Below are 57,671 nucleotides of genomic sequence, written 5' to 3' on the forward strand. Positions count from 1 at the left end.
CCGGCCCTTCACCATGCACCCTCCCCCACGTCAGGAGAACTTGCCCGCCCATGCGGCGACGGTGGGCTCGTCCGCGAGTTCCTTGAACGAGACGGTCAGGCCGGCGCGGCGCCAGACGTTGACGAGCTGCATGATGTGCAGCGACTTGAGGCCGAGGGCGATGAGGTTGGCGTCGTCGGCGATGTCCCTGGCGTGGAAGCCGACGAGTTCGGCGACGGCCTGGCGGATCTCGTCGGCGGTGGGCGCGGTGGTGGTCCGGCTCATGGTGGGCCCTTTCTTCTCTCTGCTCCTGTCCGGGACTTGGCGGACAGGACCTACGGGATGTCGACGATCTCGAGGACGGCGCAGCCCACTTCCATGCCGACGGCGGCCGCGAGCAGCAGGACGTGGTCGCCGGGGCGCAGTTCGCCGGAGGCCAGCAGGTGTTCGAGGCCGACGATCTGGTCGGTGCCGCCGGAGTGGCCGACGCGGCGGTTGAACTCCCAGGTCCCGCGGGACTCCTCGATGCCCAGCGGCTCCAGGAAGCCGTTCCGGATCTGGTCGAAGGCGACGGCGCTGTGCGCGACGCGCGTGATGTCGTCGAGCGTGCGTCCGGCGTCCGTGAGGGCGGCGGTGACGGCCTCGACCACGATGTCACCGAGGTGGAAGACGGGCGGGGGAACGCCCTTGATCCACTGGGCGCGGATGTGGTCGGTGCGGGCCTCCAGGTCGAGCGGGTGGCCCAGGGTGATGCTCGGCGGGAAGAGCGGGTCGCCGCCGCGGTGCAGGATCTCGGCCTCCGGGATGGAGATCGAGGAGACGGACAGCAGCTTGGCGAAGCCTTCGCGCCGGGAGAGCACGACGGCGGAGCCCGCGTCGCCGAGTACGTAGTTCGAGCTGACCCGCCAGCGGTCCAGGCCCGGGGTGGAGAAGTTGTCGCCGGCGGTGATCAGAACGGCGCCGGCGGCCGGGTCGGCGGTCATCATGGTGGCGGCGAACCGCAGCGAGGTGATCATGCCGAGGCAGCCCTGGCGCAGTTCCAGGGCGGGCACGGGCCGGTTCACCGTGCGGTGCAGGATGTAGTGGGGGGCCGACCAGATGTCGGGGCCCTGGTGGAAGACGGGCGTGTGGATGAGCGCCGCGATCTCCTCCGGCTCGTGCCCGGAGCGTTTGAGGGCCTCCTCGGCCGCAGCGATCGCCATGTCGGGGGCGGGCACGTCCCCGGCGACCGCGACCGAGACCATGCCGCTGGACGCCCGCAGGGTCTCGTCGTACCAGCCCTTTTCGATGGCCTCGTCGACGCTGACCCGGTCGGGTATCCAGCTGCCGATCCCAGCCAGGTACACGTTGTCCACTTTCATCCTGTGCGCCCGCTTTCAGAAGAGCCTGTGAGGGTACGGGGCACCTTCCCAGACGGCCCTTGTGCGGCTCTTTCGTAGCGCTTGCAGCATGATGTGGGCGTGGGGCTGCGGGAGATGAAGAAACTCAAGGTCAGGCAGGCGATCCAGCGGGAGACGCTGCGCCTGTTCGAAGAGCGCGGATACCGGGCGACGACGGTCGAGGAGATCGCCGCGGCGGCGGAGGTGTCCACGACGACCTTCTACCGCTACTACTCCTCCAAGGAGGACGTGATCCTGTCCGGGGTCCATGACCGCGGGCCGGAGCCAACGGAGTCCCCCGGCGCGCACCCGCTGCACTTCGCGGACGGAGGTCTGCCCGAGGGCGGTTCCCTGCTGGCCGGGCTACGGGTCATGCTGGCCGGTGTACGCGAGAGCGGGGCGTTCGACGAGGGCCGTGCGGAGCTGCTGACCCGGTTGCGCATGATCAACCGGGTACCGGAGCTGCGGGCCCTCAACGCCCAGCGCACCCAGGAGGGGCTGCGTGAGCTGGCCCGGTTGCTGGCGGCCCGGAGCGGGACGGATCCCGACGGTCCGGAGGGGTACCGGACCCGGGTGCTGGCGGCGGCGATCGGGGGCGCGGTGGCCGAGACCCTGCGCTTCTGGGTGGACCAGGACGGGGAACCGGATCTGGACGATCTCTTCGCCCGCACCCTCGATCTGTTGGCTCCGGCGCTGGAGCGGGCCTCGCACTGACGTGGCCGCCCGGCGGTTTAAGGCTGCTTTAGAAGCTGCTTCTAGCCTTCGGCGACGACGGGCGTAACGCCACACCACCGAGGAGCACGATCGTGACCCAAATCCAGGACCTCCCACGTCTTCCCTTCGACCGTGACCACGACGATGTGAACGGCATCGCGCCGAAGTTCCGCTCGCTGCGCACCGAGTCGCCGGTGGTCCGCGTGACCACCTCGGCCGGCGACGAGGCCTGGCTCGTCACCCGCTACGGCGAGGTCAAGCAGCTCCTCAACGACGCCCGGCTGGGCCGCTCCCACCACGCGCCGGAGACCGCCTCCCGGGTGGCCAACGCCGCCGTGCTGACCGGCCCGCTGGGCAAGCCCGAGGACGAGGTGCCCACCCGTACGAAGCTGCGCCGGCTGCTGGCCCCGGCCTTCTCGGCGCGCCGGGTGCAGAAGCTCCAGGGCGGCGTCCAGCAGCTGATCGACCAGCTGCTGGACAACCTGGAGAAGGGCCCGAAGCCCGGCGACTTCCACGAGGCGCTGTCCTTCCCGCTGCCCGTGCTGGTCATCTGCCAGCTGCTGGGCGTACCCGGCGAGGACCGCGAGGAGTTCCGCCGGATGTCGGCGGGTGCCACCAGCCTGACGGACGTGGAGAAGGCCAAGGCGTCCTGGGGCGAGCTGCACGGCTACATGCGCAGCCTCATCGAGGTGAAGCGCAGGACCCCGGGCGAGGACGTGTTCTCGGACCTGGTCGCCGTACAGGAGAAGGAGGGCCTGGCGGACGACGAGATCGCGCGGATGGCCGCCGGTCTGCTGTTCGCCGGGCACGAGACCACGGTGACGCGGCTGGACCTCGGGACGCTGCTGCTGCTCACCCACCCCGAGGAGCGCAAGAAGCTGCAGGCCGACCCGAAGGGACTCGTGCAGGGCGCGGTCGAGGAGATCCTGCGGATGGCGGCGCCGTCCACGCAGGACGTGCTGCCCCGCTACACGCACGACGACATCGAGGTCGCCGGGACCACCATTCCCAAGGGTGACCTGGTGATGCTGGCGTTCACGGCCACCAACCGCGACCCGGACATCTTCTCCGACCCGGACGTCTTCGACATCACCCGGGACAGCACGCAGCACCTGGCCTTCGGTCACGGTCCGCGCTTCTGCCTCGGTTCGGGTCTGGCCCGTCTGGAGCTCCAGGCGCTGTTCTCCACGCTGTTCGTCCGGTTCCCGGACCTGCAGCTGGCGGTGGACCCGGCGGAACTGCAGTTCCGCGACGACACCCTGACGGGTGGTCTGGCCTCGCTGCCGGTCACCTGGTAGTCCGCACATACGAAGAGGCGGCGCGTCCCCGTGGGGCGCGCCGCCTCTTCGTGTCCGGGCGTCAGGTGCCAGGACATGATCCGGCCCCCGCGGCGGGGGATGTCGCGGGGGCCGGACGTCGGGGGATCCGCCGGAGGCGGCGGATCAGCGGGAGGGTTCGGGCTGCGGCGGAGCCACCGGCTCGGCCGCGGCGGCCTTCTGGGCCGACCGGTGGTTCTTGGCCGCCAGGCAGAGCAGCACGGAGCCGACGATGGCGCCGAGCGGCAGGATCAGGGTGCTGTGCATGGTGGTGACGAACCCGTGGTCGTAGACGGCCTCGGCCGCGGCTGCGAGTTGCCGGGCGGCGGCCGTCGGCAGGCCCTCGGCGAGCGCCTTGATCGTGTCGGCGTCGGGGCTCGCGCCGGAGGAGAAGGCGTCGACGAAGCCCTCGCGGCTCTGGGCGGGCAACCCGGAGGAGCGGGTGGCCGCCTCCTCGTGCAGGGTGGTGGCGAGCCGGCTCTGCAGGACGGCGCCGACGACGGAGGCGCCGAGGACGGAGCCGATCTGACGGATGGTGTTGTTGACGCCGGAGGCGGCGCCCGCCAGGCGCGGCGGTACGTTGCGCATGGCCTCGGTGGCCATCGGCGCGAGCAGGCAGCCGGTGCCCAGGCCCACCACGGCCATCGGCAGCGTGAAGGTGTACCAGTGGCTGTCCACCGCGGCGAAGGCGAGGACCAGCGAGATGCCGGTGCCGTAGACGGCGAGGCCGAACAGCAGCACGTTCTTGCCGCCGATCTTGTCGGACATGCGGCCCGCGAACGGGGCGGTCACCATCGACAGCAGCGGCGAGGGGGCGAGGGTGAGACCTGCCTGCACGGCGGACATGCCGAGCACGGACTGCAGGTAGATGTTGACCGGCAGCACCAGGCCGAGCAGGGCCATCGAGATGAGCGCGACGATCACGGTCATCACGGTGAAGTTCCGGTCCTTGAAGAGCGCGAACGGTACGAGCGGCTCGTCGTCCTGCTTGCGGCGCTGGTAGAGCACGAACACGCCGAGCAGGGCCACGCCGCCGACGATCAGGGCCACGATGCCGGTGTTCCAGTCGTAGCGTTCGCCCTCCTGGAGGCCGAAGCTCAGGCAGAACAGCGCGACGGTGACGATGAGGACGCCGACGATGTCGAACTTGTGGGTCCGGGCCGGGCGGATGTCGGGCACGAGCAGGAAGGTCAGCACGAGCACGGCGATGCCGACGGGCACGTTGATGAAGAAGATCCAGCGCCAGCCGACGGTGCTGACGATCAGCCCGCCGAGCGTCGGCCCGGAGATGGTGGCGACACCGGCGATGGAGCCCCAGACGCCCATGGCCGCACCGCGCCGGTCCGCCGGGAACACCGCGATGATCATCACCATCGTCTGCGGCACCATCATGGCCGCGCCCAGGCCCTGCACCGCACGGGTGGCGATGAGCATGCCGGGGTCGACGGCGAGGCCGCAGGCGACGCTGGCCAGGGTGAACAGCACGACGCCCGAGGCGAACAGGGTACGAGGACCGCGGAGGTCACCGAGGCGGCCGAAGGTGATCAGGGTGACAGCGAGGACGAGCGCATAGGCACTGACCACCCACAGGGCCTCGTCAAGGGAGGAACCGAGTCTCTCCATCATGTCGGGGATCGCGATGTTCACGATCGTCAGGTCCAGCAGTGTCATGAAGAACCCGAGACCGAGCGTCATCAAGACCGCCCACGGGTTCCCGCGCAACTTACTCACGGATGCTCCTCGTCCTCCACCGAAGTGGCTCGCCTCTAAAATCTGGGACAGTGACCCGAAAATGTCAATGCCCCACTTACCAGGGCCGGTTGGAACCGGACCCATGTCTCACTGACTGAGTTCCTCGTCGAGCGCGGAAAACAGATCGTCGTCCGAGATGTCCGCCAGCCCCTCGGCGGAGGGCTCGGCCGCGCCGTCGGCGGCGGCCTGCCACCTGCGCAGCAGTTCGCGCAGCCGGCCGCCCGCCCGTTCGTGGTCGTCGCTCCCGGCGTCGGCCGCTTCGAGGGCCGCCTCCAGCCGGTCCAGCTCCTGGGACAACCCGCCGACCGCGGAATCCTCCGGTACGAGCCGGCCCAGCAGTTCGGCGGTGAGCGCCTCGGCCGTCGGGTGGTCGAAGACGAGCGTGGCCGAAAGACGCAGCCCGGTGGCCGTGGTGAGACGGTCACGCAGTTCGACCGAGGTGAGCGAGTCGAAGCCGAGTTCCTGAAGGCTGCGTGCGGGATCGACCCGCCGGTCGTCCGCGTGGCCGAGCACCCCGGCGATCTCGCCCCGCACCAGGGCCAGTACGGCTTCGGCACGCTCGTCGGCGCCGAGTGCGGCGAGCCGGTCCGCGAGCGAGGTCGCCGCGACCCCCGTGCTGCCGTCCGCCGCCGCGGCGCTGCGCCGGGCCGGGGTGCGGACGAGGCCGCGCAGCGGCGCGGGGAGTGTGCCCGCCCCGGCCCGGGCCCGCAGTGCGGCGGAGTCCAGCCGGACCGGCGCCAGGGCCGGTTGCGAGCGGGCGGCCAGGGCCGCGTCCAGCAGGGCCAGGCCCTGTTCGGCGGACATCGGGGCGAGGCCGGTGCGGGCCAGCCGGGCGCGGTCGGCGGCGCCGAGCTCTTCGGCCATACCGGCGCCGTCACCGCCCCACAGCCCCCAGGCGAGGGACAGCGCGGGCAGTCCGGCCGCGCGGCGCTGATGGGCGAAGGCATCCAGGAAGGCATTGGCGGCGGCGTAGTTGGCCTGCCCCGCGGTGCCGAGCAGCGCGGCGACCGAGGAGAACACGACGAAGGAGTCGAGGGCGGTCCCCCGGGTCAGCTCGTGCAGGTTGCACACGGCGTCGGCCTTGGGCCGCAGCACGGTGTCGAACCGCTCGGCGGTGAGCCCGGTCAGCACCCCGTCGTCCAGTACGCCCGCGGTGTGCACGACCGAGGTCAGCGGATGGTCCTCGTCCACCTGCCCCAGGAGTCCGGCGAGCGCGTCGCGGTCGGCGACGTCGCAGGCGACGAAGACCGCCTCGGCGCCCAGTTCCCGCAGCTGCGCGCCCAGTTCCGCCGCGCCGGGCGCGTCGGCACCCCGGCGGCTCGCGAGCAGTAGGTGCCGTACCCCGTACGCGGTCACCAGGTGCCGGGCGACCAGTCCGCCCAGGAACCCGCCGGCGCCGGTGAGCAGGACGGTGCCGCCCTCCCGGAACGCCGGGGCCGGGGCCGGGTCGTCGGGCCGGGCCGGCACGAGGCGGGGAGCGTGGGCGGCTCCGGCGCGCAGCGCGAGCTGCGGCTCGCCGTGCTCCACGGCGAGGAGCGCCGCGGCGGGGGCGGCGGCCGCGGAGGCCGGGTCCTCGTCCAGGTCCAGGACGACGAGGCGTCCTGGGTGTTCCGCCTGGGCGGAGCGCAGCAGACCCAGCAGGGCAGCGGCCACGGGGTCGGGTACGTCGGCGCCGACGGGCGCGCCGCCCCGGGTGAGCAGGACGAGGGTGCTGTCGGCGAGCGCGTCCTCGGCCGGCCAGCTCTGGAGGAGCCCCAGCAGTCCGCCGATGGCCTCACGAAGCGCCTCGGGCGGGGTCGCGGAAGCCGGCTCCTCGCCGAGCGCACCGGGCGGGACCACGGCGTCGGTGACGACGAAGCGAGGCACGGACGCCCCGGACCGGACGGCCTCGGTGAGCTCGGCCAGGCCGCCGTAGCACGTGGTCTGTGCGGGTACGGCGGTCACTTCGGACACCGGGCCGAGCAGGGCCCAGTCCGCCGGTCCTGCCGGGCCGTCCTGCGGCAGCGGCAGGGGGATCCAGTCGAGGCGCAGGAGGCCGCCGTCCGCGCCCGGGCTGCCCTGGGCGGCGGTGGCGAGGGCGCCTTCGGGGAGCGGGCGCACGGCGAGGGCGTCGACCGTGGCGACCATCCGCCCCTGCGGGTCGGCGAGGTCCAGTCGGTACGCGCCCTCGGCACCCGTGGGGGCGACGCGGACGCGCAGAGCGCCCGCCCCGGTGGCGTGCAGGCGGAGGCCACTCCACAGGAAGGGGACGTGGATCCGGTCGGCCCCTTCGCCCTCACCGTCGTCGCCCCGGCCGGGGCCGCCGAGCGCGAGGGTGCGCAGGGCCGAGTCGAGCAGGGCGGGGTGCAGGCCGAAGTCCCCTTCACCGGCGCCCGTTCCCTCGGGCAGCCGTACGTCCAGGTAGCGGACGTCGCCCTCGCGCCAGGCCGCGGCCAGTCCCTGGAACGCGGGGCCGTAACCGAGCCCGGCAGCCACGAGCCGGTCGGCGAGCGCGTCCACGTCCACCGGCTCGGCACCGGCCGGGGGCCATGCCTCGGCCCAGGGCGCGGCGGGCGGAGCGGCGGGCGCGGACGGTGCCAGGGTGCCGGTGGCGTGCCGGGTCCAGTCGCCGCCGTCGACGCCGGAGTGGACGGCGAAGGTGTGCCGCCCGCTGCCGTCGCCGGTGTCGGTGACCTGGATCTGGAGGCGCGGTGCGGCGCGCTCCGGGAGCACCAGCGGCGCCTCCAGGTTCAGTTCCTCGACGGTGTCGCAGCCCACCTGGTCCCCGGCGTACACCGCGAGGTCCGCGAAGGCGGCGCCCGGCAGCAGGACCGAGCCCGCGACCACGTGATCGGCGAGCCATGGGAGGCCGTCCGGCGCGATGCGGCCGGTCAGCACCGCCCCCTGGCCGTCGGCGAGGGCGACGACCGCGCTCAGCAGCGGGTGGCCGGCGCCCTCTTGTCCTGCCGCGGCCGCGTCCTGGGCCACGGCCGGGGCCTCCAGCCAGTAGCGGGTGCGCTGGAAGGCGTACGTCGGCAGTTCCACCGGGTACGCGGCCGGCAGCAGCGACGGCCAGTCCACGGCGGCGCCCCGGGTGTGGACCGTGCCCAGTGCCGTGAGGAGCGACCGCCCTTCCGGGTGCCCGGCGCGCAGGGCGGACACCGCGTCGGCGCCGTCCAGCGCGCCCCGCACCATGGCCGTCAGCACCGGGTCGGGACCGAGTTCCAGGTAGGTGGTGACGCCCTGCTCGTGCAGGGTGCGTACGCCGTCGTGGAAGCGGACGGCGGCCCGGATGTGCCGGGCCCAGTAGCCGGGGTCGGTCAGTTCGCCGGGTCCGGCGATCCGGCCGGTGATGTTGGAGACGACGGGGATGGCCGGCTCCCGCAGGTCCAGGGTGCGGATGACCTCCTCGAACTCGGCGAGGACACCGTCCATGTGGGGCGAGTGGAAGGCGTGCGAGACGGTCAGCCGCCGGGTCTTGGTCCCCTGCGCGCGGAAGTCCTCGGCGACCTCATCGGCCGCGTCGGGGTCGCCGGAGATCACCACCGAGTCCGGCCCGTTGACGGCCGCCAGGCTGAGCCGTCCCGCGTGCCGCTCCAGATGGGGCAGTACGTCAGCTTCCGCGGCCCGGATCGCGATCATCGCGCCGCCCGCCGGGGCCGCCTGCATGAGCCGGCCACGGGCGGCCACCAGGGTGCAGGCGTCGGCGAGGCTCAGCACACCCGCGGCGTGCGCGGCGCTGATCTCGCCCACGGAGTGGCCGATGAGCAGGGCCGGGGCGAGGCCCGCGTGCTCGGCGAGCCTGAACAGCGAGGTCTCCAGGGCGAACAGCGCGGCCTGGGTGTGCACGGTCTGGTCCAGCAGGTCGGCCTCGGGGCTGTCCGGTACCGAGAAGACGATCTCCTTCAGCGGCCGTCCCAGCTCGGGGTCGAGGTGGGCGCACACCGCGTCGAAGGCGGCGGCGAAGACGGGGAAGGTCTCGTACAGGTCGCGTCCCATCCCGGGCCGCTGGCTGCCCTGGCCGGTGAACATCACGGCGGTCTTCGGTACCCCGGCTGCGGTCCCCCGGACGACGGCGGGCGTGTCGGTGCCCGCGGCGAGTGCGGCCAGCGCCTCCATGAGCTCGTCCCGGTCCGTGCCGGCGACCACCGCGCGGTGCTCGAAGCGGGCGCGGGTGGTGGCGAGCGCGAGGGCCACGTCCGCCACCGCCGGTCCTCGGGCGGCCACATGGTCGCGCAGGCGGGACGCCTGGTCCCGCAACGCCTCCTCGGTCCGGGCGGACAGCACCCACGGCACGGGAACGGGTCCGGCCTCCGTCGAGCCCTCGGGCCGGGAGTCCTGCGGCGCCTGTTCCAGGATCAGGTGGGCGTTGGTGCCGGAGATGCCGAAGGAGGAGACGGCCGCGCGGCGCGGGCGGTCGAGTTCGGGCCACGGCCGCTGCTCGGTGAGCAGTTCCACCGTCCCGGAGGACCAGTCCACGTGCGGGGTCGGGGCGTCCACGTGCAGCGTCTGAGGGAGGACCCCGTTGCGCAGCGCCATGATCATCTTGATGACTCCGGCGACGCCGGACGCGGCCTGTGCGTGCCCGATGTTGGACTTGAGCGAGCCCAGCCACAGCGGCGCTTCGGGGCTGTGCTCCTCGCCGTAGGTGGCCAGCAGCGCCTGCGCCTCGATCGGATCGCCCAGCGTGGTGCCGGTTCCGTGCGCCTCCACGGCGTCCACGTCGGCGCCGCTCAGCCCGGCGTCCGCGAGCGCCTGGCGGATCACCCGCTGCTGGGCGGGGCCGCTGGGGGCCGTCAGGCCGTTGCTCGCACCGTCCTGGTTGACGGCGCTGCCGCGGATCACGGCGAGTACCTGGTGTCCGTTGGCCTGTGCGTCGGAGAGCTTCTCCAGGAGCACCAGGCCGACGCCCTCGGCCCAGCCGGTCCCGTTGGACTGGGCGGCGAAGGCCTTGCAGCGGCCGTCGGGCGACAGGGCCCGCTGGCGGCTGAACTCCAGATAGGTGGTGGGCGTCGCCATGAGGGTCACACCGCCGGCCAGCGCCATCGTGCACTCGCCCGAGCGCAGCGCCCCGGCGGCCAGGTGCAGGGCGACCAGCGAGGAGGAGCAGGCCGTGTCCACGGTGATGGCGGGGCCTTCGAACCCGAAGGTGTACGCGATGCGCCCGGAGGCGACACTGCCCATGCTGCCGTTGCCGAGGTAGCCCTCGTACCCCGTGGGCGCGGGCTTGAGCCGCGAGGCGTAGTCGTTGTACATGACGCCCGCGAAGACGCCGGTACGGCTGCCGCGCACGGCGGCCGGGTCGATCCCGGCCCGCTCGAAGGCCTCCCACGCGGTTTCCAGCAGCAGACGCTGCTGCGGGTCGGTGGCCAGGGCCTCACGCGGGCTGATGCCGAAGAACTCGGCGTCGAAGTCCTCGGCTCCGTGCAGGAATCCGCCCTGCGTGGAGTACGTACGCCCGACCGCGTCCGGGTCCGGGTCGTACAGCTCCTCCGCGTCCCAGCCCCGGGACGCGGGGAAGGAGCCGACCGCGTCGGTCCCCTGCTCGACCAGGTGCCACAAGTCCTCCGGCGATGTGACACCGCCCGGGTAGCGGCAGCTCATCGCGACCACGGCGATCGGCTCGTCGTCCCCGGCGGTGCCCGTGTCCCGCAGCGGTTCGGCGGCCGGGGTGCTCGCGCCGAGGACCCGCTCCAGCAGGTGGCCAGTGACCGCGCGCGGCGTCGGGTGGTCGAAGACGAGCGTCGCCGGCAGGGTCAGGCCGGTCGCGGCGCCGAGCCGGTTGCGCAGTTCCACGGAGGCGAGCGAGTCGAAGCCGAAGTCCTTGAACGGCCGCTGCTCGTTCACGGAGTCGGGCGAACCATGCCCCAGGACCGTGGCCACAGTGGCGCGTACGACCGAGGCGACCGCCTCCGCCCGCCCGTCCTCGGGCAGCGCGGCGATCCGCTCGGCCCAGGCTCCGGGCTGCCCGCTGCCCGCTGCGGCGGCGGTGCGCCGGGCGGGGACCCGGACCAGTGAACGGAGCAGCGCCGGGAGCCTGCCCGCGGCCGCCTCGCCGCGCAGCGCGCCCAGGTCGAGGCGTGCCGGAACGGTCGCGGAACGCCCGGTCGCCAGGGAGGCGTCGAACAGCGCGAGCCCTTCCTCCGTACCGAGCGCGGCGATGCCCCCTCGGGTCATCCGGGACAGGTCGGTGTCGCTGAGGTGACCGGTCAGTCCGGACGCCTGACCCCACAGGCCCCAGGCCAGGGAGGTGGCCGGCAGCCCCAGGGCGTGGCGGTGGGCGGCGAGGCCGTCGAGCAGACCGTTGGCGGCGGTGTAGTTGCCCTGGCCCGGATTGCCGAGCGTGGCGGTGACGGAGGAGAAGAGGACGAAGGCGGCGAGGTCGGTGTCGCGGGTGAGTTCGTGCAGGTGCCAGGCGGCGTCGGCCTTGGGGCGCAGGACGGTGTCGAGGCGTTCGGGGGTGAGCGCGGTGACCGTGCCGTCGTCCAGCGCACCGGCGGTGTGGATGACCGCGGTGAGGGGGTGGTCGGTGGGAACGGCGGCCAGGAGCGCGGCGAGCGCATCCCGGTCCGCGACATCACAGGACGCGAAGGTGGCCTCGGCGCCCATCTCCCGTATCTGTGAAGCCAGTTCGGCCGCGCCCGGCGCGTCGGCACCCCGGCGGCTGGCCAGCAGCAGGTGCCGTACGCCATAGGCGGTGACCAGGTGCCGGGCGAAGAGCCCGCCGAGCGTCCCGGAAGCCCCGGTGACGAGTACGGTCCCGGCCGGGTCGAGGGCCGGAGCCACGGCCGAGCTGTCGTCGGCGCGGACCAGCCGGGGCGCGAGAACGACCTGTCCGCGCACCGCAAGCTGAGGCTCGGAGGGTGCGCCCGACAAGGCGCGTACCAGGGCGCCCGGGTCGTCACCGCCGCTCGGGTCCAGATCGAGGAGGGCGAAACGGCCCGGCTCCTCCGCCTGCGCGGTACGCAACAGGCCCCACACGGCAGCGCCCGCGAGGTCCCGCACGTCCTCGCCCTCCTGCGCGGCGAGCGCGCCCCGGGTGGCGACGACCAGCCGGATGCCGGCGAGCCCTTCATCGGTCAGCCACTCCTGGACCGCCGCCAGCGCCCGGCCGACCTCGGCCCGGACCCGCTCGGGCAGCGCGGACCCGTCCTCGGCGGAGGCCCCGGGGACGAGGAGCACCGCGGACTCCGGTGCGGCCGCCCCCTGCTGTACGGCTGTCAGCAGGGCGGCGGCATCGGCGTGGAGCCCGGCCCCCAGTGCCTCGGCGAACGCGCGGTCCGTGGGGGAACCACCGAGCACGGCCGTCACCTCGGAGGCGTCCGCGTCCGGGAGTACCGCCTCGGCCCACTCCACGACGTAGGGGACGGGACGGGCAGCGGTTGCGGGCGCCAGTCCACCTGCCGGGACCTCGCGGAGTGCGAGGGAGGTGACGGTGGCGACGGGTTGTCCGGTGGTGTCGGTGATGCGGAGGGTGATGCCGTCGGTGGGGGTCGGGGTGATGTGGACGCGGACGGTGGTGGCGCCGGTGGCGTGGAGGTGGATGCCGGACCAGGCGAAGGGGAGCCGGGGGGCGGGCAGTTCGGTGCCCGGGGTGAGGAGCGCGGTGTGGAGGGTGGCGTCGAGCAGGGCGGGGTGGATACCGAAGGTGTCGGCGTCCTGGTGCTGGTCCTCGGCGAGGGCGACCTCGGCAAAGACGTCGTCCCCGTGCCGCCATGCGGCCTGGACGCCCTGGAACACCGGCCCGTACTCGTAACCGGCCGCCGCCAGCTCCTCGTAGAGCGTGCTCGTGTCCACCCGCGTGGCCCCGGCCGGCGGCCACACCCCATCGGCCGACACACCGCGAGGCTCCGGCACCGCTGTGGACGAGAGGACCCCGGCCGCGTGGCCGGTCCACTCGGCCCCGTCGTCGCTCTCCTCCGCGCTCTCGGGGCGGGAGTACACGGTGACGGCGCGGCGGCCGCCCTCCTCGGCCTCGACCACGACCTGGAGGCGGACGGCCCCGGTGGCGCCGAGCAGCAGCGGAGCCTGGAGGGTGAGCTCTTCGAGGACCTCGCAGCCGGTCTCGTACCCGGCCCGGAGGGCAAGCTCCACGAAGGCGGTGCCCGGCAGCAGGACCGTGCCGGACACGGCGTGGTCGGCGAGCCACGGGTGCGACTTCAGCGAGAGCCGCCCGGACAGCACGGCGGACCCGCTGCCGGCGACCTCGGTCACCGCTCCGAGAAGGGGGTGCTCGGCGGAGGTGAGCCCGGCCATCGTGACGTCGCCGGTGGTGGGGGCGGATTCGAGCCAGTAGCGGGTGCGCTGGAAGGCGTACGTGGGCAGGTCGAGGGGGCGCTGAGGCTCGGGGAGGGCTGTGGTCCAGTCGACGGGGACGCCGTGGGTCCACGCCTGACCGACAGAGAGCAGGAACCGGTCCAGGCCGCCCTCGTCACGGCGGAGCGACGGCACGGCGAGCGCTGTGGACGCGTCGGCGGCCTCGAACGTCTCCTGAAGGCCGATGGTGAGGACCGGGTGGGCGCTGGACTCGATGAACGTCGTGAAACCGTCCGCGAGCAGGGCCCGCGTCGTCTTCTCGAACTCCACCGTCTGACGCAGATTCCGATACCAGTACTCCGCGTCCAGGACCGCGCTGTCGATCACTTCGTTCGTGACGGTGGAGTAGAACGGGATCTCGGGCCTGCACGGCACCACCGGGGCCAGGAGCTGCGCCAGCTCGGCCTGGATGGACTCCACGTGCGGAGAGTGCGAGGCGTAGTCCACCGCGATACGACGCGAACGCACCCCGTCCTTGTCGAGCACCGCAACGAGTTCGTCCAGAGCGCTGTCCGTACCCGAGACCACCGTGGACGAAGGGCCGTTGACCGTGGCCACACCCAGATCGTCCGCCCACCGCGTCAGATACGGACGCACCGCATCGGCAGGCAGCGCGACCGACAGCATGCCGCCCCGACCGGCCAGCGCGATGATCGCCCGGCTCCGCAGAGCCACCACCAGGGCGCCGTCCTCCAAGGACAGCGCACCCGACACCACAGCAGCCGCGATCTCACCCTGCGAGTGACCGACCACGGCGTCCGGCACGACACCGAAGGAGCGCCATGCCTCGGCGAGGGAGACCATGACCGCCCACAGCGCGGGCTGGATCACGTCCACCCGTTCGAGCAGCCCCTCGGGGTCACCCTGAAGCAGCACCGGCAGCAAGTCCCAGTCCGTGTACGCGGACAGGGCACGCGCACAATCCTCAAGGCGCGCCCGGAACGCCGGAGACGCCTCGAACAGGCCCGCCGCCATACCGATCCACTGGGAGCCCTGACCCGGGAACACGAACACCGTGCGGCCCGTGACCGCCTCGCCCGAGGCTCCGGCGTCCGCACGCAGAGCGTCCAGCAGTTCCTGCCGGGTGCTGCCGACCACGACCTTGCGCTGCCCGAACACCGTGCGGTGCGAGACCAATGCGGTCGCAACAGCACTCGGCGTGAACTCCGGGGCGCTCTCCACAAACTCCGTCAGACGAGCCACCTGCTCACGCAGGGCCTCCTCAGTCCGACCGGACACCACCCACGGCACCACACCACCGGCAGAGGCTTCCGGCAGCGAAGCCTCCGGGGCCTGCTCCAAAATCATGTGCGCGTTCGTGCCCGAGATACCGAACGACGACACCGCCGCACGGCGCGGACGCTCCAGCTCCGGCCACGGCCGCTGCTCGGTCAGCAGCTCCACCGATCCCTCGGACCAGTCCACGTGCGACGTCGGGTCGGTGACATTCAGCGTCCGGGGAAGAACCCCCTCACGCATCGCCATGACCATCTTGATCACACCACCGACACCTGCAGCGGCCATGGTGTGCCCAACGTTCGACTTGAACGACCCCAGCCACAGGGGCTGTTCGGGCGTCCGCTCCTGCCCGTACGTCGCGATCAGCGCCTGCGCCTCGATCGGGTCACCGAGCTTGGTCCCCGTACCGTGCGCCTCCACCACATCAACGTCCGTACCCGTCAGACCCGCATTGGCCAGCGCCTGACGGATCACACGCTGCTGAGACGGGCCGTTCGGCGCGCTCAGCCCGTTGCTCGCACCGTCCTGATTGACCGCCGAACCTCGGATCACCGCCAGCACCGGGTGGCCGTTGGCCTGGGCATCGGACAGCCGCTCCAACAGCAGAACGCCCGCGCCCTCGCCCCAGGCCGTCCCGTCCGCGCTCGCGGAGAACGCCTTGCACCGGCCGTCCTCCGACAAACCCTGCTGCCGCGAGAACTCCACGAACATCCCCGGCGACGACATCACCGTCGCACCACCGGCCAGCGCGAGCGAGCACTCACCCCGTTGCAGCGCCTGCGCCGCGAGGTGGAGTGCCACCAGGGAGGAGGAACAGGCCGTGTCCACGGTCAGCGCCGGGCCTTCCAGGCCAAGGGTGTAAGAGATACGGCCCGAAGCAACACTCGCCGTGTTACCGGTGAGGAGGTACCCCTCCGTGCCCGCAACCGGCTCGGCCAGACGGGGCCCGTACTCCCCCGTCATCGCACCGACGAACACACCCGTCCGACTGCCCCTGAGCGACTGCGGAACAATCCCCGACCGCTCCAACGCCTCCCAGGCCGTCTCCAACAGCAGACGCTGCTGCGGATCCATCGCCACGGCCTCACGCGGCGAGATCCCGAAGAACTCCGCGTCGAACCCATCCACCCCCTGCAAGAAGCCGCCATACCGCGCATACGACTTCCCCGGCACACCACGCTCGGCGTCGTACAACCCCTCGACATCCCAGCCACGGTCCTCCGGCCAGCCACCAATGGCATCCCCGCCCTCGGCAACCAGGCCCCACAGCCCCTCGGGCGAAACCACCCCACCCGGGTACCGGCACGCCATACCCACAATCGCCAACGGCTCGTCGGACACGTCCTCGACCCCGGCAAGGACCGCGTCCACGGCCTCCGGGTCGGGCGCACCCACCAGGTCGCGAACGATGTGGCGAGCAAGAACGGCGGGGGTCGGGTAGTCGTAGACGAGCGAGGACGGCAGGGCGATGCCGAGGTCGGCGGCCAGGCGACTGCGCAGCTCGACGGAGGTGAGCGAGTTGTAGCCCAGGTCCTTGAAGGGCAGTTCGGAATCGATCGCCTCCGCGCTGTCGTATTCGAGGATCTCGGCGGTGTGACGGCAGATCAGACCCGTGATCAGCTTCTGGCGCAGGAGATCGCCCTGCTTGCCGGTGAGCTTGCGCACCCGGCTCGCCCACTCCCCCAGTACGCCTTCCTGCTCCTCCTGCTCCTGCTCCTGTTCCGCCACGGCAACCGGGCCGTGCGGGGCGTCGGGGACGTCGATCCAGTAGCGCTTGCGCTGGAAGGCGTACGTAGGCAGCTTGACCCGGTTCCCACCGGGCAGCAGAGCCGTCCAGTCGATGTCCGTCCCACTCGCATAGGCGGTGGCCAGGGCCCGCAGCAAAGTCCGGGGCTCATCCCGCCCGTCCTTGAGCGCGGACGCAGCAGTGGGGGCGTCCAGGGTGTTCTGGACCAGAGACGTCAGGACCGGGTCCGGACCCAGTTCGAGGTACGTGGTGATGCCCTGGGCGTCCAGGGTGCGGATGCCGTCGTGGAAACGGACCGCCGCGCGGATCTGACGGGCCCAGTAAGCGGGGCTGGTCAGCTCGTCGGCGACCTGGCCGGTGACGTTCGATATGACGGTGATGTGCGGCTCGTTGAACGTGAGGGAGCCGATCTCCTGTTCGAACTCGGCCAGGGCCGTGTCCATGTGGGCGGAGTGAAACGCGTGCGAGACCGTAAGGCGCTTGACCTTCACGCCCCGCCCCCGGAACAGCTCCTCCAGGACCCCGACGGCATCCGCGTCGCCGGAGACGACGACCGCTGCGGGGCCGTTCACCGCCGCCAGCGACACACCCTCAACCAGCTCGGGCACGACCTCCGCCTCCGGAGCGGCGATCGCGAGCATCGCACCGCCCGCACGCGCGGCCTGCATCAGCCGACCCCGTACCGCAACCAGCGCACACGCGTCCTCAAGCGAGAACACCCCTGCTGCGTAGGCGGCCGTCACCTCACCGATCGAGTGACCGATCAGCGCATCCGGACGCACCCCGAACGACGACACCAACGTGAACAGAGCCGACTCCAGCGCGAACAGCGCGGCCTGGGTGAACCGGGTCTGATCCAGGACCGGATCGCCCTCGAACACCACGTCCTTCAGCGACTGGCCGAGATGCCCGTCCAGGTACGCACACGCCGCATCGAACGCCTCCGCGAACACCGGGAACGTCTCATACAGCTCCCGGCCCATCCCCGCCCGCTGGCACCCCTGCCCCGTGAACAACAACGCCGTCCCCGCAGCACCCGCCACCGGCCGGCCGCCCCGCACCGACTCCAGACCCGCGACCAGCTCCGCACGGTCCGCACCGATCACCACCGCACGGTGCTCGAACACCGTGCGCGTCGATGCCAGCGAATAGCCGACATCCAGCAGCGAACCGCCTTCAAAAGCAGCCAGATTCGCCGCCTGCGCGCGCAACGCCTCCGCGCTGCGCCCCGAGACCACCCACGGCACCAGGACCGGGTCCGCGCCCTCCGCAACAGGGGCCCGCTCGGGTGCCGGGCGGAGAATCAGGTGGCAGTTCGTCCCGCCCATCCCGAACGAGGACACACCCGCAATACGGGACCCCTCCCACACACCCGTCGATGTCTGGACCCGCAGATTCAATCCATCAAGATCAATCGCCGGATTCGCCGACTCGAAGTTCAGACTCGCCGGCACCACCCCATACCGCACCGACATCGCGGCCTTGATCAGACCGACAATGCCCGCCGCACCCTCCAGATGCCCGACATTCGTCTTCGCCGAACCCACCAGAAGCGGCTCGGCGCGCCCGGGGGCATTCCCCAGCACCATTCCCAGAGCCGCAGCCTCGACCGGATCACCCAACGCGGTTCCGGTTCCGTGCAGTTCCACGTAACCGACCTCGCCCGGCGCCACACCCGCACGCTCACACGCAAGCCGCAACACCCCGGCCTGACCCTCCACCCGAGGAGCCGTCAGACCATCACCACCACCATCATTGTTGACCGCACCACCTGCGATCACACACACCACATCATCACCATCAGCGACCGCATCCTCCAGCCGCTTCAGAACAACAAGACCCCCACCCTCACCCCGCACATAACCATTCGCCCGACCATCGAAAACAAACGCACGCCCATCCGGCGACAACCCACCGAACTTCGACACCGCCACCGAAGACTCCGGCGCCAGCATCAAATTCACCCCACCCGCCAACGCCAACGACACCTCACCACGACGCAACGCCTCACACGCCTGATGCACCGCCACCAACGCCGACGACTGACCCGAATCCACCACCAACGACGGACCCGTCAAACCCAACAGAAACGACACCCGATTCGCGATCACACTCCGCGCAAGACCCGTCGACGTGAAAGCACCAATCCCCTCCACACCACCCCGACGCGCCAAAACCGCATAATCATCCGCCATCGCCCCGACAAACACACCCGCAGCGGACCCACGCACCGAACCCGCCACCACACCGGCGTCCTCGAACGCCTCCCACGCCAACTCCAACACCAACCGCTGCTGCGGATCCATCGCCACAGCCTCACGCGGCGAAATACCGAAGAACCGCGCATCAAAACCATCAACCCGACTCAGAAACCCCGCACGCCGAGCCACCGACTTCCCCGCCACCGACGGATCAGGATCATGGAAACCCTCACCGTCCCAACGATCCGAAGGCACCTCACCCACCGCATCGAAACCCCGGACCAGCCCCTCCCAGAACTCCCCCGGACCACCCTCAGCACCCGGAAAGCGGCACGACATACCGACAACAGCAATGGCACCGACAGGGCCGTTTTTCGGCATGCCAAAGTCCGGATTCATGATGCCTGTCTCCACTTCGTCACCAGGTCGCACCGCAGGGGTCCAAGCCGATCGTCACAACGTCGGCTAAAGCCCGTCTTGCGTGCTCACTGGACTCCGACCCGCCCGAGAACGTCGAGCTGCAAGTCGATCGGCAGGTCCTGCCGGCGGGAAATGTTGAGCTTGCGGTAGATCCGCGTGAGGTGCTGCTCGACCGTGCTCGTCGTGACGAACAGCTTGGCCCCTATCTCCCGGTTCGTGTATCCGGCGGAGGCCAGGGACGCGACGCGCCGTTCGGACTGGCTGAGGACGGCCACGTCGGGCTCGGGGGCCGCCGCCGCGCAGCGTTCCGCCTCGGCGTCGGCGTCTCCGCGTCGGCGGCCCGGCAGGATCTCCCCGCACAGCGGTGTCGCGTCGCACTCGTCGGCCAGTCTCCACGCGCGCCCGATGACGGAGCCCGCGCGCGGCCCCTCGCCCAGGGTCTGGAGGTTCCGGCCGAAGTCGGCGACGGCCTTGGCGAGTTCCAGGCGGTCACCGCAGCTGCGCAGGTCGGCGACCGCCCGGGTGAGGAGGGCCGGCCGGTCGTGGGTCTCCTCGGTCGCGGCGTGCAGGCGCAGCGCCATGCCGCGGGTCCGCGCGCCGATACCCGGTACGGCGAGCTGCGCCGTGGTCAGCACGCGTGCCTCACAGGGGCGGCGCAGGCGCAGCAGGGCGTCGGCCGCGTCGATGCGCCAGGGCAGACCGCCGGGGTGGTCCAGGCCCCACCGTCCGGCCAGGCGGCCCACGTCGAGGAACTCGCTCAGGGCGGCCTGGGCACGGTGCGTGGCCAGGTAGTACCTGCCCCGTGCCTGGAGGTACGGCAGGGCGTGCACGGTGCGGGGCAGGTGGTCGGGCAGGGGCAGCGGAAGGTGCCGGGCGGCGTCGTCGTAGCGGCCCATGGCGGTGAGCGCGGTGACGAGGACCGCGACGGGGCGGTACATGAACGTTCCGCCGCGTCCCGCGACCGCCGCTACGGCGGCGCTCGCCGCGCGCTCGGCACCGGCGAGGTCGCCGAGGTGGGTGAGTGCCTCGCCGCGCAGCGAGGCGAACATGGCCTGCCAGCCGCGGGCCCGGCGGTGTTCGGCATCGGCGTGCAGTTTCCGGCACCGGACGGCGGCTCGGCGCGGGTGTCCGGTGTGCAGCAGGATGCGTACGGCCTGGACCAGTGGTTCGAAGGTGTCGTGTGCCAGCGGGGTGCCCTCGATCAGCCGTTCGGCGGCGGATGCGTCCCAGGGGTCGCCCGGGTGGGTCCACAGCGCGGCGCAGAGGGGGGTTGCGTCGCTGTCGGCGGCGGGTGGGACCGCGAAGAGGTCGCGCAGTGCGTCGGCGCCGGAGGGCACGAGCCGCAGTACCTCCGCCGCCTCCGCCACCCGTCCCTGGGCGACGAGCAGGCGGGCCAGCGACCCCGTGGGCGCGCCGGGGCGTCCGGCGCGCAGTGCGGCGAGCGGGGCGTCGAGGTGCTGTTCGGCGGCGGCAGGGGTGAGGCGCCAGGTGAGGGCGGCGAGTTGCAGGCCGATCCGCCACCGGGTCGGTTCGTCGTCGGTACCGGCGTGGGCGAGTTGCAGGCAGGCGGCGGCGCGTTCGGCCTCGTCGGCGGCGAGGGCCTGCTGTCCGGCCTCGCAGAGCGTCCGCACGGCCCAGTCCCCGGGGGCGCTGCCGTGGGCGCGCAGGTACGAGGCGACGGTCTCGGCCTCGGCCCGGTCGGCGTACAGCGCCTCGGCCGCACGCCCGTACAGGCGGGTGCGCTCGGCGGCTCCGAGGGTTTCCAGCGCGGCGGCGGCGATGTCGGGGTGGCGCAGTCCGGGCCCGTCGGCGAGTCCGGTCTCGTCCAGCGCGGCGAGGGCCCGGGCGGCTTCCGCGGGTGCTGCCCCGGCGATGGCGGCGGCGCGGTCGAGGGTGGCGTGGGTCCCGAGGACGGCCAGGGCGCGGGCGAGGTCGCGGGCGGGGCGCCCGCAGCGCTGGAGGCAGGCCCGCACCGCGTCGGCGAACGGCCCCGCCGGTTCGGGGTGGGCGGTGTCGTACTCGGACAGCAGGGCCCTGAGCAGCAGCGGATTGCCTCCGGTGCGCGCGTAGAGGCGGTCGGCCGATTCGCCGGGCACCCCGCCCCGGCGGCGGTCGCGCAGGAGGGCGGCGGTGGCGGCGCGGTCGAGACGGCCGAGGCGGATCCGGTCGAAGCCCGGGTGGCGCAGCAGTTCGGTGACGGCATCGCGGGCGTCCGCGCCCGGACCGCCGAGGGGGCCGGTGAGCACGATGAGCAGGCCGGTGCCGCGCGGAGCCCTGATCGAACCGGTCAGGAAGGCGAGGGAGGCCGCGTCGGCGTACTGCAGGTCATCCAGGCAGATGACGAGCGGTGCGGGGCCGTCCAGCCCCCGGACGGCCGCGGTGAAGGAGGTGGCAGCGGAAGCGTCGGGGGCGGCCCCGGGCGTCCGCGCGGAGTGGGTGCGCAGTGCCTCGGCCCACTCGTCCAGCGCGCGGTGGCCCGCGGCGGGTCCTTTGGGGGTGGCAGCGGCCCACAGCACGGTCGCGCCGCGTTCGCGGGCGGTGTCGGCGATGGTCCTGAGCGTTTCGGACTTTCCGCACCCGGAGGCGCCTTCGATGAGCACGATGGCGGTGGCACCGGTCTCCGCCGCCGCGAGGGCGGCGTTCAGCCGGGCGAGTTCGGTGTCCCGGGACAAGAGCGTCATCAGCCGTTTCCCCCGTTGCGCAGCGTCACTTGTCCGCCCAGCGTAAGGACCGGCCGAGGGGCCGGCCCACGCTCCGCAGTGGCCAGTTATTGCCTGGCCACAACTCCGCGCGCCGGGTCAGCCGACGGCGGTGTCGAACCGTTCCTGGCCCAGGGCCGCCAAGTCGTCGGCGATGGCGCGGGTCACCGCGTCCTGCTGCGGAGTGAGGTAGAAGTGGCCGCCGGGGAAGCTGCGGAAGGTGAAGTTTCCGGAGGTGTGTTCGCGCCACTCCATCGCCTCGTGCAGGCTCACCCGGGGGTCGGACTCCCCGGTGAGCACGCTGAGCGGGCAGCTCAGCGCGCGGTCCCGGCCGGGGTCGGGCTGGTAGCGGTACGTCTCGATGGCCTTGAAGTCGGCGCGGATGGCGGGCAGCACCATGCGGACGATCTCCTCGTCGGCGAGCACCCCGGGGTCGGTACCGGCCAGTTGACGGATCTCCGCGATGAGGGCGTCGTCGCCCTTGGTGTGCACGCTGTCGGGGCGCGGCATGTGGGGGGCGCGGCGGCCGGAGACGATCAGGCCGAGCGGCGGTTCGTTCTCGGCCTCCATGCGGCGGGCGAGCTCGAAGCCCAGTACGGCGCCCATGCTGTGTCCGAAGAGGACCAGCGGGCGGTCGGCCCAGGGCCGCAGCGCCTGGTGGATGCCGTCGACGAGTTCCTGGGTGACGGTGAGCGCAGGCTCGTGGCGGCGGTCCTGGCGGCCCGGATACTGGATGGCCAGGACGTCGGCGTGGGCGGACAGGGCCTGGGAGAAGGAGAAGAAGGCGGAGGCGGTGCCCCCCGCGTGCGGGAGGCAGACGAGGCGGTACGGCTGCTCGGGGGCCGGGTGGAAGCGGCGGACCCACAGCTCCGTGTCGGTGTCGATGCTCATTCCCGTTCCTGCTCCCTGCTCGTTGCCCGGTACTCGTCGCATGCGCGGAGGGCACGGTAACGGCGGGTGGTTAAGCCGTACTTGTGCGGAGGTCGCCACCCGGCTCCACGCCGAACTCTTCGGCCTCCGGGCGGCGCGCTCCTACCCCGGTCCCGCGAGCAGGGCGAGGGTCCTGCGGCGGGGCAGGAGGCGGGTGGTCAGGAGGGCGAGCAGGCGGTTGGCCCGGCCCGGGACCGTGGTCGGCCCGTCCTCCTCGCGCAGGGCGCGCAGGGCCGCGGCGACGACCTGTTCCGGCGTCCCGACCAGGGCGGCGGGCGCGTCCTCGTGGCGCTGGGACTCGGTCGCCGTCATGCCGGGGCAGAGCGCCAGCACCCGGATGCCGGTGTCGCGGTGGGCCGTCCAGAGCGCTTCGGTGAGGGCGGTGGTGTACGCCTTGGTGGCGCTGTAGACGGCGAGGTCCGGCTTCGGGGTCCAGCCGAGCGTCGAGGAGACGTTCAGCAGGGCGTCCCCGGGGCGGGCGTGGCTCAGGAAGGCGTACGAGAGTGCCGTCACGGCGCGGCAGTTGAGGTTCAGCATGTCCTCGGCCCGGGACAGCGGGGTCTCCGTGAAGGGGCCCGTGGTGGCGGTCCCGGCGTTGTTGACCAGCAACTGGACGCGGGTGCGGGCGATCAGCTCGCCGGTGCGGCGCACCCCGTCCTCGGTGGCGAGGTCGGCGGCCAGCCACATGTGGCCGGGGCCCAGTCCGTCGGTGAGGGCCCGCAGCCGTTCGGCGTCACGGGCGACGGCGATGACCCGGTGGCCGTCGGCGGCCAGGCGGTGGGCGAAGGCCCGGCCGATCCCGGCGCCGGCACCGGTGACCAGGGCGGTCGGGCGGTCGTCGGTCCGCGTCGGCACGGGGGTCACCCCGCCGAGGGGCGGGTCGCGGGCTGGGCGCGGAAGGAGAACGCCTCCATCAAGCGGCGGCGCGCGGTCTTCTGCACCGCCGCGATCCCCCAGGTGCCGTCGCCCCGGCGCACCAGGGTGTACGTGGCGATCTTGTCGTGCCGCCCTTCCTTGGCACCGTGCTTGCGGACGGCCCCCCGGGTGACGGCCACGGCGGTGTCCGGGCCGTGGAACCGCACGCCGATCACGTCGAGGTCGAGCCGGGTCCCCTTGAGGAAGCTGTCGAACAGGGCCTGATGGGCGCGCCCGATCTCGGCGCCGCCCTGGTAGACGGTGCCCACGTACGTGACGTCGGTGGCGTCCTCGGTGAAGCAGGCGCCGTACGCGGCTCCGTCTCCGGCGGCCCAGGCGGCGGCGCTTCGGTGCAGCAGGGCGTGGACGGCGGTGGTGTCCTCGGTGGTGGTCATGCCGGTGTCCTTCCGGGGGTGGTGGGCGGGCGGGGTCACTTCTCGGCCTTCGGGGCGGTGGCCGGGTCCCAGAGGAAGGACAGGCGCTCCATGACGTTCTGACGCTGCGTGTTGTGGAAGGCGGCGATGCGCCAGTGGCCGTCGCCCTCGCGGACGAGCGTGTACGTCTGGGTCTTGGTCAGGTCCGCGGCGGACGGCGCGTCCCCCTTGTAGGTGTCGCCCCGGCTGGTGACGACGGCGGTGTCGGGGCCGTAGAACCGGATGCCGAGGAACGAGTCGGCGAGGCTGGTGCCCTTGACGAACCCGCCGAACAGGGCGCGGTGGGCGTCGGCGATGTCCTCGCGGCCCTGGTAGTGGGTGCCTACGTAGGTGGTGTACGTGGCGTCCGCGGTGAACTGCTCGCCGTATCCGGTGGCGTCGGCGCGGCCCCAGGCGTCGGTGAGGTCGCGCAGGGTGTCGCAGACGGCGCGCTGGTCGTCGGCCGTGGCCGTGCCGGACGGGGTGGCGATACGGGTCGGGGTGACGGCGCTGCACTCCGCCTCTCCGAGGACCTTGGGGTCGGAGGTGGCGTCGAGCCAGAAGTAGCCGCCGCCGGCCGCGAGGACGGTGACCAGGGCGCCTCCGATGAGGACCCGCTTGACGGTGCGGCGACGGGAGCGCGGCTTGGGGGCGGTCGGCTCGGGTGCGGTGGTGTCCGGGGTCTCGGTGGCGGTGCTCATGCTCATGGTTCCCTCCGTGGTAACTTCACAGACAGAGAAGATGCTGCGAAGCATCTTCTTCCTCGAAGATGTCTCTTCGTTGAGGAAGAGATTATGGAGTGGAGGAGCCCGTGTCAACACCAGCCATGCCGTCCGGCGCCAGTGAGACCTACCGCCGGTATCTGAGCGCCGTCATGCTGCACGGCCACGCCAGCGCCAAGGCGTGCGAACTGGGCGCCACCGACCTGTACGCGCTCAACATCCTCGGCCTCACCGGGCCGTTGACCCCTGGTGAGCTCGGCGCGCGCACGGGGCTGACCACCGGCCCCACCACCCGCCTGATCGACCGGCTGGAGGCGGCGGGGTACGTGCGCCGCGCGCCGTCCCCCGACGACCGGCGCAAGGTGATCGTGGAGCCCGTCGGTAAACCGGCCGGACTGGACGAGGCGATGGCCCCCGCCCGGAAGCGCATCGGCGAGCTCTTCGCCGGCTACACGCCCGACCAGCTCGCCGTCCTGTTCGACTACTTCGCGCGCGCCTCGGACGCGTACCAGGCCGCCGCCGAGCAGCTGCGCGGCGCCGGTTCCGACTGAGGGTCCGGCCGAAGAGGGCACCGTCCGGCTCTGCATGGAGTACGAAGAATCGTTACGCCCGGCTCCGCGCGGGTGACCTCGCGCGTCCCGGGGCCGGGCTCAGGGAAAGGACCTGCGGGTCCGGCAGCTCGCCGGGCCCGGCGTCGGGGCGGCCGTACGTGCTCCGGATCGGTACGGGTGCAGTGGACATGGGTTACATGAGGCTTCGTCATGGGGCGGCCGCCGCGTTCGGCGCGCTCGCTCTCCTCGCCGCGCAGCCGGGGTCCGCGAGCGCCGCCGTGGGGGACTTCTCCTACACGTACGCCGGGCTCGACGGCATGCCGCGCACGGTCACCCTGCACGATCCCCAGAGCCCGGGCTGCGTCACGCTCCCCGAGGTCGCCGACACCCGGGGCTCCGAGCCCGCCTACGCCCCGCAGAACGAGACCGCCGAGTGGGTCATGGTGTTCACCGGCACCGACTGCACCGGCGACTCCTGGACCCTGGGCCCGCACGGGCGGCCCACGTCGGAACGGCTCGAGCTGCGCTCGGTGTACCTGACCGGGCGTCACTAGCGGCTGTCGTCAGCCGAGGATGAGCGGGAGCCGTGCCGCCAGGGCGCCCAGGTCCGCCGTCTGCGCGGGGGTCGGTGTGCTGCGGCCCGTGCCGGTCCGCAGCGCTTCGGTGTCCGTGAGCGAGGCGGGGAACGCGGCGCCCGCGACGGCCTCCAGCGCGGTCCGGGCCACGGCCAGGGTCTCGGCGGGCGGCCCGGGGGCGGCGGGCAGGTGGGCCACGAGGTCGAGGTGGTGCAGGGTGCCTTCGAGGACGTACGCGGAGAGGTAGTCGGCGACCGTGAGGACCATGTCCTGCGTACGGACCCGGGCGGCCGGGTCCGCGAGACCGGCGGCGCGGACGGCCGCCGTGCCGACGTCGTCGATGTGGTGCTTGAGCCAGCGCGGTTCGCCGTACGCGGCCGCCAGCCGGGGGATCAGGGCGTCGAGCGGGTCGTCGCCCGTCGGGGGTTCGGGGAGCAGCGTCCAGTAGCCGGGCGCGTCGGTCGTGGCGGGCTCGTCGGCGGGGGTGACCAGGGTGATCAGGACGTCCTGCGCGTCGATGACCAGGTGACACACCAGGTCCCGGACGAGCCACCCCGTACAGCCCGAGGGTTTGTCGAAGTCCTCGTCGGGAAGACCGGCCACGGCGTCGAGCAGCGCCGTCCAGGAACGCGAAAAGGAATGCATGGGCCCACGCTAGGGGGTGTGCGCCTCATCCGTAGTGACGCAACTGCGGCCACATCTCGGCCCAGGGGTGGCGCGGCCCCGTACAGACGTAGACGTGTCCGCCCCATTCCACGTTGTGCATGCCGTACGGGTTGGTGAGGCCGGCGGCCACGGTGACGTGCCGGAAGTACCTGCGCAGCTGGGCCTCGTAGCCGGGGGCGTGCTCCGGGCCGGGGGCTACGGCCAGGACCGTGGTGGCGGCCGGGTCGCCGGGGCCCCACCACCAGTCGGTGTTGTGGGCGCTCACGGCGTGCGGCAGGCCGGTGCCGCGCCCGAGTTCGTTGATGGCGCCCGCTTCTCCGTAGTCGGCCGTGTAGATCACCGCGTGGGCGCGCTGCTCCTGGGGGAGGCCGTCCCACACCTGGCGCACGGTGGTGACGAGTTGGGGCCAGCCCAGGGTCTCCCCGGTGTTGGTGCTGACGCCGTACGTCCAGGCGACCGCGCCCGGCGGCAGGACGGGCAGGACGATGACGGCGAGCACCGCGGTGGAGACGGCGGTCGCGATCGTGAGGGAGCGCATGCGGTCGCGTCGGGCGCGCAGCCATCCGTCGAGCCCGACGGCACCGGCCGCCAGCAGGCACACGTACAGCCCGCCCAGGTAGTAGATCTGGGCGCCCGTCGTCACGGCGAACAGCACGAACAGCACGGCGTACGCGGCGACCAGGCACTGCCACAGGGGCCGCCCCGAGCGCCAGAGGAAGCGCAGGCCGCCGAACCACAGGACCGCCGTGGCGAACCCGGCCGTGGCGAGCTGCCCGACGATCCAGGTGGGGATGTGCCCGGGGCCGCCGTTCTTCTCGTTGAGCGCCCGGGTCATCTCGAACATGGCCCAGTCGTGGTGCGCCTGCCACCACAGGTCCGGCAGCACGAGCAGCACGGCGAGCGCCGCCCCCGCCAGGAGCCACCGGTCGGCCACCGTGCGCCGGGCCGGGCCGAGCAGGACGGCGGCCACCAGCACGACTCCGAAGATCCCGGCGAGGTGGTTGAACTCGGCGCCGATGCCGACGAGCGCCCCGGCCGCGAGCCACCAGCGGGTGTCACCGGTGCGGCCGATCCGTACGACCACGAGCGCGATCGCCGCCCAGGCCAGCACCTCGTACGCCGTGGTATTGGCGAGGTGCGCGCCGCCCAGGAGCACGGGCATGGCGGCGGTCGCGACCGCCGCGAGGAGCTGCGTCCGCCGGGCCCCGCCGAGCTCCCGCGCCGTCAGCCCGCCCACGACGACCGTGCCCGCCGCGGCGAGCGCGGGCCAGAGCCGCAGCCCGGCCTCCGAAACGCCGAACAGCTCCAGCGAGACGCGCGCCAGCAGCGGGGCCAGGACCGGCTGGTCCACGTAACTCGCCTGGAGGTGCCGGGCGCTGTCGAGGAAGTACAGCTCATCGATGTGGAAGCCGTAGCGCGTGGACAGCGCCATGAGGAGGACGAAGACCGCACCGGCCACGAGGAGAACGCGGCGGTCGGGCGGGGCCAGGGGCCGGCTCGCGGTGTCGGGTGCGGGTGCGCCCGACGCAGGTATGTCCGTCTCGTCCGCCATGTCGTCCGTCCCCCCGGTGCCGGCGTCCCGGGGCGTCGTCCGTGGCCCGGGCGGCCCGTGTGCTGCGGGCCGCCCACACCTTAAGGCCAGGCGAGGTCGTCCACGGCGAGGAACGGTTAGGCGGCCACCCACTCGGCATGGAACCCGTGCGGGACGCGCACCGGCAGCCGTACGACGGCGACCGGCCGCCCGGTGAAGTCCGCGGTGTCGATGACGACGAGGTCGCTGGTGCCGGAGGCAGAGTCGAAAACGGCACTGAGCAGATAGCCGTCTCCCTCCGGGGCATTGGCGGAGCGGGGTACGAAGACCGCTTCGCCGCCCTCGCGTCCCGGCCCGAAGCGGTGCCGGTCGACACGGCCCCTCACGAGGTCGTGGCGCAGCAGCGCGGGCCCGGCAAGCGCGGCGCCCCGGTCCGGGTGCAGCTCCACCGTAAAGGCGTAGCGGTACGGGGAGCCCGCGTACCGGTCGTCCATGCGGGGGAACTCCTGGATCTCGCCGGACAGCCGGTCCTCGGTCACGAGGCCGCCGGCCCGGTCCACGGTCCAGCGCCACAGGGTGGGCGCCGACTCGCTGGGATGCAGGGGATCGCGGTCGAAGGCGCGCTCGTGGCGGATGACGTCGATGACGATGTGGCGGCCACGGCTGTACGCGTTGACGGGATGGAAGACGAAGCACGGGGCGACGCTCATCCACCGCACGTCGGCGTCCGTACCCTCCCGGGGGAGTATGCCGAGGCGAGCCTCATGGCTGTCGTTCCAGGTGTACGGGACGCGTGAACCCGCGGCCGCCGCCCGGGCGTCGTAGGTGACCGGCAGGTCGTAGATGATCGCCTCGCGGTCCGTCAGCGAGAAGGCGTGCATCATCGGGGTGTCCTTCACCGTGATGTTCTCGCGTCGGCGCACCCGCCCCGACGCGTCCAGCGTCAGGTGGTCGACCCCGGGGCGGCCCGGCTCGTACGCCACCGCGTGCATCTCCTGGGTGAGCGGATCGACGACGGGGTGGGCGCTGAAGCCGCCGGGCAGGGTCCCGTCGAAGTCGACCCGGTCGAGCGTCTCCAGCCGGTCGCCGAGCCGGGTGGGCAGCGCGCCGCCGTCGGCGAGCGCGAGGGTGTGCCCGGCGTGCCGGACGAGCGCGCAGTTGGTGTTGTCCGACAGGCCGTGACGCGGCCCGGGCGTGGGGAGTTCGCCGAGGGCGCGTGCCACCCGGTCCGTGCGCACCCAGCGGTTGCGGTACCACTCGGCGCGGCCGCCGCGCAGCCGCAGGCCGTGCACCATCGCGTCGCCGGCGAAGGAGTGGTCGACGGCCGGGTCGTGGTCGTCCAGCGTGTTGGGGCCGATCCGCAGGAAGGTGCCGTCGAGCTCGGCGGGCAGCTGTCCGCTCACCGCGGGGAAGGGCAGGGTCACCTCTTCGCGAACCGGCCGGTAGCCGCTGCTCAGCAGATGTGACGTGCTGTGCCGGTGATGAGTGGGCATTGCTGTCCATCCTCACGAATCGCTGTTACGTAACATCGTTATGGCAGCGTTGCACCGGCATGACAGGATGTCAACCGTGAGCCCACGGACAGCGAATCCCGCTCTTGGCGTACAACTCCTCGAAGCCGCGGCACAGCTCCTCGCCGAGGAGGGTCCCGCCGCACTGTCGACCCGTCGTCTCGCCGCGGCGGTGGGTGCCTCGACGACGGCGGTGTACACGCACTTCGGCGGAAAGAGCGACCTGGTCAGGGCCATGGTCAAGGAGGGCTTCCGGCTGCTCGACCGGCGACTGCGGGAGGTGCCGGAGTCGTCGGACCCGGTCACCGACATCTGCTCCCTCGGGGTGGCCTACCGGTGCAACGCGCTGGAGCATCGCCACCTCTACGGGGTGATGTTCGGGGGCGCCGTCCTGGGCGGCTTCTCGCTGACCACGGAGGACCGCCAGCACGGCCGCTACACCCTCAACGTCCTGGTGCGGGCGGTGGAGCGCGGCATGGAGACGGGTCGGCTGCACCCGGGGGACGCGTACCTGGTGGCCCATCAGCTGTGGGTCGCGCTGCACGGTCTCGTGACGCTCGAACTCGGCGACTACCTGGTCGAGCCGTACGACGCGAACGTCTGCTTCGAGGCCCAGCTCACCGGCCTCCTCGTGAGCGTCGGCGCGGCCCGGGACACGGTGGCCGCCGCGCTGCGGCAGAGCTGCGACGGCACGGACGCCCCCTAGAGGGCCCTGGCGCGACCTCCCGTACCGACCGCGGGGACAGTGCGGACGCGTGCACAGCACGTTCGCGTAAATCCGTGACACGGCGTCACGGCTTCTCCCGCGATGAACCTCCTTCGAGAATGCTCTCTTACGCCGAAATCGAGTAGTCCGCCGAGGCCGGACCCGCTTCAAGCAATGTCGGAGAGGCAGTGCGCGCTGCCGTCGCTCATTCTCGGAACGCGAACCCGTGCAGGACAAGCCGTCCAGCTCTTTGTGGTAAGTGAGGGGGAGTGCGATGAATCAACGCGAGCGCTTTCGCAGAATAACGCCAGGTGTAGTGACGGTGCTGGTGGCCGCGTCCCTGTTCTTTGCGGTCCGGAGTTCCGTCGCAGTGGCGGGCGGTGACGAGGCCGCCGCAAAGTACAAGTTCCAGGAAATGCCCATCGCGCTGCCACCCGGTTACAACTCGCAACCGATGAATACGGTCCGCAAGGTGAACCCGGCGTACGAGAAGATCCGGTCCTGGATCTCATCCGTGGGTGCCGGTATCGCGATCAACGACCTGGTCGGCAACGGCAAGGCCGACGGCATGTGCATCGTCGACACCCGTACGGACCAGGTCGTCGTGACGTACACGCCGAACGCCGTCAAGGAGGACCGGTTCACCCCGTTCGTCCTCGACGGGTCCCCGCTCCCGATGGATGACGCCATGGCGCCCACCGGCTGCGCGCCCGGCGACTTCAACGGCGACGGCAGGATGGACCTGATGGTCTCCTACTGGGGCCGTACTCCGATCGCCTTCATGGCCAAGGAGAGTGCGACCACGCTGTCGCCCGACGCGTACGTGGCCCGCGAGGTGGTGCCGTCCAAGAGCATCGACGGCGCCTACCACGGCCCCCGCTGGAACACCGACGCCCTGTACGTCGGTGACATGGACGGCAGCGGACACCCGTCCGTCGTCGTGGGGAACTACTTCCGGGACTCGGACGTGCTCGACCCGAACGGTCTCGACAACGTGGGCATGAACGACTCGCTGTCCAACTCGAAGAACGCGGGCGGCGACCACGTCATGCGCTGGACGGACGCGACCACCGGTGACGAACCCGGTGTCTCCTTCGTGGAGGAGAAGGGGGCCATCCCCTACAAGGCGTCCACCGGCTGGACCCTCGCGGTCGCCGGGGCCGACCTGACCGGCGACGACCTGCCCGAGCTGTACATCGCCGACGACTTCGGCCACGACCACCTGCTCTACAACCGGTCGACCCCCGGGCACATCAAGTTCACCGAGGCCACCGGCAAGCGCACGCCGACCACGCCCAAGTCCTTCGTGCTCGGCAAGGGCTCGTTCAAGGGCATGGGCGTCGACTTCGCCGACGTCGACCACAACGGCAGCTTCGACATGATGGTCAGCAACATCACCGTCGCGTGGGGCCTGGAGGAGAGCAACTTCCTCTGGAAGAACAACGCCCGCGACGAGGCCGCGATGGCCCGCAAGCTGGCCGACGGCGAGGCACCGTTCAAGCAGGAGGCGCAGGAGCACGGCGTCGCGTGGACCGGCTGGGGCTGGGACACCAAGATGGCCGACTTCCTGAACAACGGTGAGCTGTCGATCCTCCAGGCCACCGGCTTCGTGAAGGGCAAGATCGACCGCTGGCCCTGGCTCCAGGAGATGGCCATGGCCAACGACAACCTGCTGTCCAACCCGAAGATGTGGCCGAACGTCCAGCCCGGTGACGACATCGCCGGCGACGACATACTCGGCTTCTACGCGAAGACCGAGAGCGGCAAGTACGCCAACGTCTCCAAGCAGCTCGGTCTGGACGTCGAGACCCCGACCAGGGCACTCGCCACCGGCGACGCCACCGGGACCGGAACGCTCGACTTCGCCGTCGCGCGGCAGTGGGGCCCGCCGGCCTTCTACGCCAACCAGGCGCCCGCCAAGGGCCAGTACCTCGGCCTGCGGCTGTACCGGCCGGCCACCGGCTCGGACAAGGACGCGGGTAAGGGCATCGCGAACATCGGCGCGCCGGCCTACGGCGCCACCGTCAAGGTCACCACGGCCGCCGGTACCCAGGTCTCCCACCTCGACGGCGGCGGCGGGCACAGCGGATTCCGCAGCTTCGACGTGCACTTCGGGCTCGGCAAGCACACCGGTCCGGCGACCGTGGAGCTCTCCTGGCGCGACGCGGACGGCGGCAGGCACCGCACCACCCAGAAGCTCACCCCCGGCACCCACACGTTCATGCTGACCGACACCGCGCAGGAGGTTGCCAACCGATGACCGACGTCGCCTCTCCCCCAGCCGGCTCCCCGCCGGCGGCCAAGCGCGACCCGCGTTACCTCGCGCTGCGCAACTTCGCCATCTCGATGAGCGTGTTCAACATCCTCGGCTACACCGTGCTCGGTTTCGAGCAGCCGTGGCTGTGGCCCATCATCGCGATCGTCGCCGGATATGTGACCGAGATCCTCCTGGAATTGCTGAGTTCCTGGGCACAGCGCCGCTCGCCGCGCTACCAGGGCAAGGGATTCCGCGGACTCTACGAGTTCCTGCTGCCCTCGCATATCACCGCGCTGGCCGTGAACATGCTGCTGTACGCGAACAATCAGATTCTGCCGATTCTCTTCGGCGTGTTCGTGGGTGTCGCGGGCAAGCACGCTCTCCAGGCACCCGTCGCGGGCCGTATGCGGCACTTCATGAATCCGTCGAACTTCGGCATCACTCTCGCGCTCGTCTGTTTCGGATCATGGGTGAGCATCGCGCCGCCCTACGAGTTCACCGAGAACGCCGACACATTCTTCCGGATGGCGATTCCGCTGATCATCGCCACCGCCGGAACCATCATCAACACGGCGCTCACGAAGCGGACCGCGCTGATCGTCGGCTGGCTCGGTGCCTTCGTGATCCAGGCCCTGATCCGGCACTGGTTCTGGGACGTGGCCCTGGCCTCCGCGCTCGGACCGATGAGCGGTGTGGCCTTCATCCTCTTCACCAACTACATGATCACCGACCCGGGCACCACCCCCACCAAGGGGCGCAACCAGTTCATGTTCGGGTCGTCGGTCGCCATGGTCTACGGCGTGATGATGCTCTTCAACGTCGTTTACACCCTCTTCTTCGCGACCACCGCGGTCTGCGCCCTGCGCGGCATCGGCTGGTGGGTCGCCCACTTCATCCAGCGCCGCAAGGCGTCCAGGATCTCCGGGAGCGGCCAAGCCGGCGGCCCGAGCCGGGCGCTCGACGACAAGACCACGATCGAGGCGGTGGCCGCATGACGTCCTCCCCCCCTACGCAGCCCGCCGGGATCGCCGTCGTCGGTATGGCCTGCCGCTACCCCGATGCGGACAGCCACGAGGAGCTGTGGCAGAACGTCCTGGCCGGTCGGCGAGCCTTCCGCAGACTCCCGGACGAGCGCATGCGCGCCGAGGACTACTACTCGCCCGACCCCGCGGCCCCGGACCGCTTCTACTCCAGCAAGGCCGCCGTCATCGACGGCTTCGCATTCGACCGGGTCAAATACCGCGTCGCGGGCAGCACCTTCCGCGCCACCGACATGACGCACTGGCTCGCGCTCGACACCGCCGCCCGGGCCCTGGAGGACGCGGGATTCCCGCTGGGCGAAGGGCTCGGTGACCTCAACACCGGGGTCATCCTCGGCAACACCCTGACCGGCGAATTCAGCAGGGCCAACCTGATGCGGCTGCGCTGGCCCTACGTGCGCCGCACCGTCGGCGCCGCACTGCGCGAGCAGGGCTGGGACGACGACGCGCTGGCGAAGTTCCTGGGCGAGCTGGAGGAGCGCTACAAGAGCCCCTTCCCGCCGATCGGTGAGGACTCCCTGGCCGGCGGCCTCGCCAACACCATCGCCGGACGGATCTGCAACCACTTCGACCTCAAGGGCGGCGGGTTCACCGTCGACGGGGCCTGCTCCTCGTCGCTGCTCTCCGTCGCCACCGCGTGCGACGCCCTGGCCGACGGCCGGCTCGACGTTGCCGTGGTCGGCGGGGTGGATCTCAGCATCGACCCCTTCGAAGTCATCGGCTTCGCCAAGACGGGCGCCCTCGCCACCGGTGAGATGCGCGTCTACGACCGCGGGTCCAACGGCTTCTGGCCCGGTGAGGGCTGCGGCATGCTCGTCCTCATGCGCGACCGGGACGCCGTCGCGCAGGGCAAGTTCCGCTACGCCAACGTCGCCGGCTGGGGCTACTCCTCCGACGGCCGGGGAGGGATCACCCGGCCCGAGGCCAGCGGACACCGGCTGGCCCTCCAGCGGGCCTACGCCGCCGCCGGGTTCGGCATCGAGACCGTCGGCTACTTCGAAGGCCACGGCACCGGTACGGCCGTGGGCGACGCCACCGAACTGCGCGCCTTCTCGGAAGCGCGCCGCGCCGCCGACCCTGACACGGAACCCGCCGCCATCAGCACGGTCAAGGGAAACTTCGGGCACACCAAGGCCGCGGCAGGCGTCGCCGGACTCATCAAGGCCATCCTCGCCGTACGCCACCAGGTCATCCCGCCCGCGACCAGCCACGTGGACCCGCACCCCGAACTCACCGGCGACCGGCCGGCCCTGCGGGTCCCCAGCGACGCGGAGCTGTGGCCCGAGGACGCCGCCATCCGCGCCGGTGTCTCCTCCATGGGATTCGGCGGGATCAACGCCCACGTGGTGGTCGAACACGCCGACGGAGTACGCAAGGAGGCCGTCGGCCGCGTCACCCGGCAGCTCGTACGGTCGCGGCAGGACACGGAACTGCTGCTGCTCGACGCCGAGACGACGGCCGAGCTGCGCGGGAAGGCCACCCACCTGGCCGCCTTCGTCCAGAAGCTGTCCTTCGCGGAACTGGGCGACCTCGCCGCCACCCTTCAGAGCGACCTCGACGGCCGGCCGGTCCGGGCCGCCGTCGTCGCGGCCACCCCCGAACAGGCGGAAAAGCGCTTCACCAAGCTCCTCACGCTGCTGGACGGCGGGGCCCGGTCGGCGCTCGACATCGACGGCGGAGTGTTCCTCGGCGGTGCCACGCCACAGGCCCGCATCGGGTTCCTCTTCCCCGGCCAGGGAGCCGGCCGGCGCGCGGACGGCGGTGCGCTGCGCCGCCGCTTCGCAGCCGTCGACGAGCTGTACCGCGCTCACCCGCTGCCCGCCGAAGGCGACCTGGCCGACACGGCGGTGGCCCAGCCGCGCATCGTCACCTCCTCCCTCGCGGCCCTGCGGGTGCTCTCCGACCTGGGCATCGAGGCGGTGGGCGCGGCCGGTCACAGCCTCGGCGAGGTCACCGCCCTGCACTGGGCGGGAGCCACGGACGAAGCCTCGGTGCTGCGGATCGCGGCGGAGCGCGGCCGGCTCATGGCGCAGGCGAGTGCGGGCGGCGGCGGCATGGCGGGCATCTCCGCCCCCGCCGACGACGTCGAACCGCTGCTGGCCGGTGAACCGGTCGTGATCGCCGGCTACAACGGCCCCCGGCAGACCGTGATCTCCGGCCCCGCCGACGCCGTCCAGCGGGTCTGCGCCGCCGCCTCCGCCCGGGGACTGGGCACCGCGGCCGTCAACGTCTCGCACGCGTTCCACTCCGAGGCCGTCGCCCCCGCGGCCGAAGCCCTCGGGACCTTCCTGCGGGCGCAGGAGTTCACCCCGCCGGCCCGCCGCATGATCTCTACGGTCACCGCCGACGAGGTCACGGCCGGTACCGATGTGCCGGAGCTGCTGACCCGGCAGGTGCGGCAGCCGGTGCGCTTCGCCGAAGCGGTCCAGACCCTGTCCGCCGACGTCGATCTGCTGCTCGAAGTCGGCCCGGGGAAGATCCTGCGAGGACTGGCCGAGGACATCGCGCCCGGCGTGCCCGTCGTCTCGCTCGACGCCGACAGCACCTCGCTGTCCGGACTGCTGACCGCCGCAGCGGCCGCGTACGCCCTCGGCGCGCGCCTGGAGTCCGGCGCGCTGTTCAAGGGCCGCTTCACCCGGCCGCTGCCCCTGGACAAGGAATTCCGCTTCTTCGCCAGCCCGGCCGAGTCCACCCCCGACGTCGACCTGCGCTTCACCGACGTACGCGTGGACGAGCCGCCCGCCCCCGCGCAGGCGGACGAGACCGCGGAAGGCGCCACGGGCGGCGGAGGCGACAGCCTCTCGGTGGTCCTGCGCCTGGCCGCGGAGCGTGCCGAACTCCCCATGGAAGCGGTCAACCCGCACAGCAACCCGCTCGACGAACTGCATCTGAGCTCCATCACCGTGACCCAGATCATGAACCGCGCGGCCCAGGAACTCGGCATCACCGCACCCATGGTGACCACAGCGTTCGCCACCTCCACGCTGGCCGAGCTCGCGGGCCTGCTCGACGGGTTGCGGGAGACCGGCAAGGCCGACGACGGGGCGGAGGAGTCCCGGATCGCCCAGGGCGTGGCCCCCTGGGTGCGCGCCTTCGCCATCGAGTTGGTGCCCACCGAGCCGGGCCCCGCCACCGTGCGGGGGTCCGCAGCCGGGCACGGGGACTGGGAGCTGTTCGCATCCGAACGGCACCCGCTCGCGCCCGCGCTCCACGAGGCGCTGTCCACCGCGGGGCTCGGCGGCGGCGTGCTGCTGTGCCTGCCCAGGGACTGCGACGAGAACCACACCCCGCTGATGATCGCCGCCGTCCGTGCCGCGCTCTCCCGCGGCGCCTCCCGCTTCCTGGCGGTGGGGGACCGGCGCGGCGCCGCAGGTCTGGCCAAGACCCTGCACCTGGAGGCGCCGGACATCGCGACCACCGTCGTCACCCTGCCGCTGCCCGACGACATGCCGGCCGACCGCGCCCGCGAACTGAGCGCCCGCATCGTCACCGACGTCGCGGCGACCGGCGGATTCAGCGAGGTCCACTACGGGCGCGACGGCCGTCGCACCGTACCCGTCCTCCGCGCGCTGCCCCATGTCTCCCCGGCCGGTGAGCATGACGCGGACGCCGGGGCGGGGCAGGCACTCGGGGCCGGGGACGTCCTGCTGGTGACCGGCGGCGGCAAGGGCATCACGGCGGAATGCGCCCTCGCCCTGGCCGTCGGCACCGGAGCCGGAGTCGGCCTGCTCGGCCGGTCCGACCCGGCGACCGACCCGGAACTGCGGGCCAACCTGCGCCGGATGACCGCGGCGGGCGTCAACTTCCGTTACGTGAGCGCCGACGTCACCTCCGGCGACGAGGTCAAGGCGGCGGTCGCCGAGATCGGCGAAGCGCTCGGACCGGTCACCGCCGTGCTGCACGGCGCCGGCCGCAACGAACCGCACGCCCTCGCCAACCTGGACGAGGCATCGTTCCGCCGCACGCTCGCCACGAAGATCACCGGACTGGAGAACGTGCTCACCGCCGTCGACCCGGCCGCCCTGCGTCTCCTGCTGACGTTCGGCAGCATCATCGGCCGGGCCGGGCTGCGCGGCGAGGGGGACTACGCCACCGCCAACGACTGGCTCACGGACCTGACCCTGCGGGTGCAGGAGGACTACCCCGACTGCCGCTGTGTGGCGCTGGAGTGGTCCGTCTGGTCCGGGGCCGGGATGGGCGAACGGCTCGGCGTGCTGGAGTCGCTGGTCCGGGAGGGCATCGAGCCGATCCCCACCGAGGACGGCGTGGCCATGCTCAAGCACCTGCTCGCCGAGGGGCGGACACCGTCCGCCCTGGTGGTGATGGGACGGGCCGGCGGCCTGCCCACACTGACCCTGGAGACCGCCGACCTGCCGCTCATGCGCTTCGTGGACCGCCCGCAGGCCCACTACCCGGGCATCGAACTGGTCGTCGACTCCGATCTCAGCGCCTCCGACGACCCCTATCTGTCCGACCACGAGCTCGACGGCGACCTGCTGTTCCCCGCGGTGCTCGGCATGGAGGCCATGGCCCAGGCGGCCGCGGCGCTCACCGGGTTCGAGGGCGCGCCCGTCCTTGAGGACATGGAGTTCCTCCGCCCGATCGTCGTACCCCCGGACGGCCGGACCACCATCAAGGTCGCGGTACTGGCCGAGAGCCCCGGCGCCGTGAAGGCCGTCATCCGCAGCAGCGAGACCGGCTTCCAGGCCGACCACTTCCGCGCCACGCTCCGCTACGACCGCCCGGAGCCGGAGGACACCGGGCCCGTCCCCGTATCCGACGACGCGCCGCGCATCCCGCTGGACCCCGCACGGGACCTCTACGGACCGGTCCTCTTCCAGGGGGCGCGCTTCCAGCGCCTCGCCGGCTACCGCCAACTGGCCGCCAAGAAGTGTGTCGCCGAGATCGCGGACATGGCCACCCTCCCCTGGTTCGCCCGGCACCTGCCCGACGAACTCGTCCTCGCCGACCCGGGGACACGGGACGCGCTGATGCACTCCATCCAGTGCTGCGTACCGGACGCCACGCTGCTCCCGGTGAGCGTGGAACGCCTCCACCTGGCGGACCCCGCCGCCGCGCGCGGCGACAAGCAGGTGACGCTGCACGCGCGGGAGCGGTCGCGCAACGGGGACACGTACGTCTACAACCTCGACGTCCGCGACCAGCTCGGCACCCTGGTCGAACGCTGGGAGGGGCTGGTCCTCCAGGCGGTCCGCAAGCAGGACGGCACCGGTCCCTGGCAGCCCGCCCTGCTCGGCCCCTACCTGGAGCGGCGCGCCGAAAGGCTCCTGCCCGAGGCCGTACGGTGTGTCGTCCGGCCCGACGGCGAGGCACCCGGGGAAGGGCTGACCGCCCGCCGGAAGGCCACCGCGGAGGCCGCCGGCTGGGCCCTGGGCCGCCGGACCACGGTGGACCACCGCCCGGACGGCAGGCCCGAGATCGCGGGCGGACCGCGGATCTCCGCCTCGCACGGCGCGGGGGTGACCCTGGTGGTGACCAGCGAGGCACCGGTGGCCTGCGACGTACAGCAGGCCGAGCACCGCTCCCCGGAGGAGTGGGCGGGGATGCTCGGAGCGGAAGGCACCGCCCTCGCCCGACTGATCGCGGCCGAGCACCACGAGGAGCCGTCGGTCGCAGCCACCCGCGTGTGGAGCGCGGTCGAGTGCCTGCGCAAGAGCGGACGTGCGGTCGCCGCGCTCACGATGGACAGCACACCCGACGCCGAGAAGCACTGGGTGGTGCTGCGCTCGGGAGAGGCCCGCATCGCGACCTTCCCGACATCCCTGGAAGGGGTCGGTGAGCCCGTCGTCTTCGCGCTCATGGCCCAGCCCGTGGAGAGGAACGACTAACGATGTCGCCGTACTACGAGTACCGCCACCTGGTCGGGTTCGAGGACACCAACCTGGTCGGCAACGTCTACTACGTCAACTACCTGCGATGGCAGGGCCGGTGCCGGGAGATGTTCCTGCACGAGCGCGCACCCGAAGTGCTCGCGGACATCCAGGACGACCTGAAGCTCTTCACCCTCAAGGTCGACTGCGAGTTCTTCGCGGAGATCACGGCGTTCGACGAGCTGTCCATCCGTATGCGCCTCGACGACCTGACCCAGACCCAGGTGGCCTTCAGCTTCGACTACGTCCGGGTGCGACCGGACGGGACCGAGGACCTCGTGGCCAGGGGCCGGCAACGGATCGCGTGCATGCGCGGCCCCAACGCGGACACCCGCCCGGCACGGGTGCCCGAGGCGCTGCGCAACGCGCTCGCGCCGTACGCCGCACCCGGGCAGGGGCAGCTCATCGGTACGACGAGCGGGGCCGGGGCATGACCCTCGTAGACCGGCTTTCCGTGGGCCCGCCGCCCGCGGCGGACCCGACGGGCCCGGACCTCGCACTCGGTGAACTGCGCGGTGTGCTGGGGCGCTTCGCCACCGGGGTCACCGTCCTCACCACGGGCCGGGACACCCCCCAGGGCATGACCGCGAACTCCTTCACCTCCGTCTCGCTCGAACCGCCGATGATCCTGGTGTGCGTCAAGCGCACGGCGGCGCTGCACGACGCCATCCTCACCGAGAAGGCGTTCGCGGTCTCGGTCCTGGCGGGCCATCAGCAGGATGTGGCCAAGTACTTCGCGGACCGCGGCAGGCCGCGCGGCTCCCGTGAATTCGAGACGGTCGACTCCACGCCGGGACAGCACACCGGGGCCCCCGTCCTGACCGACGCTCAGGCATGGCTGGAATGCGGCCTTGCGGCGGTGTACGACGGCGGTGACCATTCCATCTTCCTGGGCTCGGTGCTCGACATCGGGCGCCGGGAGACCGACGACCCGCTGCTGTATTTCGGCGGCGGATTCCACCAGCTGCCGGCCTGACCGGACCACCGAGACCGACCACCAAGGGAGAGCTGCCAGATGGCCACACCGCTCGGTTCGCTGCGTAGGCTCGTGCTCGCCCCTTCGCTGCACTCGGTCAGCTTCGCCGGCCGGAAGTTCCCCGTCACCCGGACCCCGGCCACGGACCGGCTGGAAATGATCCCCCAGTCGGTCGTCGTCGGATTCGAGTGGGGCATCGAGTCCCGGGGCACCGCGGAGGTGGAACAGCGGCTGGCGATGGTCGAACCCGAGATGCGGGGCTTCGCGTACGAGGGGGCCGCCATGGCGTTCACCGTGCGCGACGCGATACGCGGGCACCGGACCGGGGAGCTGATCCTCGGCTCCGGCCGCCCGCACTTCTTCCTGGCCTACATAGGCATCGGATTCGCCATGGCGCGGCTGCCCCGCCCGCTGTGGCGCAAGATACTGCCCGACCTCAGCGACATCCCGTTCCACCCCACGATGAGCTGGCTGGCCGTCGACGGATACGGCTTCGACCTCGCGTACTTCCATACGGCGCGCTGGGTCGACCAGCAGCAGCGCCCCGTGCCCTACCCCTGGGAAGGGCACCCCGGCTACTTCCTGCGGGCCGTCGACCAGGGCATCGGACGGGCACTGTGGTTCATCCACGGCGGCCGCCCGACCGCGGTGGCCGCGGCCGTGGCACGGTTCGCCGAGGACCGGCGGGCCGACCTGTGGAGCGGCGTCGGTCTCGCCGCGACCTTCGCGGGCGGCGCGACGGCCGCAGAGCTCGGCCGGATGCGGGACACGGCCGCCCGTGACGGCTACGCCGGGGACCTCGCGGTCGGCGCGGTGTTCGCCGTCAAGGCGCGGCACTACGCGGACTTCGTACCCGGGCACACGGTCGCGGCGGCGTCCGCACTGACCGGACTGCGCATCGAGGAAGCCGTGGACCTGGCCGACCGCACCGAGGTCGAGCGCACCGGCACCGGACCCGAGCCGCAATACGAGCTGTGGCGCCGGAACATCCGCACGCAGTGGCTGAGCACGGTCGTCACCCCTTCCCACAAGGAGTAGAAATGGCGAATCAGTTCGGCCGGCTCCGCAGCCGCCTGCTGACCCCGAGCATGAACGAGACGAAGCTGTCCACCCGCGGCTTCCACGAGAAGAGCCCCGAGGCGCGCGAACGGCTCGAAATGGTCGGCGAGTCCTTCCTGACCGGCTATGCCCACGCCGCCGCGTCCTCATCGACCGCGGACGCCGAAGTCGGGCTCGAAACCGTACCGGCGGAGTTCCGCGGGTTCGCGTACGAGGGGGCCGCGATGGGGATGGCGGTGCGTGACGGACTGCCGATCGGCGGCAGCCGGCACGTGGAACGCTTCCTGGACGGCGAGGCTTCGAAGCACGCCTACATGGCCTACGTGGGCGTCGGCTGGGCCATGGCCCGGGTGCCGCGGTTCCGCTGGTCGCGGATGTACCTCGCCGACCCGCTGCTGCGCTGGCTCGCGCTCGACGGATACGGCTTCCACCAGGCGTACTTCCGCACCGACCAGTACGTCCACGGGCAGTATCAGGACCCCGGCTTCACCTGGCCCGGCGCCCCCCGCTCCCCGTACGCGAACCGGGTCATCGACCAAGGGGTCGGCCGCGCCGCCTGGTTCGTCGGCGGGACCGACGTCGAGCGGATCACCGCTCTGCTCGACGCGTTCCCCGAGGACCGGCACGCCGACCTCTACGCGGGGGCCGCCCTGGCCGCCACGTACGCCGGGGGCGTCGGCAAGGAGGAACTTCAGCTCTTCCTGGAGCGGTCCGGGAAGCACCGCCAGTGGGTTGCCCAGGGCTCCGCGTTCGCCGCCACCGCGCGCGTCGAGGCCGGGCTGGACAACGCGCACACCGCGCTGGCCACCGAGGTGTTGTGCGGCACCACCCCCGAGCAGGCCGTCGCCGTCTGCCGCGAGTCGCGGCCCGGTCCCGGCGCCGACCGGGACACGCCGGCCTACGAGATCTGGCGCTGCCGGATCGCCGAACGGCTCACCGCCGGCGCGGAGGGCCGGGCCCTGTGACCGCCACCCGGGCCGAAGCGACCGGGATCCGGCGGGTCCCTCCCGGCCCCTCCCGGCTGGCCACCTTCAAGCTGCTCAACATGCTCCTGCGCGACCGGCTCGCGCTGATGCGCACGGCCGCGGACGGCTACGGCGATGCCGTCCGGGTCGCGATCGGCCCCAAGACGCTCTACTTCTTCAACCATCCCGACTACGCCAAATACGTGCTCGCCGACAACCCGGCGAACTACCACAAGGGCATCGGCCTGCACCAGGCCCGCCGGGCGCTCGGTGACGGACTGCTGACCAGCGAGGGCGAGCTGTGGCGGGAACAGCGCCGGGTGATCCAGCCCGCGTTCCAGGCCAAACGGATCGCGGCCCAGGCCAAGGTCGTGGCCGAGGAGGCGGCCCGGATGGTCGGCCGGCTGCGCTCCCGTACGGGGACCGGACCGGTGGACATCACGGGCGAGATGACCGAGCTGACCCTCGGCGTGCTCGGGCGCACCCTGCTCGACGAGGATCTGAGCGGCCACACCTCGATCGGCCACGACTTCGAGGCCGTACAGGACCAGGCGATGTTCGAGGTCGTCACCCTGGGGGCGGTCCCGCAGTTCCTGCCGCTGCCCCAGCAGCTCCGCTTCCGCGCCGCCCGGGCCCGGTTGCAGAAGGTGACCGAGAAGCTGGCGGCGGAACGCGCGTCGCGCTCCGGCGGAGACACCGACGACGTGCTCTCCCGGCTGCTCGAATCCGTGCACGCCGAACAGGACCCGCAGGTCGCCCGGCGCAGGCTGCGCGACGAGCTGGTCACCCTGCTGCTCGCCGGGCACGAGACCACGGCCAGCACCCTCAGCTGGGCCTTCCACCTCATCGACCAGGACCCCGAGGTGGCCGAGCGGCTGCGCGACGAGGCCCGCAGCGTGCTCGGCGACCGGCTGCCCGAGTACGAGGACCTGCACCGGCTGACGTACACCTCCATGGTGGTGGAGGAGACCATGCGGCTCTACCCGCCGGTATGGATGCTCTCCCGGATCGCCCAGGCCCCCGACGTGATCGCCGGATACGGCATTCCCAAGGGCGCCGACGTGGTGGTGTGCCCCTACACGCTGCACCGGCACCCCGGGTTCTGGGAGCAGCCCGAACGCTTCGACCCGGAGCGCTTCGACCGGCGGCGACGGGCGCAGCGCCCCCGCTACGCGTACATCCCGTTCGGCGCCGGACCACGGTTCTGCGTGGGGAACCACCTCGGGATGATGGAAGCGGTGTTCGTCATCGCGATGGTCATGCGTGAACTCCGCCTGGTGCTGCCGAAGGGCGCGTCCGTGGTGCCCGAGCCGATGCTCTCGCTGCGTGTACGCGGGGGCCTGCGGATGTCCGTGCGGAAAGCGTGACACCGGAGCCTGCTCATAGCGGATCGCGGCCTTCACGCTGAGCGCGGTCTCACCGATCGCACTCAGCCGAAGGCCGCCTGCGCACAAGGCGGTTGTCAGCCGACGGGATCAGGTACCAGGACCTGTCCGCCGGCGCCGTTCATGCCAGCTGTTCCCGTGATACGCCCGTCAGGGCGAGGTTCCAGACACGTTCGAGCTGCCTCACGATCCCTTCGTGTCCGTGCTCGGTCTCCGGTCTTGCGTACAGATGCGCCTCGGCCCCGTTGATGAGGTGCTCCACCAGCGAGGTGACGTCCCCGGGCAGGGCGCTGTTGCGGAGCTGGTCGGCCGTGTGGGCTTCGGTGAGGAGGTCCTGCACGGCCGACAGCCAACTGCTGGGCCAGACGGAAGGGGCGGCCCGTTCCCGGGCGAGACGGGCCGTGGCACGGACCGACGGCTCCGTCTCCAAGAGGCGGACGAGGTCGAGCGCAAGATCGGCGACCCGGGTGAGCGGTGGCGCCGTCCGTACGGTCACCTGCTCCACGAGGGCCCGGATGAGATGGCCGCCCTCCTCCTGGATGGCGTCCGCCATTTCCGCCTTCGTCACGAAGTGGAAGCCCAGTGAGCCCATGGATACGCCCGCGGTCTTGCTGATGCGGGCGAGCGATGTGCCGTCGTAGCCGCTCTGGCCGAATTCGACAGCCGCGGCCCGGATGATGGCGGTGCGTGTCCGTAAAGCTCTGTCCTGTTTCACCATAATGTCTCCAAATATCCTCCGGCTCGCACATTTTTGCGAGTCGCGTACTTCCGTGCGGCGCTCGATGTGTACCGAGGTAGCGAAGTGGGAACAGTTGCCCCTGTGGAAAAAAATGAGGGTGCCCCTCTTATTTTTACATCGCGGTAGCGGGGCTTGATCAAGGTGGTCCAACACTTCGGTACATGTCGTTTCCTGGGTTGCCGTCACCCCTCTCGCAAGGCCCTGGACGGTCGTCGCAGCACGCGGAAAACGTGAGATGGGAGGCATGGCATGGAGGGCTGCTTCGGCCGTGGCCCTCCACGATTCGCTCTCGGCACGCACTCGAATTCGCCCGGTGCCTGAACATTCCCGCAGGACACCGAAACAGCTGCACCCGACCATCACAGCCCGCCCATCCGGACCCGTAATGCTTGCTTTTGCAGATATGGGGGAGATGCATGGAGACGCCCGCCACAACTCTCACACAGGCATCGCTGACCGCGTTCGCCAGAGAGCTGTTCGACCACCTGCCGAGGGCCGACCAACGCCGTTGGGCACACATTTATCTGGAGGGCCTGCTCAATACACCGGGAAAGAAATCGGTACGACGCATTGCCGAAACGGTCTCGGGATCGCCCACCGCCCCCCAGTCGCTCCAGCAGTTCGTCAACGCGAGCCCGTGGAACTGGATGCCCGTCCGGGAGCAGCTCGCCCGCTGGGTCGAACGGCGCCTGCCCCCGCGGGCACTGGTGATCGACCAGGTCATCCTGCGCAAGCGCGGACAGCACTCCTGCGGGGTGCACCGCCGCTATCTGACGTCCACGGGGCGCTCGGTGACCTGCCAGGTGGGAGTCGGCGCCTTTCTGGCATCCGACGACGCCGCGGTCCCGGTGAACTGGAGCCTGTTCCTTCCCCGGGCGTGGACCGAGGACCCGATCCGGCGAGCGCGCACCCGCATCCCGGATACGGCGCGGGCCCGGCCCTTCGCGTCGCACGCGCTGGAGCTGGCCGGCCACGCCGCCCGGCGCGCCCGGTCGCGGCCGCTGCCCGTGGTGGCCGACCTGGAGGGCACACCCGGGGCGAGCGATCTGATCGGCCGGCTCGACGGGAGCGGGCGCGAGTTCGTCGTCTCCGTGCCCGGCAAGCTCAGGATCGTCCCCGGCAGCGTCCGAATGGCGCACTGCCCGGTCACCCCAACGTTCCTCGGACCGGTCCTGCCTGCCTACAGCCTTCATGAACGTGATCCCGGCTTCCAGGTCCGTACCGAGGAGGTGCCCCTGCCCGGCCACCTCGGCGCCGGCACCGTGACGTCCTGTTTAGTCCACGTACCCGAGACGGGGCCCGGGGCGGCGCTGCGCACCTATCGGCTGCTCGTGGTCCGGAACACGGCGAAGGGCTGTCCCGCGCAACTGTGGCTCACCAACATGCTGGAGACCTCCACAAAGGACGTGCTCGGCCTGGCGGCGTTGCTGCCCCGCGCGGCGCGTGCGGTACGGGACATGGAGGAACAGGTCGGCCTGCTCGACTTCGAGGGGCGTTCCTATCCGGGGTGGCACCACCACATGACCCTGGTGTCGGCGGCCTACGCGCACCGCCTGCTCAGCTCCGTCGTCCCATGGGGCGGCGGTCACCCGCTGCCGCGCGAGCGAATGCTGGTGACCTGCGCGGGGGCCGATCCGTGAGCGCCCCGCCGGGTGGCCACCCAGGGGGGCTCAGGCTGGGTACTCCCGCGACACCTTCGCCAGCGGGTCGCGTAAGAAGCCCGGAGCAGCCAGGCCCAGGCTCCGCGGGCGGGGCGCGTGTCCGTTGAAGAAGAAGGACGGGGCTGGAGGTTCGGGGGACGCTGACCTGTTCCGTACATCGACTGGGGCAGGTATGTGCGTCAAGGCGTGCCGCCTTCCCTGAAGGAGAGTGGGGGATACGCGGCGAATGCTAAGGGCGCCGAAGCTTTTCCGGGGGGCGGCACCGGCAACTCAGCACTTTGGGAGAAGGGCCGGCACTTGTTCTCTGGCCGCCAGGGATTACGGGACAGCGCCACCGCGTCCCCGTCTCCCGTCGGGAACCCGTCGGAAAGAGCTCAGTGGCTCCTGGGCAAGACCGCCCTCCATATGCCATAGGCATATGGAGGGCAGCGAAATCCCCGGACGGGCAGGAGCGGGGACAGCTCACAGGCGGGCCGGGGCGCGCAAGTGCGCGCCGATCGCCGTCGCGTCGTGCCGGCGGCGTACCCCTCCGGACGTGGCATCCGCACTACTCCCGGGCACGGCGATCAGCACCGGCGGGTCCAGCGGGCTGGCCGGGCGGAGCACCACGTCTGCGGGCATCAGCAGCACCCCGGGCCTGACCGTGACGGGCCCGCAGCGTCCGACGGACAGGTTCTCCGGGCCTCCGTGTCCGCGGCCGGCCACGACCGAGGGGCTTCCGTAGGGGACGGAGGCGGCCATCAGATACCAGGTCCCCGGCTGGACGTCGCGCAGTTCGAACGGGCCGGGTCCGTCCATGATGGTGCACTGCGCGGGGCTGCCCTGGGGGATGGGGGTCTCGAAGAGCCCGACGAACACCTGCCCAAGGGGCCGGTCGCCCGGCAGCACGATGCGGCCGTGCACGGAGAGCCCCTGAGCGGAACCGGAAGCACTTGCCAGTGATGTCGGCTGCGGGGTCAAACCCCTGAAATTCCCGTCCAGTTCCCGGAATCTGCTCGGCGATATTCCGACACACTCTTTGAACCGCGAGCTAAATGTCCCCACACTGCCGTATCCGACCTGGGCGCTGATATCCGCGACACTGTGCTCGGTGCCGACCAGAAGGCGCTTCGCCTCTTGAATGCGGAGCGCGGACAGAAAGCGCCCCGGCGAAACGCCCGTCACCTCCCTGAACATCCGGGAGAAATGGAACTTGCTGAACTGTGCGGTCCTTGCCAGGTCGTCAGTGGTCAGATCCTGGTCAAGACGTTCATGCATATAGTCGATGACCTGGAGGATTGCGATCTCCATGGAAGCGGTGGTCATGGGTAACCCCTTCGAAGGATTCAAGCGCGGGAACGGCCGGCGGGAACTGACTGCATCCTTTCCCTGTCCGAAAGTTCTTCAGCGAAGCGCCGCCAGGCGTCCGCACACTTCAGCGCGATTTCCGCAACGGTCTCCGTGCAGTGCGGCGGAATCGCGTCGACACGTTCTTTCCATGCCTTGTCCGTGAGGAAATGCCCGTGCAGCCAGCGCAGGAATTCCCGTCCGGCCTGCGAGTTCCGGAGGGACGGGTTGTTGCTCAGGATGCGCAGCCGGTCGCGGGCGGTGCGCGCCATCACGGGCCGCCCGCCGCAAAGCTGGGGGTCTCGCGCCGTGGGCACCCGGGGCGGGACCAGAGACGGCTGGGCCCGGGGGGCGTGCTCCTCCTCGTGTCCGCGCGCGCACTCCCCCGCGCTCTGCGGGGCGCCGCCGGACAGCGCCCCCGCCGTCCGCTCGCCGGGTTCCCGCTGCTCTCCGGGGTTGCTGCGCCCGGGTGTGGCGGCCTGGGCGCATGCGGCGGTGACCGGCTCGGGCAGCCTGGCCGCACCGCCGGCATGGTCGGGCTCCGCCGCGCCAACCGCGGCGCGCCAGCGCACCTCGGCCACGACGCCGGCGTCGAGCCCGGTGTAGACGGCGACGCTCAGGTCGGACATGGCGGGGAAGCTGTCGAGGATGCGTCGCACGGCGGCGCTGCGGTCGGCCAGCGTCAGAAGCAGGCCGTCGGCGGTATTCCGGGCGACCGCCTGGATGAACGCCTCGGCTTCGGACCCGACGAAGAACTGGGTGTCGACCGTGTCGAGTCCGAGAATTATTGCTGCCCTGACCCGGTGTATCCCGTCGATCACCCGCATGGACGGGCTGTGCACCAGAATCGGCGGCAGCGAGGGGAAGACATCAGCGAGGCGGCGCGCATGAGCTTCGTCGACCCCGTTGATACGCGGTGAATCCGCGACCACGAGGTCTTTCACGTACACGGACTGGGTGAAGTAAGGCGGTTGGTCCCTCATTCGTGCAGCGATTCCGTTCACGGATTCCTCCACTTTCCGAGCGAATCGTTCTGCCGGACGCTCCCGCTGACATCCGTATACGGGTGCCGACACCAATCAGCCGGGGTGCGGTGTTCCAAGCGGGCGCATCATGGGGCATCCACTGCCTGGAGTGCATGACGATCTCTCTCCTTGCGACACCGGTCTCCACGCCACCGTTCCGACCGGGCGAAGCTAGAAGAATCGGATCACCTCTGGCAACGAATCGCGCTACTTCGGCTAGTTGCCGTTGTGGCGGTGTCCTTTGGGAGGGCACGCCGCGAGATGCACGCCTCTTGCCTCGGACGCAGCCTTGCCCAAAGCTGTGTGCGTATCAGACCCGCCATGCGGCCGTGGAGAAGGGGAACCATGTCTGACGGGACGACCGGAACCCGCTTGGACACAGCTGTGCGGCGGGCGCGGTCCGACCGCGCCCGCCGCAGTGGCGACCAGGAGCCCCTCAGAGCGCCCCGGAAATCTTCACCCCGTTCCTCCAGGCCCACCGTTCGCGGCCGGCGCCCCCGCGGTCCAGCCGCCGACCCGGCGGGCCGCCGAGAGCGCCGCCCAAGAGGCCAGCACGACCAGACCGGCGTCGTCGTCCGGCCGGTCCCCGCGGTAGTCCTCGATGACACCGGCGTCGATCTGGTACGAGGCGAAGGCGACGAGCAGTGCGAGCCGGCCGGCCCGGCGGTCGGCCGGGGGCAGCGTCGCCAGCAGGGCGTCCAGCCAGCCACGGCCGAGTCCCCGCGGAGCACCGTCCCAGACCCTGAGTTCCCGGTCGAGCAGGTCCCGGACGCTCGGGGCGACCACCTGGCGGGCCGCCCGGTCCACCGCGCCGGCGGCCCGGGCGAATGCCTGCGCGATGTGCGGACTGGCCTGCGCCCAGTGGAGGTCGGCAGGCACCGGTTCCCACGGGAGCAGGGCGAGTGAGTCACCGGCCGCGCCGATCCTCCGGCTCGCGCCGCGGATCATGGCGCTGAGGACGCGCTGCACCATGCCGAGCCCGGCCCGGGGCGCACTGGCCGGCATCGGCGCGTCCTCCAAGAAGGTGTTGACCATCCGGTTGAGGTAGTGGAAGAGCACCGCCACACCGACATACTCGGGGGCCTCCCGCGCGGTGAACGGCATGTGCGGGGCCTCGCCGTCGCGGGGGCGCAGGGATGCCGTCGTGGCCCAGTGCGCCGCCTCGCGCAGCCGCTCGTCGGCCACCTCCGTGAGGCGCCCGCCGACGATGGTCCGGGCGGCCTGGTCGCCTGCCAGGCCGCGCAGCGTGGCGCCGTGCACGGACACGCAGTAGGGACAGCTGTTCGCCGCCGAGACGCCCGCGGCGACCGCCTCGCGTACCGCGCGGTCGACCACGCCCGGGGCGATCAGGGCCTCCCGGAGCATCAGCCAGGCGCCGGTCATCAACTCGGGCGCGGGCGAGTGCAGCACCACCGGGGGCGCCAGCACGCCGAACTCCCGTTCCACCTGCCGGTACACCTCGGCCGTCGGACCGTCCGCGTCCCCGGGCCGCACCGGGGTGACGTAGCGGATCTGGGCGAGCGCGAGTCCGCGCATGGCGCGCGCGGTGACCGGGGCCATGCCGGTCATCCCAGGACCGTGCGTACGGCGGCCGCGGTGCCGCGCCGGGCCGCGCCTCCGCCGTCCGGCGCGGGTGCCCCGTAACGCACCTCGACGCCGCGTTCGCGCAGCGCGTGCATGATGCCGGGCACCGCCCGTTCGGCGAGTGCCGCGATGGTGAAGGCCGGGTTCACCGTGAGAGCCCCCGGTACGGCCGATCCGTCCGTGACGAAGATGCCCGGGTGCCCGCGCAGCTCGTGCCGGTCGTCGAGCGCGGAGGTCTCCGGGTCGTCGCCGATGCGGCACGAGGCGAGCGGGTGCACCGTGTACGCCCCGATCACGTCGTTGGTCCACGGCATCACCCGGGCCAGCCCGTTGTGTTCGAGGATGTCCCGGACCGCCGCGTCCGACACCTCCCAGCCGCGCAGCGTGTTCTCGGTGGGCCGGTAGCGCAGGCTGCCGAAGCCGAGCAGCTGCTGAGAGAGCCGTTCCGAGTTGCCGGTGGGCGGCGGCGGGCCGAACACGCCCTCGTTGTCGTCCTCCGACATGGTGAAGACCGTCAGCCAGGACCGCCACTTGCGCAGCATCTCCTTCTTCTCCGGCCCGTACCAGCTGGGGCCCTTCGCATCCGGCACCTGGGCCAGGATGGTGCCGAAGCCCGGGGGAAAGTACAGCTGCTCCAGCGAGAACCGCTCGTACTCCGGCAGGTCCCCGTCGAGGCGGTCCCAGGACGCCACGACCGGTCCGCGGCCGATCTGGTAGGCGCCGTACGCGTTCGCCTCGTCGCGGGAGAGCCCGAGCAGTTCCCTGACCTTGTCGTCTTCGAGGACCGCGGTGTTGAGCCGTTCGCCATTGCCGGAGAAGTAGCGGCCGACCGCGTGCGGCATGCGACCCAGCTCGGGCTCCGAACGTTGCAGGATGACCGGGGTGGCCGCGGTGCCGGCGGCGAGGATCACGATCTTGGCGTCGATGGTGCCGGAGCCGGTCTGCTGCCGGTAGTCCACCTCGTCGATCGTGTTGTAGTGCACCCGGTAGTCGCCGGTGTCCCGCTTGGTGATCTTCTGCACCTCGTGCAGCGGCCTGATCTCGGCGCCGTGCGAGAGGGCGGCGGGCAGGTAGTTGAGGAGCAGGGACCGCTTGGCGTCGAACCGGCAGCCGGACATCATCCAGTTGCAGTTGGTGCACAGGCTGGTGTCCACGGCGGACGGTGACGGATTCGCGGTGTGCCCGGCGGCCTTGCACGCGGCGGCGAACACCCCGCCGATGTAGGGGACTTCGTCCCATGAGGTGGAGGTGACCGGCAGGGCCTCGGCCACCCGGTCGTACCAGGGTTCGAGCGCGTCGCGGTCGATCGCGGCCGGCCACATCCGGCGGCCGATGGACCCGTGGCGCTCGAAGACGAAGCGCGGCGCACGCGGCATGGTGGCGAAGTAGACGACGCTGCCGCCACCCACGCAGTTGCCGCCGAGCACGCTCATCCCGTCGCCGACCACGAAGTCGAACACGCGGGTGGCCGAGGAGCCGAACTTGAAGTCGTGGTCGAATTCCTCGGAGTTCAGCCAGGGCCCGCGCTCCAGTACCGTCACCTTCGCTCCGCCGGCGGCGAGGTGGTAGGCGGTGATCGAGCCGCCGAAGCCGCTGCCGACGATCAGGACGTCCGTGGTTTCGGTGGCATTCACACGGGGCTCCCAGTGGGATCGGTGTCGGGGTGCACGTCTGCGAGTGGGCGGCCGTAGGAGTAGGCGGGGAAACGCCACAGCCCGTCCTCGTCGGGCGGTGCGAAGCCGAGGGTGGCGAGACCCGGGTGCCCGGCCGCGATTGCGTCCGCGGTGTGCATGTGGGCGCCCGTGTCGAAGGCCATGAAGCTGAACATCGCCAGTCCGGCCCACATGGCGTGCTCCGGGTGGCCGGGCGCAAGCAGCTCGCCCACCAGCGCCAGCCGGTCGTCGTAGTTGAGGCCGACGAAGGGCTCGCGGTCCTCGGGCAGCCCGCGCCCGGCGCGGTATGCGACAGCGTGTTCGTCGAGCATGCGGGCCAGGTCGTCAAGCGCCGGGGCCATGCCGCCTTCGGGTGTTTCGAGGACGTCGATCGCGCCCGCCGCCACTGCCCCGCCGCCCTGGCTCACCCCGGCCACGGCCCGGTCGTCCGGATGACGTTTCTCGCCGGGGATGATCGTGTCGGCGAATGCCTCAAGAACGGTGTTTCTCGATGGCGGGCATTCCGTTTCTGGCATGGCGGACTCCCTGGGACGCGGCGAATGCCGTGTGGCTGTCTGTGTCCGTGCGCTTGGATTCGTGCGGCGTGCTTGATTTTGGGTGGGTGCGGTAGGGAGCGCATCTTCGTGAATGCCGGTCGAGTTCCGCGCCGAAGGGTGGGTGGCACGCACCGGGCAACGGGCAAGAAGACGAATCACCGGGTTCCGCAACAGACTTGTTCCGCCACACATTGACCAGCCTGCGCAGGAACCGCCTTCCCGAAAGGACCGCATATGTCGAAATCACTTGACGTGTATTCGGATCTCGTGGCCGAGGGCGAGGAGATCGACGCGCTCCTCGACCATCTCACCGACGAGCAGTGGCAGTTGCCCACGCCCGCGCCGGGCTGGACCGTGGCCCACCAGGTCGCGCACCTTGCTTTCGTCTGCCATCTCGCCGCGACTTCCGCACGTGACCCGCAGCGCTTCGCGGAATACGCGACACAGGCCAAGAACGGTTTTCAGGCGGCGGTCGACGCGGCGCTCGCGCAGTTCCTGGCGGCAGGCCCCCAGGCGGCGCGGGCACGCTGGCGCGAGGAGCTGGCCGCCTCGGTGGCCGGACTCTCCGAGGCCGACCAGAAGGACACCGTGCCGTGGCTGGTCAACCCCCTGCCGCCGACCGTGCTCGCCGCGGCCGGACTGATGGAGGTCTTCGCGCACGGCCAGGACATCGCCGACGCGCTCGGGGTACGCCGTGAGTACACCGACCGGGTGGGACACCTGGCCTGGTTCGGCGTGCACACAAGGGACTTCGGATACCAGGCACACGGCATGGAGCCGCCGCGCGAGGAGTTCCGCTTCGAGCTGACGGCCCCGTCCGGCGGCACCACATGGACCTTCGGACCGGAGGACGCCGAAGACCGGGTCACCGGCCCGGCCGCTGACTTCGCGCTACTGGTCTCCCGTCGCCGACACCACGCCGACCTGGCGATACGGACGGAGGGGGCCAGGGCCAAGGAGTGGCTGGGCATCGCCCAGGCGTACCGGGGCCCGGGCGGCGCGGGGCGGAAGCCGGGGCAGTTCACGTCGTAGGGCCGGCCCTTTTGTCGCATCCACGGAGCGGCACCGTGGCACCATGCGGCCATGCGGCCATGCGGCCATGCGCCCGGACGCGCAGGTTGGCCCCTGCTGAAGAAACGGATAGAACTTCCCCGCTTCTCTGTCGCCTGCCTGACCGGGCGTCACCGTGACCTTCCGTCAGCCTGGCCCTTCGTCAGCGTGCGCCCCGGCCAGGCGAGGTCGTCCACGGCGAGGAACGGTTCGGCGGCCAGCTTCGCCGGGGTGGCCCCGGTGAACGCCATGACGTCGCGGTGCAGGTGGGACTGGTCGGCGTACCCGGCGTCGGCGGCCACCCGGGCCGGGCCCTCGCCCGCGACCAGGCGGTGCGCGGCGTGGTCGAAGCGGACCAGGGTCGCCGCGCGCTTGGGCGGCAGGCCGAGCTGGGAGCGGAAGCGGGACCACAGCCGCTTGCGGCTCCAGCCGACGTCGGCGGCGAGCTCCTCGACCCGGGGCCGCCCGTGCCCCTCGGTGAGCTTCCGCCAGGCCCGGGCCACCTCCGGGTCCACCGCCGCCCCGGCCGCGTACCGGCGGGTGATCAGGGTGTCCGCGAGCGCGAAGCGGGCCTGCCAGGACGGGGCCTCGCCGAGCTGTTCGCGGATCCGGGACGCCTCACGGCCCCACAGCGCGTCCAGCGGAACGACCGCGCCGTCCAGCTCGGAGGGCGGCACGCCCAGGACCGCGCGGGCGATCACCGGGGACAGCCGCACCTGCACGCACTCGACGTTCTCCCCGCGCACCCGCACCGCTCCCCCGGCCCCGAGCCCGGGCCCGGCGACCAGGCAGCCGCGCTGCTGCTCACCGGTGGCGCGGTCGAGAACGGGCGTCCCCGCGCCGAATTCGAGGAGCAGCGTGACCGCGGGGTGCGGGACCATGCGCAACTCGTCCAGGTCGAGGACGCCGAATCCGGCCATGGTGACTCCGGCCACCCGGCTCGGCCGCTGCGGACGGGCGACGTCCCACACAGCCGTACCGTGCGTGAACGTGTTCACCCCTCCATGCTACGAGGCCCGCGCCTGCCGGAACATTCGTTCAATACGCGGACGGGGCCGGTCGCGACAGTGGGGGCATGACTGCTTCCAGGACCACCGGGTCGTCGCTCCTCACGCTGGACGACGGCGACACCCTCCACGTCTGCCAGGACGGGCCGCGCGAGGCGCCCGTGCTCCTGCTGATCCACGGTTCGGCGTCCTCGGCCCGCTCGTGGGACGCGCTGGTTCCCCTGCTGACGGCGCCCGGGACCCACCGCGTCGTACGGGTCGATCTGCTCGGGCACGGCGGGTCGGACAAGCCGGACGAGGGCCGCTACGCGATCCCGGACCAGGCGCGGCGGACCGGCGAGGTGCTGGACCGGCTCGGTGCCGGGCGGGCCGTCGTGGTGGGCCATTCCAGCGGCGGGGTGACCGCGACCGCACTCGCCGAGGAGCGCCCCGGGCTGGTGTCCGCCGTGGTGCTCGTCAACACCGGACCGAGCCTGGGCGCGTTCATCGCCACCGGCGCCGCCGGTCCCGCGCAGTGGCCGCCGAGCGACGAGCAGATCCGGCAGTTCGCGAGCACGGGCTTCAGCCGCCCCGGCTACCGGGTGCCGGACGCGCTCCTTGGCGAGGTGCGCGCCATGACGCTGCACTCCTTCACGGCCACCATGGGGGCCACCCGCGCCTATCTGGAGGAGCGGGCGCTGCCGGAGCGCCTGGCGGTGCTCGGGAAGCCGCTGCTGGTGCTGTTCGGCGAGGACGACCGCCGCTGGCGCTCCTCGTCCGCCGCCGACTACCACGCCGTCCCGGGCGCCCGGGTGGAACTGCTGCCGGGTCTTGGGCACTCGCCCATCCTTGAGGACCCGCCCCGGGTCGCGGGCCCTCTGCTCGACTTCGCCGCGCTCCACGGCTGAGGGGAGGACGTCGTGCGGATTCTCGTCTCCGGGGCCGGGATCGCCGGTCCGGTGCTCGCCCACTGGCTCACCCGGTACGGCTTCGAGGTCACCGTCGTGGAGCGCGCCGAGGCGCTGCGCAGGACCGGTGGCCACGCGGTCGACCTGTTCCGGCCCGCCGTGGACATCGCGGAGCGGATGGGAGTGCTGCCGCGCATCGAGGAGCGCGCCACCGGCACGGACCGGATGAGCGTCTTCCGGGAGGGCGCCCGGCGGCCCGTCCGGGCGGACCTCGCCAAGATCTTCGGCGGCGCCTCCGACCGGCACGTCGAGGTCATGCGCGACGACCTGACGACGATCTACTACGACGCCACCCGCCACGACGTCGAGTACCTCTTCGGCGACTCGGTCACCTCGGTCGCCCCCGGCGGCGAGGTGACGTTCGAGCACGCCGCGCCCCGCCGCTTCGATCTCGTCGTCGGCGCGGACGGGCTGCACTCCACCGTGCGCCGCCTCGTCTTCGGCGCGGACGCGGGCCGCAGTTCCTTCCTCGGGGCCCACTTCGCGGTGCTGGGCCTGCCCAACGTCTCCGGTCTGGACGGGGAGTTGCTGATGCACGTCGGGGTGGGGCGCACCGCCGGTGCGTACGGGGCGCGCCATCTGGACGACGCCCGGGTCCTGTTCCTGTTCCGGAGCGCGCGCGAACTCGACGGGGACCACCGGGACGTGCCCCGGCAGAAGGAGCTGGTGCGCGGGGCGTTCGCCGGGCTGCATCCCCAGGTGGACGGGTGGCTGGAGGAGCTGGACCGTACGCAGGCGTTCTACTTCGACTCGATCAGCCAGCTGCGGATGGACAGCTGGTCGCGGGGGCGGGTGACGCTCGTCGGGGACGCGGGCTACTGCCCCGGTCCCGCGGTCGGCGGCAGCACCACGCTGGCCGTGGTCGGCGCGTACGTCCTGGCCGGGGAGCTGGCCCGCGCCGGGGGTGACCAGGAGCGGGCGTTCCCGGCGTACGAGCGGGTGATGGCGGAGCACGTACGCGGCAGCCGTGCGGTCGCGTCGAGCGCGGCGCGCACGCTGATCCCCACGTCGCGGCTGGGCGGCTGGGGCCTGGCGCAAGGCGCCCGCCTGGTATCCGCCCTGCCGCCAGGCCCCGGCCGCGCGCTGCTCCGTCTCACGACGCGCAGTGCGCGCCTCTACAACGCGATGGCCGTCGAGGACTACGCACCGTCCGCCGCCCACTGACGACCGGCAGAGAGGCGGAATCCTCTACGGCCGGTCCAGCGCGGCCTCCACCTGGTCCATCACCCGCTGCCAGTGGGTTCGCTGCCGCTCGCGTTCCTCCGCGCTCGCCAGGTGTTCCTGGTGGAAGCGAAGCATCGTGCGGGCGCCGTCGGCGGCCGGGGTCATGGCCATCTGGAGCGTGGTGGTGCCGTGGGTGACGCGGATGCGGTCGGCCGGGCGGTAGCCGCGTACTTCGCCGGTCACTCCCGCCGCCGTCCGGTAGGGCGCACCGCGCTCCGGGATCAGCTCCGTGTCCGAGCCGAGCCAGAGGGCGAGTCCTTCCGGGCCGCTGATGAAGTCCCAGACGACGGACGGAGGGTGGGGCAGCGTGCGGGACACGCCGATCTGCCAGCCCGTGTCCCTGGTGAGTCCGGTGGGCATCGGTCATCCTTCCTCGGAGTGGCGGGCGCGCAGCGCCCTGACCTTGTGACGGTTGCCGCAGTGCTCCATCGAGCACCAGCGGCGGCGGCCGGGGCGCGAGGTGTCCACGTAGATCAGGTGGCAGTCCTCGGCGGCGCAGGTGCGGATGCGGTGCGCGTGGGCGCCGGTCAGCAGCTCGACGGCGTCGCGCGCGACGGTGGCGGCGAGCGCCGTCCCGCTGGGAGCCCCCGCCCACCGGCGGCTGCCGTCCGGGGCGATGGCGGGCGCCAGGGCGGGGCGGGCGGCGGCCTCGTTGATGACGGCCAGGTCGCCGGGCGGGTGCGGTTCGCCGCGCGTGTGGGCGATGACCACGCGGAACAGCGCGTCGCGCAGAAGCCGTACCGCCGTGACCTCCACGGCGGAGACGGCCAGCTCGGGGGTGGGGGTCAGCCGGGAGCGTTCCGCCCAGGCGGTCACGTCGGCGGGCCGGTGCAGGACCTCGTACCGCTGGTAGGGGCCGGGGCCGCCGGTCGTCAGCAGCTCCAGGCACAGGGCACCCGGGTCGAACCGGTAGGCGGCTCCGGTGGTGGACCGCAGGGTCAGTCCCAAGGGTGCAGCATCCATGTAACCACTATAACTGGTTACCTATGACCCACGCCACACTCGCGCCATGTCACATCCGAGGGCCCCGCCCCCATCCCCTGGTTGTCAGCGACCGATGGAGGA

General features: G+C 71.8%; 38 protein-coding genes. 17 read left to right on the forward strand and 21 right to left on the reverse strand.

From position 1 onward, the window contains the following. Positions 1-30: 30 nt before the first annotated feature. Complete coding sequence (locus AMK18_RS32875) at positions 31-264, reverse strand: phosphopantetheine-binding protein (RefSeq protein WP_073865705.1); 234 nt, start codon at positions 262-264, stop codon at positions 31-33. 50 nt (positions 265-314) lie between these two features. Further along, positions 315-1,334 (reverse strand): ketoacyl-ACP synthase III family protein, encoded by a 1,020-nt coding sequence (locus tag AMK18_RS32880; RefSeq protein ID WP_079199386.1) that lies wholly within the window; start codon positions 1,332-1,334, stop codon positions 315-317. Positions 1,335-1,439: 105 nt separating this feature from the next. On the opposite strand from AMK18_RS32880, the gene AMK18_RS32885 reads away from it, so the two are divergent. Further along, the gene (locus tag AMK18_RS32885; RefSeq protein ID WP_079199387.1) at positions 1,440-2,072 is read left to right on the forward strand and encodes a TetR/AcrR family transcriptional regulator; all 633 of its coding nucleotides are present in this window, start codon (positions 1,440-1,442) and stop codon (positions 2,070-2,072) included. Between the two features lie 92 nt (positions 2,073-2,164). Continuing rightward, positions 2,165-3,370: a cytochrome P450 gene (locus AMK18_RS32890; RefSeq protein ID WP_073865707.1), complete on the forward strand. Its 1,206-nt coding sequence runs from the start codon at positions 2,165-2,167 to the stop codon at positions 3,368-3,370. 144 nt (positions 3,371-3,514) lie between these two features. On the opposite strand, the gene AMK18_RS32895 is transcribed toward AMK18_RS32890, so the two are convergent. From AMK18_RS32895 to AMK18_RS32925, 7 genes are all read right to left on the reverse strand, one after another. Then, positions 3,515-5,119: a DHA2 family efflux MFS transporter permease subunit gene (locus AMK18_RS32895; RefSeq protein WP_241836710.1), complete on the reverse strand. Its 1,605-nt coding sequence runs from the start codon at positions 5,117-5,119 to the stop codon at positions 3,515-3,517. 108 nt (positions 5,120-5,227) lie between these two features. Beyond that, positions 5,228-19,021 carry a type I polyketide synthase gene (locus AMK18_RS35430; RefSeq protein ID WP_073865709.1) on the reverse strand — a complete coding sequence of 4,598 codons (13,794 nt, stop codon included), beginning with the start codon at positions 19,019-19,021 and terminating at the stop codon, positions 5,228-5,230. Positions 19,022-19,107: 86 nt separating this feature from the next. Continuing rightward, positions 19,108-21,723, reverse strand: a complete 2,616-nt coding sequence (locus AMK18_RS32905) for a helix-turn-helix transcriptional regulator (protein ID WP_079199388.1) — start codon at positions 21,721-21,723, stop codon at positions 19,108-19,110. Between the two features lie 117 nt (positions 21,724-21,840). Next, positions 21,841-22,632 carry a thioesterase II family protein gene (locus AMK18_RS32910; RefSeq protein WP_073865710.1) on the reverse strand — a complete coding sequence of 264 codons (792 nt, stop codon included), beginning with the start codon at positions 22,630-22,632 and terminating at the stop codon, positions 21,841-21,843. Positions 22,633-22,773: 141 nt separating this feature from the next. Further along, entirely contained in the window at positions 22,774-23,526 is a 753-nt protein-coding gene (locus AMK18_RS32915; protein ID WP_073865711.1) for an SDR family NAD(P)-dependent oxidoreductase, read from the reverse strand. A 5-nt stretch (positions 23,527-23,531) separates the two neighbouring features. After that, complete coding sequence (locus AMK18_RS32920) at positions 23,532-23,981, reverse strand: SgcJ/EcaC family oxidoreductase (RefSeq protein ID WP_018105863.1); 450 nt, start codon at positions 23,979-23,981, stop codon at positions 23,532-23,534. 35 nt (positions 23,982-24,016) lie between these two features. Continuing rightward, positions 24,017-24,706, reverse strand: a complete 690-nt coding sequence (locus AMK18_RS32925) for an SgcJ/EcaC family oxidoreductase (protein ID WP_018105864.1) — start codon at positions 24,704-24,706, stop codon at positions 24,017-24,019. 104 nt (positions 24,707-24,810) lie between these two features. Between AMK18_RS32925 and AMK18_RS32930 the strand changes: the two genes are divergently transcribed. Both AMK18_RS32930 and AMK18_RS32935 read left to right on the forward strand, forming a co-directional pair. Further along, on the forward strand, positions 24,811-25,272 hold the full coding sequence (locus AMK18_RS32930; protein ID WP_234011962.1) for a MarR family winged helix-turn-helix transcriptional regulator: 462 nt from the start codon (positions 24,811-24,813) through the stop codon (positions 25,270-25,272). A 197-nt stretch (positions 25,273-25,469) separates the two neighbouring features. After that, positions 25,470-25,826, forward strand: coding sequence for a hypothetical protein (locus AMK18_RS32935; protein ID WP_073865825.1), 357 nt, complete (start codon positions 25,470-25,472; stop codon positions 25,824-25,826). Positions 25,827-25,835: 9 nt separating this feature from the next. On the opposite strand, the gene AMK18_RS32940 is transcribed toward AMK18_RS32935, so the two are convergent. From AMK18_RS32940 to AMK18_RS32950, 3 genes are all read right to left on the reverse strand, one after another. After that, positions 25,836-26,492 carry a maleylpyruvate isomerase N-terminal domain-containing protein gene (locus AMK18_RS32940; protein ID WP_073865712.1) on the reverse strand — a complete coding sequence of 219 codons (657 nt, stop codon included), beginning with the start codon at positions 26,490-26,492 and terminating at the stop codon, positions 25,836-25,838. A 25-nt stretch (positions 26,493-26,517) separates the two neighbouring features. Then, positions 26,518-28,065 (reverse strand): ArnT family glycosyltransferase, encoded by a 1,548-nt coding sequence (locus tag AMK18_RS32945; RefSeq protein WP_073865713.1) that lies wholly within the window; start codon positions 28,063-28,065, stop codon positions 26,518-26,520. Positions 28,066-28,181: 116 nt separating this feature from the next. After that, the gene (locus AMK18_RS32950) at positions 28,182-29,537 is read right to left on the reverse strand and encodes a carotenoid oxygenase family protein (RefSeq protein ID WP_073865714.1); all 1,356 of its coding nucleotides are present in this window, start codon (positions 29,535-29,537) and stop codon (positions 28,182-28,184) included. A 76-nt stretch (positions 29,538-29,613) separates the two neighbouring features. On the opposite strand from AMK18_RS32950, the gene AMK18_RS32955 reads away from it, so the two are divergent. The 9 genes from AMK18_RS32955 (at position 29,614) to AMK18_RS32995 (ending at position 43,816) form a co-directional block, all read left to right on the forward strand. Then, positions 29,614-30,261: a TetR/AcrR family transcriptional regulator gene (locus tag AMK18_RS32955; protein ID WP_026171889.1), complete on the forward strand. Its 648-nt coding sequence runs from the start codon at positions 29,614-29,616 to the stop codon at positions 30,259-30,261. A gap of 274 nt (positions 30,262-30,535) precedes the next feature. Further along, entirely contained in the window at positions 30,536-32,521 is a 1,986-nt protein-coding gene (locus tag AMK18_RS32960) for an ASPIC/UnbV domain-containing protein (protein WP_376453560.1), read from the forward strand. Beyond that, positions 32,518-33,513, forward strand: a complete 996-nt coding sequence (locus tag AMK18_RS32965) for an enediyne biosynthesis protein (protein WP_073865716.1) — start codon at positions 32,518-32,520, stop codon at positions 33,511-33,513. The genes AMK18_RS32960 and AMK18_RS32965 overlap by 4 nt, the downstream gene beginning before the upstream one ends. Next, on the forward strand, positions 33,510-39,407 hold the full coding sequence (locus AMK18_RS32970; RefSeq protein WP_274535321.1) for a type I polyketide synthase: 5,898 nt from the start codon (positions 33,510-33,512) through the stop codon (positions 39,405-39,407). The genes AMK18_RS32965 and AMK18_RS32970 overlap by 4 nt, the downstream gene beginning before the upstream one ends. 2 nt (positions 39,408-39,409) lie before the next feature. Beyond that, positions 39,410-39,883: an acyl-CoA thioesterase gene (locus AMK18_RS32975; RefSeq protein ID WP_018105874.1), complete on the forward strand. Its 474-nt coding sequence runs from the start codon at positions 39,410-39,412 to the stop codon at positions 39,881-39,883. Beyond that, a complete protein-coding gene (locus tag AMK18_RS32980; RefSeq protein WP_018105875.1) occupies positions 39,880-40,425 on the forward strand; it encodes a flavin reductase family protein in 546 nt (181 codons plus the stop codon). Before AMK18_RS32975 ends, AMK18_RS32980 begins: the two co-directional genes overlap by 4 nt. A gap of 39 nt (positions 40,426-40,464) precedes the next feature. After that, positions 40,465-41,463 (forward strand): DUF1702 family protein, encoded by a 999-nt coding sequence (locus AMK18_RS32985; protein ID WP_073865718.1) that lies wholly within the window; start codon positions 40,465-40,467, stop codon positions 41,461-41,463. Between the two features lie 2 nt (positions 41,464-41,465). After that, the gene (locus AMK18_RS32990; protein ID WP_018105877.1) at positions 41,466-42,449 is read left to right on the forward strand and encodes a DUF1702 family protein; all 984 of its coding nucleotides are present in this window, start codon (positions 41,466-41,468) and stop codon (positions 42,447-42,449) included. Then, on the forward strand, positions 42,446-43,816 hold the full coding sequence (locus AMK18_RS32995) for a cytochrome P450 (RefSeq protein ID WP_073865719.1): 1,371 nt from the start codon (positions 42,446-42,448) through the stop codon (positions 43,814-43,816). The genes AMK18_RS32990 and AMK18_RS32995 overlap by 4 nt, the downstream gene beginning before the upstream one ends. A 139-nt stretch (positions 43,817-43,955) precedes the next feature. Here the strand turns inward: AMK18_RS32995 and AMK18_RS33000 are convergent, their stop codons facing one another. Further along, the gene (locus AMK18_RS33000) at positions 43,956-44,552 is read right to left on the reverse strand and encodes a TetR/AcrR family transcriptional regulator (protein WP_018105879.1); all 597 of its coding nucleotides are present in this window, start codon (positions 44,550-44,552) and stop codon (positions 43,956-43,958) included. 437 nt (positions 44,553-44,989) lie between these two features. Between AMK18_RS33000 and AMK18_RS33005 the strand changes: the two genes are divergently transcribed. Further along, positions 44,990-46,213, forward strand: a complete 1,224-nt coding sequence (locus AMK18_RS33005; RefSeq protein ID WP_073865720.1) for an IS701 family transposase — start codon at positions 44,990-44,992, stop codon at positions 46,211-46,213. Between the two features lie 483 nt (positions 46,214-46,696). Here AMK18_RS33005 and AMK18_RS33010 read toward each other — a convergent pair whose 3' ends face one another. The 5 genes from AMK18_RS33010 to AMK18_RS33030 all read right to left on the reverse strand — a co-directional run bounded on the left by AMK18_RS33010 (position 46,697) and on the right by AMK18_RS33030 (position 52,357). Next, entirely contained in the window at positions 46,697-47,539 is an 843-nt protein-coding gene (locus AMK18_RS33010; protein ID WP_073865721.1) for a helix-turn-helix domain-containing protein, read from the reverse strand. A gap of 20 nt (positions 47,540-47,559) precedes the next feature. Next, positions 47,560-48,564 carry a ParB/RepB/Spo0J family partition protein gene (locus AMK18_RS33015; protein ID WP_241836712.1) on the reverse strand — a complete coding sequence of 335 codons (1,005 nt, stop codon included), beginning with the start codon at positions 48,562-48,564 and terminating at the stop codon, positions 47,560-47,562. 477 nt (positions 48,565-49,041) lie between these two features. Continuing rightward, on the reverse strand, positions 49,042-50,154 hold the full coding sequence (locus tag AMK18_RS33020; protein WP_073865723.1) for a carboxymuconolactone decarboxylase family protein: 1,113 nt from the start codon (positions 50,152-50,154) through the stop codon (positions 49,042-49,044). Then, the gene (locus AMK18_RS33025) at positions 50,151-51,803 is read right to left on the reverse strand and encodes an FAD-dependent oxidoreductase (RefSeq protein WP_073865724.1); all 1,653 of its coding nucleotides are present in this window, start codon (positions 51,801-51,803) and stop codon (positions 50,151-50,153) included. Before AMK18_RS33025 ends, AMK18_RS33020 begins: the two co-directional genes overlap by 4 nt. Beyond that, on the reverse strand, positions 51,800-52,357 hold the full coding sequence (locus AMK18_RS33030) for a DUF5987 family protein (protein WP_073865725.1): 558 nt from the start codon (positions 52,355-52,357) through the stop codon (positions 51,800-51,802). Before AMK18_RS33030 ends, AMK18_RS33025 begins: the two co-directional genes overlap by 4 nt. Positions 52,358-52,612: 255 nt before the next feature. On the opposite strand from AMK18_RS33030, the gene AMK18_RS33035 reads away from it, so the two are divergent. Further along, on the forward strand, positions 52,613-53,410 hold the full coding sequence (locus tag AMK18_RS33035) for a TIGR03084 family metal-binding protein (protein ID WP_073865726.1): 798 nt from the start codon (positions 52,613-52,615) through the stop codon (positions 53,408-53,410). A gap of 149 nt (positions 53,411-53,559) precedes the next feature. On the opposite strand, the gene AMK18_RS33040 is transcribed toward AMK18_RS33035, so the two are convergent. After that, positions 53,560-54,426 carry a helix-turn-helix domain-containing protein gene (locus tag AMK18_RS33040; protein WP_073865727.1) on the reverse strand — a complete coding sequence of 289 codons (867 nt, stop codon included), beginning with the start codon at positions 54,424-54,426 and terminating at the stop codon, positions 53,560-53,562. A 77-nt stretch (positions 54,427-54,503) separates the two neighbouring features. Between AMK18_RS33040 and AMK18_RS33045 the strand changes: the two genes are divergently transcribed. Further along, positions 54,504-55,322 (forward strand): alpha/beta fold hydrolase, encoded by an 819-nt coding sequence (locus AMK18_RS33045; protein WP_073865728.1) that lies wholly within the window; start codon positions 54,504-54,506, stop codon positions 55,320-55,322. A 12-nt stretch (positions 55,323-55,334) separates the two neighbouring features. Beyond that, positions 55,335-56,546: an FAD-dependent monooxygenase gene (locus tag AMK18_RS33050; RefSeq protein ID WP_073865729.1), complete on the forward strand. Its 1,212-nt coding sequence runs from the start codon at positions 55,335-55,337 to the stop codon at positions 56,544-56,546. Between the two features lie 24 nt (positions 56,547-56,570). On the opposite strand, the gene AMK18_RS33055 is transcribed toward AMK18_RS33050, so the two are convergent. Together AMK18_RS33055 and AMK18_RS33060 are read right to left on the reverse strand one after the other, a co-directional pair. Further along, complete coding sequence (locus AMK18_RS33055) at positions 56,571-56,966, reverse strand: SRPBCC family protein (protein WP_073865730.1); 396 nt, start codon at positions 56,964-56,966, stop codon at positions 56,571-56,573. 3 nt (positions 56,967-56,969) lie between these two features. Further along, positions 56,970-57,569, reverse strand: a complete 600-nt coding sequence (locus AMK18_RS33060) for a CGNR zinc finger domain-containing protein (RefSeq protein WP_241836713.1) — start codon at positions 57,567-57,569, stop codon at positions 56,970-56,972. Between the last annotated feature and the right edge of the window lie 102 nt (positions 57,570-57,671).

Source organism: Streptomyces sp. CB01249 (genome assembly GCF_001905735.1).
Lineage (GTDB): Bacteria > Actinomycetota > Actinomycetes > Streptomycetales > Streptomycetaceae > Streptomyces.

Bases quoted from the DNA above. Each gene is read 5' to 3' on its own strand.
- AMK18_RS32875 (WP_073865705.1), bottom strand. From the start codon at position 264: ATGAGCCGGACCACCACCGCGCCCACCGCCGACGAGATCCGCCAGGCC.
- AMK18_RS35430 (WP_073865709.1), bottom strand. From the start codon at position 19,021: ATGAATCCGGACTTTGGCATGCCGAAAAACGGCCCTGTCGGTGCCATT.
- AMK18_RS32905 (WP_079199388.1), bottom strand. From the start codon at position 21,723: ATGACGCTCTTGTCCCGGGACACCGAACTCGCCCGGCTGAACGCCGCC.
- AMK18_RS32910 (WP_073865710.1), bottom strand. From the start codon at position 22,632: ATGAGCATCGACACCGACACGGAGCTGTGGGTCCGCCGCTTCCACCCG.
- AMK18_RS32920 (WP_018105863.1), bottom strand. From the start codon at position 23,981: ATGACCACCACCGAGGACACCACCGCCGTCCACGCCCTGCTGCACCGA.
- AMK18_RS32925 (WP_018105864.1), bottom strand. From the start codon at position 24,706: ATGAGCATGAGCACCGCCACCGAGACCCCGGACACCACCGCACCCGAG.
- AMK18_RS32935 (WP_073865825.1), top strand. From the start codon at position 25,470: ATGAGGCTTCGTCATGGGGCGGCCGCCGCGTTCGGCGCGCTCGCTCTC.
- AMK18_RS32940 (WP_073865712.1), bottom strand. From the start codon at position 26,492: ATGCATTCCTTTTCGCGTTCCTGGACGGCGCTGCTCGACGCCGTGGCC.
- AMK18_RS32945 (WP_073865713.1), bottom strand. From the start codon at position 28,065: ATGGCGGACGAGACGGACATACCTGCGTCGGGCGCACCCGCACCCGAC.
- AMK18_RS32950 (WP_073865714.1), bottom strand. From the start codon at position 29,537: ATGCCCACTCATCACCGGCACAGCACGTCACATCTGCTGAGCAGCGGC.
- AMK18_RS32960 (WP_376453560.1), top strand. From the start codon at position 30,536: ATGAATCAACGCGAGCGCTTTCGCAGAATAACGCCAGGTGTAGTGACG.
- AMK18_RS32965 (WP_073865716.1), top strand. From the start codon at position 32,518: ATGACCGACGTCGCCTCTCCCCCAGCCGGCTCCCCGCCGGCGGCCAAG.
- AMK18_RS32970 (WP_274535321.1), top strand. From the start codon at position 33,510: ATGACGTCCTCCCCCCCTACGCAGCCCGCCGGGATCGCCGTCGTCGGT.
- AMK18_RS32975 (WP_018105874.1), top strand. From the start codon at position 39,410: ATGTCGCCGTACTACGAGTACCGCCACCTGGTCGGGTTCGAGGACACC.
- AMK18_RS32980 (WP_018105875.1), top strand. From the start codon at position 39,880: ATGACCCTCGTAGACCGGCTTTCCGTGGGCCCGCCGCCCGCGGCGGAC.
- AMK18_RS32985 (WP_073865718.1), top strand. From the start codon at position 40,465: ATGGCCACACCGCTCGGTTCGCTGCGTAGGCTCGTGCTCGCCCCTTCG.
- AMK18_RS32990 (WP_018105877.1), top strand. From the start codon at position 41,466: ATGGCGAATCAGTTCGGCCGGCTCCGCAGCCGCCTGCTGACCCCGAGC.
- AMK18_RS33000 (WP_018105879.1), bottom strand. From the start codon at position 44,552: ATGGTGAAACAGGACAGAGCTTTACGGACACGCACCGCCATCATCCGG.
- AMK18_RS33005 (WP_073865720.1), top strand. From the start codon at position 44,990: ATGGAGACGCCCGCCACAACTCTCACACAGGCATCGCTGACCGCGTTC.
- AMK18_RS33010 (WP_073865721.1), bottom strand. From the start codon at position 47,539: ATGACCACCGCTTCCATGGAGATCGCAATCCTCCAGGTCATCGACTAT.
- AMK18_RS33020 (WP_073865723.1), bottom strand. From the start codon at position 50,154: ATGACCGGCATGGCCCCGGTCACCGCGCGCGCCATGCGCGGACTCGCG.
- AMK18_RS33030 (WP_073865725.1), bottom strand. From the start codon at position 52,357: ATGCCAGAAACGGAATGCCCGCCATCGAGAAACACCGTTCTTGAGGCA.
- AMK18_RS33035 (WP_073865726.1), top strand. From the start codon at position 52,613: ATGTCGAAATCACTTGACGTGTATTCGGATCTCGTGGCCGAGGGCGAG.
- AMK18_RS33045 (WP_073865728.1), top strand. From the start codon at position 54,504: ATGACTGCTTCCAGGACCACCGGGTCGTCGCTCCTCACGCTGGACGAC.
- AMK18_RS33055 (WP_073865730.1), bottom strand. From the start codon at position 56,966: ATGCCCACCGGACTCACCAGGGACACGGGCTGGCAGATCGGCGTGTCC.
- AMK18_RS33060 (WP_241836713.1), bottom strand. From the start codon at position 57,569: ATGGATGCTGCACCCTTGGGACTGACCCTGCGGTCCACCACCGGAGCC.